43 protein-coding genes (1 of these 43 running past the window's edge) are annotated in these 57,671 nt (G+C 41.9%); 28 read left to right on the top strand and 15 right to left on the bottom strand.

The window, feature by feature from the left end:
- A protein-coding gene (locus BLQ81_RS16690) for a RagB/SusD family nutrient uptake outer membrane protein (protein ID WP_092732369.1) crosses the window boundary here: on the top strand, positions 1-652 show its 3' portion. The gene continues 704 nt to the left of window position 1, outside the view; 652 of the gene's 1,356 nt are visible here — the last part of the coding sequence; its start codon lies off the left edge, out of view; it ends in the stop codon at positions 650-652.
- 41 nt (positions 653-693) lie between these two features.
- On the opposite strand, the gene BLQ81_RS16685 is transcribed toward BLQ81_RS16690, so the two are convergent.
- Positions 694-912, bottom strand: coding sequence for a hypothetical protein (locus tag BLQ81_RS16685; RefSeq protein WP_139183659.1), 219 nt, complete (start codon positions 910-912; stop codon positions 694-696).
- Positions 913-2,168: 1,256 nt separating this feature from the next.
- Positions 2,169-2,669, bottom strand: coding sequence for a MauE/DoxX family redox-associated membrane protein (locus BLQ81_RS16680; RefSeq protein ID WP_092732363.1), 501 nt, complete (start codon positions 2,667-2,669; stop codon positions 2,169-2,171).
- Positions 2,670-3,528: 859 nt separating this feature from the next.
- Here BLQ81_RS16680 and BLQ81_RS16675 point away from each other — a divergent pair.
- Complete coding sequence (locus BLQ81_RS16675; protein WP_092732360.1) at positions 3,529-4,641, top strand: histidine kinase; 1,113 nt, start codon at positions 3,529-3,531, stop codon at positions 4,639-4,641.
- A complete protein-coding gene (locus BLQ81_RS16670; protein WP_092732358.1) occupies positions 4,547-5,335 on the top strand; it encodes a LytR/AlgR family response regulator transcription factor in 789 nt (262 codons plus the stop codon). Before BLQ81_RS16675 ends, BLQ81_RS16670 begins: the two co-directional genes overlap by 95 nt.
- Here BLQ81_RS16670 and BLQ81_RS16665 read toward each other — a convergent pair.
- Positions 5,332-7,209, bottom strand: a complete 1,878-nt coding sequence (locus tag BLQ81_RS16665; protein ID WP_175454255.1) for a lantibiotic dehydratase — start codon at positions 7,207-7,209, stop codon at positions 5,332-5,334. The genes BLQ81_RS16670 and BLQ81_RS16665 overlap by 4 nt on opposite strands.
- A gap of 425 nt (positions 7,210-7,634) precedes the next feature.
- Positions 7,635-7,883, bottom strand: a complete 249-nt coding sequence (locus BLQ81_RS23165) for a lantibiotic dehydratase (protein WP_092732352.1) — start codon at positions 7,881-7,883, stop codon at positions 7,635-7,637.
- 541 nt (positions 7,884-8,424) lie between these two features.
- Between BLQ81_RS23165 and BLQ81_RS16650 the strand changes: the two genes are divergently transcribed.
- The 4 genes from BLQ81_RS16650 (at position 8,425) to BLQ81_RS16635 (ending at position 10,200) form a co-directional block, all read left to right on the top strand.
- Positions 8,425-9,171 carry a hypothetical protein gene (locus BLQ81_RS16650; protein ID WP_092732346.1) on the top strand — a complete coding sequence of 249 codons (747 nt, stop codon included), beginning with the start codon at positions 8,425-8,427 and terminating at the stop codon, positions 9,169-9,171.
- Positions 9,172-9,178: 7 nt separating this feature from the next.
- A complete protein-coding gene (locus tag BLQ81_RS16645; RefSeq protein ID WP_092732343.1) occupies positions 9,179-9,622 on the top strand; it encodes a DUF5675 family protein in 444 nt (147 codons plus the stop codon).
- Entirely contained in the window at positions 9,610-9,840 is a 231-nt protein-coding gene (locus BLQ81_RS16640) for a hypothetical protein (RefSeq protein WP_092732340.1), read from the top strand. The genes BLQ81_RS16645 and BLQ81_RS16640 overlap by 13 nt, the downstream gene beginning before the upstream one ends.
- Positions 9,841-9,948: 108 nt before the next feature.
- Positions 9,949-10,200 (top strand): hypothetical protein, encoded by a 252-nt coding sequence (locus BLQ81_RS16635; protein WP_092732337.1) that lies wholly within the window; start codon positions 9,949-9,951, stop codon positions 10,198-10,200.
- A gap of 1,377 nt (positions 10,201-11,577) precedes the next feature.
- On the opposite strand, the gene BLQ81_RS16620 is transcribed toward BLQ81_RS16635, so the two are convergent.
- The 4 genes from BLQ81_RS16620 to BLQ81_RS16605 form a co-directional block, all read right to left on the bottom strand.
- Positions 11,578-12,021 (bottom strand): DoxX family protein, encoded by a 444-nt coding sequence (locus BLQ81_RS16620; protein ID WP_092732328.1) that lies wholly within the window; start codon positions 12,019-12,021, stop codon positions 11,578-11,580.
- Between the two features lie 164 nt (positions 12,022-12,185).
- Positions 12,186-13,517 carry a glycosyltransferase gene (locus tag BLQ81_RS22515; RefSeq protein WP_245693292.1) on the bottom strand — a complete coding sequence of 444 codons (1,332 nt, stop codon included), beginning with the start codon at positions 13,515-13,517 and terminating at the stop codon, positions 12,186-12,188.
- Positions 13,504-13,701, bottom strand: coding sequence for a hypothetical protein (locus BLQ81_RS16610; protein WP_092732325.1), 198 nt, complete (start codon positions 13,699-13,701; stop codon positions 13,504-13,506). The genes BLQ81_RS22515 and BLQ81_RS16610 overlap by 14 nt, the downstream gene beginning before the upstream one ends.
- Before the next feature lie 262 nt (positions 13,702-13,963).
- Positions 13,964-14,902 carry a GNAT family N-acetyltransferase gene (locus BLQ81_RS16605; RefSeq protein ID WP_092732322.1) on the bottom strand — a complete coding sequence of 313 codons (939 nt, stop codon included), beginning with the start codon at positions 14,900-14,902 and terminating at the stop codon, positions 13,964-13,966.
- A gap of 261 nt (positions 14,903-15,163) precedes the next feature.
- Between BLQ81_RS16605 and BLQ81_RS16600 the strand changes: the two genes are divergently transcribed.
- The 7 genes from BLQ81_RS16600 (at position 15,164) to BLQ81_RS16560 (ending at position 23,272) form a co-directional block, all read left to right on the top strand.
- On the top strand, positions 15,164-15,988 hold the full coding sequence (locus BLQ81_RS16600) for a polysaccharide biosynthesis/export family protein (protein ID WP_092732319.1): 825 nt from the start codon (positions 15,164-15,166) through the stop codon (positions 15,986-15,988).
- A 4-nt stretch (positions 15,989-15,992) separates the two neighbouring features.
- Positions 15,993-18,455: a GumC family protein gene (locus BLQ81_RS16595; protein WP_092732315.1), complete on the top strand. Its 2,463-nt coding sequence runs from the start codon at positions 15,993-15,995 to the stop codon at positions 18,453-18,455.
- Positions 18,456-18,597: 142 nt separating this feature from the next.
- The gene (gene kdsB, locus BLQ81_RS16590; protein WP_092732312.1) at positions 18,598-19,323 is read left to right on the top strand and encodes a 3-deoxy-manno-octulosonate cytidylyltransferase; all 726 of its coding nucleotides are present in this window, start codon (positions 18,598-18,600) and stop codon (positions 19,321-19,323) included.
- A 539-nt stretch (positions 19,324-19,862) separates the two neighbouring features.
- The gene (locus BLQ81_RS16580; RefSeq protein ID WP_092732306.1) at positions 19,863-20,633 is read left to right on the top strand and encodes a sensor histidine kinase; all 771 of its coding nucleotides are present in this window, start codon (positions 19,863-19,865) and stop codon (positions 20,631-20,633) included.
- 2 nt (positions 20,634-20,635) lie between these two features.
- Positions 20,636-21,373: a LytR/AlgR family response regulator transcription factor gene (locus BLQ81_RS16575; RefSeq protein ID WP_092732303.1), complete on the top strand. Its 738-nt coding sequence runs from the start codon at positions 20,636-20,638 to the stop codon at positions 21,371-21,373.
- Between the two features lie 493 nt (positions 21,374-21,866).
- The gene (locus BLQ81_RS16565; protein ID WP_092732297.1) at positions 21,867-22,616 is read left to right on the top strand and encodes a hypothetical protein; all 750 of its coding nucleotides are present in this window, start codon (positions 21,867-21,869) and stop codon (positions 22,614-22,616) included.
- 11 nt (positions 22,617-22,627) lie between these two features.
- A complete protein-coding gene (locus tag BLQ81_RS16560; RefSeq protein ID WP_092732294.1) occupies positions 22,628-23,272 on the top strand; it encodes a hypothetical protein in 645 nt (214 codons plus the stop codon).
- A gap of 275 nt (positions 23,273-23,547) precedes the next feature.
- Here the strand turns inward: BLQ81_RS16560 and BLQ81_RS22345 are convergent, their stop codons facing one another.
- Both BLQ81_RS22345 and BLQ81_RS16555 read right to left on the bottom strand, forming a co-directional pair.
- Positions 23,548-23,724 (bottom strand): hypothetical protein, encoded by a 177-nt coding sequence (locus BLQ81_RS22345; RefSeq protein ID WP_175454254.1) that lies wholly within the window; start codon positions 23,722-23,724, stop codon positions 23,548-23,550.
- Positions 23,721-24,014 carry a transposase gene (locus BLQ81_RS16555; protein ID WP_092732291.1) on the bottom strand — a complete coding sequence of 98 codons (294 nt, stop codon included), beginning with the start codon at positions 24,012-24,014 and terminating at the stop codon, positions 23,721-23,723. The genes BLQ81_RS22345 and BLQ81_RS16555 overlap by 4 nt, the downstream gene beginning before the upstream one ends.
- Before the next feature lie 203 nt (positions 24,015-24,217).
- On the opposite strand from BLQ81_RS16555, the gene BLQ81_RS16550 reads away from it, so the two are divergent.
- Entirely contained in the window at positions 24,218-25,348 is a 1,131-nt protein-coding gene (locus BLQ81_RS16550; protein ID WP_092732288.1) for a BamA/TamA family outer membrane protein, read from the top strand.
- A 148-nt stretch (positions 25,349-25,496) separates the two neighbouring features.
- Here BLQ81_RS16550 and BLQ81_RS16545 read toward each other — a convergent pair whose 3' ends face one another.
- Positions 25,497-25,928, bottom strand: a complete 432-nt coding sequence (locus tag BLQ81_RS16545; protein ID WP_092732285.1) for an SRPBCC family protein — start codon at positions 25,926-25,928, stop codon at positions 25,497-25,499.
- A 458-nt stretch (positions 25,929-26,386) separates the two neighbouring features.
- Here BLQ81_RS16545 and BLQ81_RS16540 point away from each other — a divergent pair, with 458 nt between their 5' ends.
- The 4 genes from BLQ81_RS16540 to BLQ81_RS16530 all read left to right on the top strand — a co-directional run bounded on the left by BLQ81_RS16540 (position 26,387) and on the right by BLQ81_RS16530 (position 31,617).
- Positions 26,387-29,533, top strand: a complete 3,147-nt coding sequence (locus BLQ81_RS16540) for a TonB-dependent receptor (RefSeq protein ID WP_092732413.1) — start codon at positions 26,387-26,389, stop codon at positions 29,531-29,533.
- 290 nt (positions 29,534-29,823) lie between these two features.
- Entirely contained in the window at positions 29,824-29,907 is an 84-nt protein-coding gene (locus BLQ81_RS23160) for an alkaline phosphatase family protein (RefSeq protein ID WP_407640252.1), read from the top strand.
- On the top strand, positions 29,897-30,433 hold the full coding sequence (locus tag BLQ81_RS16535) for an alkaline phosphatase family protein (protein ID WP_092732282.1): 537 nt from the start codon (positions 29,897-29,899) through the stop codon (positions 30,431-30,433). Before BLQ81_RS23160 ends, BLQ81_RS16535 begins: the two co-directional genes overlap by 11 nt.
- A 671-nt stretch (positions 30,434-31,104) precedes the next feature.
- Complete coding sequence (locus BLQ81_RS16530; protein WP_245693291.1) at positions 31,105-31,617, top strand: helix-turn-helix domain-containing protein; 513 nt, start codon at positions 31,105-31,107, stop codon at positions 31,615-31,617.
- Positions 31,618-31,764: 147 nt separating this feature from the next.
- Here the strand turns inward: BLQ81_RS16530 and BLQ81_RS16525 are convergent, their stop codons facing one another.
- The 4 genes from BLQ81_RS16525 to BLQ81_RS16510 form a co-directional block, all read right to left on the bottom strand.
- Positions 31,765-33,774, bottom strand: a complete 2,010-nt coding sequence (locus tag BLQ81_RS16525; protein ID WP_092732276.1) for an OmpA family protein — start codon at positions 33,772-33,774, stop codon at positions 31,765-31,767.
- Between the two features lie 10 nt (positions 33,775-33,784).
- Positions 33,785-36,475, bottom strand: coding sequence for an Ig-like domain-containing protein (locus tag BLQ81_RS16520; protein ID WP_092732273.1), 2,691 nt, complete (start codon positions 36,473-36,475; stop codon positions 33,785-33,787).
- A gap of 556 nt (positions 36,476-37,031) precedes the next feature.
- Entirely contained in the window at positions 37,032-37,649 is a 618-nt protein-coding gene (locus BLQ81_RS16515) for a Crp/Fnr family transcriptional regulator (protein ID WP_092732270.1), read from the bottom strand.
- Positions 37,650-37,941: 292 nt separating this feature from the next.
- Entirely contained in the window at positions 37,942-38,988 is a 1,047-nt protein-coding gene (locus BLQ81_RS16510) for an alkaline phosphatase D family protein (RefSeq protein WP_092732410.1), read from the bottom strand.
- 318 nt (positions 38,989-39,306) lie between these two features.
- Here BLQ81_RS16510 and BLQ81_RS16505 point away from each other — a divergent pair, with 318 nt between their 5' ends.
- The 9 genes from BLQ81_RS16505 (at position 39,307) to cas9 (ending at position 57,537) form a co-directional block, all read left to right on the top strand.
- Positions 39,307-41,928: a chemotaxis protein CheB gene (locus tag BLQ81_RS16505; protein WP_092732267.1), complete on the top strand. Its 2,622-nt coding sequence runs from the start codon at positions 39,307-39,309 to the stop codon at positions 41,926-41,928.
- A 111-nt stretch (positions 41,929-42,039) separates the two neighbouring features.
- Positions 42,040-43,311: a PAS domain-containing sensor histidine kinase gene (locus tag BLQ81_RS16500; protein WP_092732264.1), complete on the top strand. Its 1,272-nt coding sequence runs from the start codon at positions 42,040-42,042 to the stop codon at positions 43,309-43,311.
- Positions 43,312-43,448: 137 nt separating this feature from the next.
- A complete protein-coding gene (locus tag BLQ81_RS16495; RefSeq protein WP_092732261.1) occupies positions 43,449-44,261 on the top strand; it encodes a phosphatidylinositol-specific phospholipase C/glycerophosphodiester phosphodiesterase family protein in 813 nt (270 codons plus the stop codon).
- A gap of 303 nt (positions 44,262-44,564) precedes the next feature.
- On the top strand, positions 44,565-49,799 hold the full coding sequence (locus BLQ81_RS16490; protein ID WP_092732258.1) for a PAS domain-containing protein: 5,235 nt from the start codon (positions 44,565-44,567) through the stop codon (positions 49,797-49,799).
- Positions 49,799-50,233 carry a response regulator gene (locus BLQ81_RS16485; RefSeq protein ID WP_092732255.1) on the top strand — a complete coding sequence of 145 codons (435 nt, stop codon included), beginning with the start codon at positions 49,799-49,801 and terminating at the stop codon, positions 50,231-50,233. Before BLQ81_RS16490 ends, BLQ81_RS16485 begins: the two co-directional genes overlap by 1 nt.
- A gap of 240 nt (positions 50,234-50,473) precedes the next feature.
- Positions 50,474-50,992, top strand: a complete 519-nt coding sequence (locus tag BLQ81_RS16480; RefSeq protein ID WP_092732252.1) for a hypothetical protein — start codon at positions 50,474-50,476, stop codon at positions 50,990-50,992.
- A 33-nt stretch (positions 50,993-51,025) separates the two neighbouring features.
- Positions 51,026-51,574 carry an RNA polymerase sigma factor gene (locus BLQ81_RS16475; protein ID WP_245693290.1) on the top strand — a complete coding sequence of 183 codons (549 nt, stop codon included), beginning with the start codon at positions 51,026-51,028 and terminating at the stop codon, positions 51,572-51,574.
- Complete coding sequence (locus tag BLQ81_RS16470) at positions 51,561-52,904, top strand: hypothetical protein (protein ID WP_092732249.1); 1,344 nt, start codon at positions 51,561-51,563, stop codon at positions 52,902-52,904. Before BLQ81_RS16475 ends, BLQ81_RS16470 begins: the two co-directional genes overlap by 14 nt.
- A 508-nt stretch (positions 52,905-53,412) precedes the next feature.
- Complete coding sequence (gene cas9, locus BLQ81_RS16465) at positions 53,413-57,537, top strand: type II CRISPR RNA-guided endonuclease Cas9 (RefSeq protein ID WP_092732246.1); 4,125 nt, start codon at positions 53,413-53,415, stop codon at positions 57,535-57,537.
- Positions 57,538-57,671: the final 134 nt, after the last annotated feature.

The following is a 57,671-nucleotide window of genomic DNA, read 5'->3' as shown; positions in this document are numbered from 1 at the left end:
TGCTGAAAAAACGCTTCAACGCTACACCGGACGATTGGATTTCAATACACTAAATGTCGCTTTGGCCAGGCCATTTCAGCCATTTAATCAGGAAATGATTTTCTATTCAGCTTTATTGACACCCGGTTTTATGCGTTCACCTGAAGGATTTGTGAATTCAAAAATCATGAGTTCCTATGAACAAGGTGACTTACGGAAGCAGGCATACTTTCTTGACAGAGGCCAGAATCGGTTTACCTTTTCCAAATTTTTAACCGGAGCAACCCAGTTTTTTGGCGGGATCAGTGTTGGTGAACTTCAATTAATTGCCGCAGAGGGATTTTACAGAACCGGAAATGAAGTAAAATCATTGAAATATTTGAATGAATTGCTTGAGTTCAGATATAGAAAAGTAAGCTTTAAACCGGTTTTGCTGAGCGGACAGGAATTACTTGACAGGATACTGGAAGAGCGGAAAAAGGAACTCATAGGGAGAGGGATCAGATGGTCTGATTTGCGACGATTGAATCAGTTTGAGGGAAGCAGGATTGCTTTGGAAAAAACTATTAATGGCCAAACCTATAGATTGGAACCCGGATCTCCGAAGTATTCATTTCCGATACCCATTGAGGAAATAGTACAAAGTGGAATCGAGCAAAACCCAAGGAATTGAATAATAAATACCCAAGGCCGATTGGCCTTGGGTAAGTTGGATTACATCTGGGAGAATTCGCCGGTATCAAGGACATTCTTGATACCCGTTGCAGGGTCATCGTTGGAGAATTCCACGATACATTCGACAGACTGCAAGTCACATTCATACTGATTCTGGTTGACGAGATGGGTCACATCCCGGTAGCCATCAGGCGCAGAAAGGTCCGGTGTCCAGATTTTAGTAGCGGTTCGCTCCGCTACTATGTTTGGCAAATTCATACCCATCGCCAGGGTTGCTCCAAGCGCCAATGCGAGGGCGGGGAGCAGTTTAATTATTTTATTCATGATACAATCCCTTTTTTTAACAGATCAAAAAAGGGTAAACCGTTTGGAATTGAATGCCTACTCTGTTCTGGGTTTTCGGCATCGCCCAAAAAGGAATTTATCAGCATTGACCTGCCTCGAATTCAGGTCATTTCGAGGGATAAATTCCAATTGTTAGTTATTAGCCATCATGTGTGCCTGCCTCAGGAAGGCCCAACTTACTGACAGCAAAGTCTAAGTTCCAAGCACGGCCCCTGAGCGAAGTCGAAGGGTTTGCAGCCTTTCCCTTGCAAGTTTTAGGCTGCGGAGCAGTGTTCCACCGCACTGCTCCAATTTTTTCATATCCGACATTCATTATTCAGCGTTCTTCATTCAGTTTTTTTTCTGGTCCTTGGGGACCAACTTGGCGCAAGTTTTCAAACTTGTGCCTACAATAATGCAGTCTTCAGACTTGCCTGCCGCCAGGTAGGTCTATCTACCGCAAGGTAGACTGCCTTGGACTATAGCTCCGACTGATTTTCAATACCTCCTCGGCATCCACATCCCATTATCCACCATACTTCTGCGCCGAGGTATTCGGCCTTTTTTCTTTTTTTACCTTCCGCCGACGTGAGTGTCCGCACTCACGTCCCTAGTTCGGCTCCCGTTATCAGGATGCAATCTCGATCATCCCATTATAGGATTTACAATCCGACTTACCATCCCATTGCGCTGGTATCAGCATCGTTTTCCAAATAAAATTCCTAAACCAGCGCTGGTTCCGGATTACATCCTTTTCCCCGGGTTCACACCCGGGGTTATGAATAATTTGACCCATTCTGGGTCATTACTTTCATAAAGACTTTCAATCCTGAACAATGAACCCTGAACAATTAACAATTGACAAATAATCATTAACTAATTAACTATTTCCGCCGACGTGAGTGTCCGCACTCACGTCCCTAGTTCGGCTCCCGTTATCAGGATGCAATCTCGATCATCCCATTATAGGATTTACAATCCGACTTACCATCCCATTGCGCTGGTATCAGCATCGTTTTCCAAATAAAATTCCTAAACCAGCGCTGGTTCAGGATTACATCCTTTTCCCCGGGTTCACACCCGGGGTTATGAATAATTTGACCCATTCTGGGTCATTACTTTCATAAAGACTTTCAATCCTGAACAATGAACCCTGAACAATTAACAATTGACAAATAATCATTAACTAATTAACTATTAATATCATCGTTCGTCCCCCTTTCCCTCTTCAATTTTCCAATGTTCCAATCTTCCAATGTTCCAATCTTGAAATTCTTGCACTGAGCGGAGTCGAAGTGTTCCAATCTCATCCCAACCACCGCCACCCCAATCAACCCCAGATTCATCCAGAAATGGGCTGCCCAACCCATACTGTCTATAATCCCGGCACAGTTGCAGGGAACCCTCGGAAAAGCTCCCACCCAGATCAGTCCCACATAGGTGATAAATACTGTCAGCAATAAAACACTGCCCAGGTATCCCCACCATCGGGTCACAGAAAAGAGCAGGAGCAGGGCGAGTAGCAACTCCACTCCGGGCACGGCATAGGCCAATACTTCCTCCAATTCATTGGGCATGGGCTGATTGAGAAAAGCTTTCCGGCTGGATTCAAAGCGGATAAACTTTTCAAATCCCGTAAAACCAAATACCAATATCAAAATGGATGATGTTATTCTTTCCGTACCCTTCATGATCTTTCTCCTTTGGATGTATTCCCAAATCTCAATCTTAGCGCTATACTATTCCAAGTCATTTGCACAGACAGTGGATTTACTGTCATAGATAGCCTAAAAAGTATCATAAGCAACTTCCTGCTATAATCCATCTCCTCATTTATGAAGTTTAACTTCCTATATCCAAGGCCCCAAAAACTTTAAGTTTTCTTTTGTTTTTTTATTTTATTAACTATATTCAAACACTTGCAAGCCGTTAGTATAAATTTTCCGGAATAACTGTACCCGGTGGGCACCTCTATTTTTATAGCGTTGTCTTAGTCTAACCTTACCATTTCAAACCTGAACAAAAGAATAATTATCTATGCTCAGGATATTATGATTTTCACCGGTCGTTCCAGATCGTATGCGTATAAGATTTTGAAGCATGTGCGTGAGAGTTTGGGGAAGGCAAAACATCATCTAATTACTATACAGGAATTTGCTGATTTTCATGGTATCCCCGTCAATGAGATAGAGGATTTAATAGTTAAAAAACCCTGAAATCAAAAAGGACCTGCTTCTTGCAGATCCCTTGTTTGGAGTTTTTTCTCCCCCGGAATGACGATCCGGTTTGTGCCTTGGTAAAGGTTTTAAAATTTTAACATACATGTTTTGGGGCTTTAAGCATCACTTCATTTTGCCTTTAAGGAGATGCCTTTTACCCTTGATTAAAAACTTGTGATCGTTGTTGAGCACTCGCTGGTAACACTGGTGGTAAATACCTTTTCACCAGTCTTTCTCAGCTTGCTAAAACGCTTTATTTTATAGTGTTGAAGTGCTCGCTGGCATTCTTGCCATTCTTTAATTGTTAGCATAGGCATTAAATTTTGTGAGTATGAAAACTATTTTCAAACAGCACCTAAATCAAGAAATACTCATGAATAACCATTCTATTCAAATAGAAAGGGCTTTTAATTTCATGAGGGTGAATCCTGTTTTCTTCCTCTGGTTGATTTGGTTTATTTTTCTAGCCTTAGATATTTCCCTACGGTATTTGGGAGCTTTGAAAATTGCACCACACGAAATAATCTTACTTAATTTCGTTGGTGGGGGAGTCGTTAACCATTTTTGGTTTTTCTTTTTTCTTCCCCAAGTTGTTTTCCTGAAAAAATGGAAACTTGTTTTGATTCAACTGGCCATTATTATTAGTATTTATTTCATCATCAAATTATACTTATTGGGATATTGGTCGACAAATGACATCCAGTTGACACCTTTTTTTGTAAATGAGGCAATAAGGCTTCTCCAATTTATTCTATATACCTCAGCTATTTGGGGCTTCTATATCATGGGCATCAGGCAGGAACTACTTAAAAAATTGGAAATTGATCTGATTAAACTTCAGATAGAACATAAGTCCCTCCAACTTAACCCTCATTTCGTGTTGAATATGATTACTCAGTTTTCAGCTTCAATTATGAAAGTATCAAAATCCCTATTCAAAGAATTCAGCCTGTTTACCGAAATCCTTTCCTACAGTTATAAAAATCATCAAAAACAAAATTACTTAGATCAGGAACTTAGAATTCTGGAAAATTACATCGCTTGTCAGAAATATAGGTTTGGAAAAAAACTCCAATTCATAATTTCTAAAAACTTTTCAATTATCGAACCCAACAAATTTCCATTGCCAAAATGGACCTTGATGACCTTTCTTGAAAATGTATTTAAACATGGAAATTGCTATGATTCCAAATGCCCTTGCGCCCTGACTTTAAATATTTTCCCCTGGCAGGATAAAATGCTCTTTACTTTTTCACTGACTAATGCTTTGGAAGATTCCCCACCGGAATTTTCTTCAGAATTTGGTATCGAAGCAGTCTCCCGAATATTGAATTATTATTTCCCTGGTAATGTCCAGCTTTTCCATGGGAAATCTTCCACCGAGTTTAACCTGTTATTGTATATCTGCTATGGAGGATGTATTAAGGATAGGACTCCTCGATGATGAGGAATCCCCTAGAATTTTGCTTTCTGAAATCATTGCTTTAATCCCCGGATATGAAATCTCCTTTTCTACGGACGATCCTTTTTTGACTTTGGAATTAATAAAAAACGGTAAAATAGATATCCTGATTACTGATATTATGATTCCGGGATTTTCTGGTCTTGAACTGTCAAAAAAAATTCTTCACTTGGATATTCCGGTGATTATTTGCTCAGCACACGATCGCTTCGGAGTTGAAAGCTTTAAAGTAAATACAGTTTATTTTATCCTCAAACCCCCAAGCTTCTTTGAAGTATCCTTCGCATTAGAAAAGGCTCGTGCTACATTTATTAAATACAAACCTCTTGCAAATCCAAACTTCGAGGATATTGTCCGGATTAGAGAGTACAATGAATTTAAAATCGCCTTAATTAAACCTACTGAAATCCAATACATTGAACAGAAAGAATCATTCACCTGGATTTTTTTAGAATCAGGTAAAACTATCACGACAAGAGATAAATTTTATAATACTCTGGAAAAAATCGAACGCCCATATATTTTCAGAATCCATCGATCCTTTGCCGTAAACTATCTTAAAATGAGGTATTTAGATCAAGGGTATTGCCACTTTGACAATGGGGTTCGGATTCCAATCGGTAGTACTTATAGAGAAGCGTTTGAAAATTTTCTTCAAAACAAAACGGTCATTTAAAATACCTTAATCTTTTTAGCCCTGGAAAAAATCGCTGCGCCCACCCTTCTATATAATTCAATGTACAACCAGTCCTCAGTTTTTTTTCGCTCTAAAGGAAACATTCGATTGACCTGCATGTGAATATGGTTTTGAAAAACCCACCATTTCCTATCATCTGTTTGATTTGATTTCAACTGTTCAAAGATCAAATCTATATACTGTGTTTTCCAGGATTTTGGCATCCAATACTGAACTGTCTTTTCTGATTTTTCATCCCTTTTTCTGTTTAAACTTCGTTTTTCCTGAAATGAAATCTGCTTTACTCTTTCCTTTAAATAAGAAAAGCTCAGGGAGAATGTTCCTGACCTTTTTAAGACCTCAAACCATAATTCAGCCACTGCCTCAGCCAATTCTTCAAATGGAATTGATAAGCCCCTGAGGCCAAAACTGTAACCAACCATAATTTCCGACTCTAGGTGAAAAAGTTCCTCCGAAATTTTATAACCTTCCCTTCCATATTTTTTTATTTCCGGATAATAAGGTCTTATCTCGAAATCTGTTGAAGCTTGATTGAGTATTTCCAAAATGCTGGAAGTTAAAAGCTTTTTTTCCTCACTCGTAAGTCTTAAGAATCGAATCCTAACCTGAATTATATCCTCATGCGGATACACCAAATAATACCAGACAATACCTTTCTTTACTAATAGTGAAGTGAGCGCTCTGGAAAAAAAGTAGTCGAGAAAATCCAAACATTCATCGGCACCAACTCTTACCAATAAATAAAGGCTGTCTTTATCTTCATACTCGATCGAATTAATAAATCCATCCCAAATTTGATCCTTCCTTTCCCTACTTATTTGGACAACAAATTGTGGATAGATAGTTTGCTTGCTTTTCGATTCAAATTCAGAATTGTTAAACCAGACTGGTTCACTTAATGTAATGCGAGGATGTTTTCTTACCTCGTGCCAAAGAATTTCCATGTCGGTTTCCCTTTTCCAGTCCAAAACCAATTCTCTGTCATATATGCCAAGTAAAATGATTTTCGGTAACCTGTTTTCGGCCATCCAGCTTTTTAGACTAGCTTTTGTGTCGAAAAATCCCCTAAAGACATTCCATTTTTTGGCTTGCAAAATTATTCTACCCCATCTTATTTCAGGGACAAAGCTACTTTCAGAGTTGAAGGCAAATTGATAGGTGAATAGTCTGAATGCTTGCTGATGATCAATTTCCCAAAGCAACCGTATCAATGGATGGCTTATTTCTTTTCCATTCAGTGGATGCGTGACCACAGGGATGACTCGCCTCCCTAATTTCCGGTGGAATAGAAGGAATTTTCCGTTCCTTACCCCTAATTCAAGATCATCAAGTTTAATTGAATTCGGATTCTTCTCGGAAAATGGACTTATAAAAAATTCAAAAAATTGTTTTGTATCACAGATACTTTGGATGGTTTGTGATTCAAATACCTTTAATTCAGCATAGATGATTTCTTCTGACCTATAAATTTTACTTTTAACCTCCTTTTCAAATTCCAATATTTTTGGATCCCGATTAAACCTTCCAAAATATGAAAATGGCCTGTTACACAATAAATTGTCCAATAAAATCCCTCCGGATTTTAACTTTTTGAATACAAATCCTATATCGAATAACTGATCGTCCACTGGACTTTCTTCAATTTTCCCTTTCAAGTCTATTTCCTGGGTACTCCAAAAATCATTGGGCAGACTCAAACTCTTCTGTTTCGTCTCAACTTCATCTCCGGATGATATAAAGTTGCTGTTTAAAAAATCTGAATATTCAAAGAGAAGAGGGAGCGGGACAAACCTATCATCAAACTTTTCCTGAAACCACCTGCTTAATTTTTCCAAATAAGGATTTCTTACCATAGATATTAACTTCCCTGCGCTGGAAATAAATGAATTTAGATCCTGTTCGATACCAGGAGATAAGCTTAGCTTATCCTTAAGGATGATATCTACATATTTTCGGGCTGGTAAGTGATTTTGCAGCCATTTGACCTCTCGGCTTAAAATTCCCAGTTCAATTAATTGCTGCCATAAATCCTTAATTTCCTCAATATTTGTTTCTTTTAACCAAGATTGAAACTTTGAAAAAGTTATTTCCCCCTTTGAGGAGCAATAGTGAATAAGGATTGTGAAAATCCTGTTTTTCGGGATACTTACCATGGCCCACCGCTCTTCCTGAATCAAATAACTTAAAAAATAAAGCCTTCCTATTTTTTCTTTTCCACCTAATGCAATTTTCCACCCTACTGATTCACTTTCAGGCAGTATTTTGACTTTTTGATCCCTTATAATTCGTCTGGAGAAAAGGTCAAGCTGGAACTTTTGGATTGCATTGACTTCTCCGATCCCAACTCCCGAAAAAAACCAAAAGGGGTAGACCTATACCTTCCTCTTACTAAATACTTGTAAACTTTATTCTTAAGAGATGAGGGTAAATCTTGATAGGTATGATCTTTGATTTCGGCAAATAAATGAGGTGAAGCGTTTTCTATCGCAGTTAAAATTGATTTCCAATTATTTTGAACTGCTGACATCGACTCAATGTCAAAATCAAAAAGAGGGACTCGGAATAAGAATTTCATGGCTTTTCTTCCGATTCTAGGATCAGTTCTTCGCTATTTCAATTCTTTTGCATAAACACCCCTTTGAGTCTAATGAATAGCTTGTTTAATGACATGAAGGAATTCTAAAAACAATCCCTGGCAGACACAAGTATCCCGCTGTTCATGCCTCTCTCCGCAGCGGTTCGTCTCTGTCCGCCTCAGGCAGATTCCCACGACCCGCTCTTTGTTCGCTATGCAGTTCCAACAACCTTCCATACCCCCATACCTCCGAACCCCAATCCCTATACAATCCCATAGCAGTCCCTATACAGTCCCATAGATACTTAACCTTTTGGGCACGCTCCAAATACAAGTCAAGTCCACAGATTCCACAGATTCCATAAAATCCACTGTTTACATATTTTTCACAAAATCCTCAGAATCCACAAAATCCATAGAATCTACTTTAGGTTTGAATTTCAGATACTTACCTCCACTTTTCGGCAAGTTTCACGATTAAACAAGCTAAAATATGGCAAGACAATCAAGCTTTCTTAAACTCGAAGGTACCATCGGTGATGTGACCTTCTATAAAGGACGAAATGGCTTCAAAGCCAGACAAAAAGGGGGAGTCTCTAAAAATAAACTCCTTAACGACCCCAGATTCCAGCGAACCAGGGAAAACATGCAGGAATTCTCCCGAGCCGCCAACGCCGCAAAATTCCTCAAAGATGCCTTCCGCGAAATCGTTCTAAAATCCAGTGACGGTTCCCTCCACAACCGGCTTTATTCGGTAGCCATGAAAGTGGTCAAATCCGACATAGTCGGAAATAGGGGAGAACGTACCTTCGAAATGGGTGACTTGCAAATCCTGAAAAACTTTCAGTTCTGCAACCAGTCAACCATTGAAAATACCCTGTTCAAGGAACCAATACTCCTTGATGATCCTAACCAGGTCAGCATCACCATTCCATCACTGATTCCTAGGAAATACCTACGAACAGTCGAAAGAACTACCCATTATCGATTCTCGCTCATCCGGGCAAGCATCAACTTTCTCGATAAAGGGTATACCTCGGAATTGGTGTCCTCAGGGGAGTTGCCAATAAATGACCAAACCACCACGGATTTGGTCCTGTCTCTGCCCAAACCAGTGTTGCCTAATACCCATCACTTCTTTGCGCTGACTCTGGAATACCTCCAGGAATTGGCAAACGGTACCATGTACGACTTGTATGATCTGACTCAGAACCCCGCCAAAATTCTGGTGGTATCCTGACCTGATCATGAAAGTAATACTGGATAGGGAATACTGGCCCACCAGCACGCATGGTACCATCACAATAAATGATAAAGTGATATGCCATACCTTGGAATCCCCTGTTATTCCCGGCTGTCCTAAGGAATCCTGCCTGCCAGAAGGGTCCTACATTCTGGTAAAAGAGGATCAAATGCCCTTTTTGACCTTGCAAAAAACCAACAGAGGACCATTCCTCGGAGTGATTTGCCCACAAGGACAATTTAGGGTTGACCTGCCGCAAACCATCTTACCGATCCATTCAATTAAATCAGAAGGTCAAGGGACTAATCCCCAAAAAGCCTTCTCTAGATTGATACAGGCATTGGGAAAAGCAAAAAGTGCTCAGGAAACCTTTCGTCTGGAGATAAGGAGCTGTCCGGACAAAGCCCTGAACCTGGCCTGTTGCGAAAAAATCGCATGGATGGATTGATGGTCCAGGCAGTGGGTGGAGGAGTCATCGCACTCCTCCTTTCTACCATCGCTTTCTTCCTCAAACTCCTTATTCAGGACGTTAGACAGATGGGTAAAGAATTGGGAAAATTGAAGGAAGTCACCATTCGACTCCAAAGTGAACAAGCCCTGATCAAAACGCTCTTGCAAAACCCTTCATCAGGAACCAAAAGCAAAAAGATCCGGACCTGCGCCTAACCCATTCAATGGTGGATTAATGAACTCTGATCACTGCTAACTGGGTAATGCCCAATGATCACTGGATCCCCCCAATAACCTATAACCAATAACTTAAAACTAAAACGTATGAACATACTCTCAGAAGTAAAAAACCGAGCGATGGCTCCAACCCCTCCTTTCTTTCAGTTTCTGAAGAATGCGGGTTTAATTATCGCAGCTGTCGGAATAGCTGTTATCACAGCACCGGGAGCAGTACCGGCAATCCTCTTGGCCTATGCAGGTCATGCAGTGACGGCAGGAACTATCTTGGTCAGTATATGCCAGCTGACGGTGGATGAATCTCGGTTGGAGGAAAGACTATTGGCCTCCGTAAAGTAAAAATTAACTGATTCAATCTTTCAAAACCCGGATAGGTCTCCTGTCCGGTTTTTTTGTTTCTCCTTTGTCCTGCCCAACTTGGCGCAAGTTTTCAAACTTGTGCCTACGGTAATGCAGTCTTCAGACTTGCCTGCCGCTAGGTAGGTTTAGCTACAGACAGGTAGGCTGCCTTGGTACTAAACTTCGCCGCCATGAGTGCCCGTCCGCCGTGGAGGATCTCCACTCAGGGCTGAATCCACGCTCGATATCCTGCTTCTCTCCCGATATTTCTATCGGGACTGGACTTGAATTCTTTGCGACTTACCGCCTTTGCGAGAAATCCTAACACCGCTCATCTACCATCCTTCAAACTTCCTACTCCTCCTCGGCATCAACCTCCTTTTCCCCATAATACAACTGCGCCGAGGTATTCGGCCTTTTTTCTTTTTTTACCTAGGGTGCCGCTACGCTTTACCCTAGGCTACCGACCTGGCGTACCTACGGCACGCTTTGATTCCAACGATAATTTACCAACCTTATTCTTGACCAAAAGGACCGATTGGCGCAAGTTTTCAAACTTGTGCCTACGATAACGCAGTCTTCAGACTTGCCTGCCGCCAGGTAGGTTTAGCTACAGATAGGTAGACTGCTTTCAATCCAAATAACCCTTCCATTGCGCTGGCAACAACATCCTTTTCCAAAACAAAAACCTGCTTCAGCGCTGGGAACATTAATCCCATATTTTAACCCAGCTTTAAAAAGCTGGGCAATCAAAGGACCTGCTTTTGGCAGTTTTAACTTAGTACAAAACTACTCGCTGTGTTCGGCTTCATTCGTCGAATTTTCTATCAAGTCGCATTTTACATCAACAGATCCCTTGAAAATATTCTACTTAATCGGCAAAGGAAGGGCCCTGCAGGATTTACGGTTTTTGGTCCTGCGGAAAACCGTGAAAAACAGGTTAGCTCTCGAGTGGGCGAGAGAGATCCACCTGTTTTTAGGTTTGGAGCAGATCCAAAAATCCAATCGCCCACAAATAATTGTCAAGCTTCAAACACCACCGATTGGAAGTAAAGACTGGGGCCTGAAGTTTTTGGTTACTTTTTGCGTCAAAAAGTGACGAAGGAAAAAAATATCCAAAGCCATAAATCCTGTCAACGAGGCTACATTCACCGAATTATCAAAATAAACTCCCATTCCATTGCGCTGGCAACAACATCCTTTTCCAAAACAAAAACCTGCTTCAGCGCTGGGAACCTTCATCCCATCTTTTAACCCAGCTTTAAAAAGCTGGGCTATTAAAGCACCAGCCTTCAGCACTAGCTTGGAACTAGATTCATCATTTGAATGAATCGCTTTGGACTCCGGTCTGCCGACCCTTTACCAAAACTCCCAACCTCACCAGGTCGGATGCCGCTTCATCCAATTGTCAACAGAGAATTTACCGGATCCATAAACCAAAAATGTGATCAACAGAACCAGAACGATCACCGAAATCCCAAACTCAAGGTTGTTGGATACCGCTAAAAACCCCTGTTGGATATTCACCAAAAATACCGCCCCTAGCAATATCGGAATCTGAAATGCGATCGCTATCCGCGTGACCAAGCCCATCGCGATCAAAATGCCACCAACCAAATGAGAAAAGGCTACATAATGTGCCAAGCCCAAATTGATAAATTGCAAATCCGCAGTTTTCATGATTGAAAGCAGCGCTTCGGTATTAGAAATAAACAAAATGCCCTTATACAGAATAAAGAGCCCAAGTATTATCCGGACAAAGTCCAACCATTGCGGATGATGGCTGTCTGCCCATCGTTCGATTTTTGTGAAAGTATTCATGGCTTTTTTGGTTTGTTACCCTATTAATTTACAAATAAAAAACTGTAAAAGTCCTGACCTTCAGCAGAATGAAAAAATAACCTGAATATCCGCTCCCTTACCTATATCAAAAATAAATGGTTGAAGTTCTGTTGAACAAGCCAATTGCACTTCCAACCTTCCAACTACTTCTTCAAAACCTCCCGGTAAACCTCCTCCAATTCAGACACCATCCTACGCATAGAGAATTTCTCAATAACTCTTGACCGGGCTGATTTAGCCATTTTCATCCTCGAATCGGCATCCCTTATCATCAGAATACAGTAATCGGCCAGTTTCTTCCACTCATCAATTTCTGTCAAATAACCTTGGACTCCATCCTGTATAACCTCCCCAATCCCCCCGGCACGCGTAGCCACTACAGGCACTTCGCAGGACATCGCCTCCAACATCGCAATCGGCAAACCCTCAAATTCAGAACTGCTCATGTAGATATCCATGATGGACAAGTAGGGTATGACCTGCTTCTGAACCCCTACCCAGTGAAAGTGTTCCTGCATCCCGGATCTTCGGATTTGGTCCAGAATTCTATCTCTCCATTCCCCATCCCCAACCAGCAGAAAATGGGTTTCAGGACATTCCTTCAATATCGCCAAGGCTACTTCCACCCACAGCCAAAGTCTTTTCTGCGACCGAAATACTGCTACTTTCCCGATTACAGGAGCCGTCTCCGGTATCCCTAGCTGAGTTTTTAGTGAAAGATTACTTAAAGGAGTTAAGGTTCCAGACAAACCCTCTTGGCTACCGCGATTTGCCTCGCCTGTGCCGAACCAAGTCGAAGAAAGCTTTTCGTTTCTTGTTTCTTGTGTCTCGCTTTTTTCAAATTGTGTACTAAGGCCTTGATACATGATACTTGCGCCTGGCATCTCGCTTCTTGTTTCTAATCTTCCGCTCGTCATCCTCCTAAACACGTTCGTATTCACTCCATTTTGAATCACTTTGATCTTTAACCTTCCGCCACGCTGATAAGGGTCGAAAAAGGAATTGAGTTGCATCGATAGCGCGACTTCATTGGATACCGCAATGGCAATGTCCTGCTGCTTAAACGTGAAGCGGTTGCCAAAATAGGACACTTTGTTGTACCGGTCCCAGGTATTGTGCTCCGTGTAGACGATGGGGATTTCAATTTGCTTTCCCACAAATCTCGCCAATATCCCGGCCCAGGGTAGATGCGCATGGAGAATGTCAAACCCGTTTTTCTGGATGAAATCCCGAACCTTTTTCACCTGAAAAAACAACCCCAGATTGCTTGAAGGAATCAGGTGAACAATGATCCCCGATGCTTCGAGCTCGTCGACAATGTTGTTCTTTTGATAATAAAAATAGAGGCAGTGAAACTCAAACTTGCTCTGATCATGTACCAGGGCGGTTTCAGGAATCAGTTTTTCCGCACCCCCCCGGCCCAGACTTTTGATCAGGTGGAGAACTTTGATGCGCTTGGGCTTATTTTCTGTCATAGCTTCGTGCTGCAAGTTGCTTCTGCCGTTTGACAATTGCAAAGTCGAACCATCTTATCAAACTCCGGAATCCCACACCCGTGCTGCTCAAAGTCGAAGCATTGGTCTTCCGGATGCCGGGTTTTTCACTTCCCATTTGGCTTCTCAGTTTCCGGTTAGCAGCCCTTCCCTGATAATTGACCATTGATCATTTACAATTCTCTGGATCTCGTACTTCGTATCTCGTACCCCGTACCCCGTACCCCGCACCTCGTATCTTGTACTTCGTGTCTCGTATCTCGTACTTCGTATCTCATATCTCATACCTCATACCTCATACCTCATACCCCGTACCCCGCACCTCATACCTCGTACTTCGTATCTCGTACTTCGTATCTCATACCCCGTACCCCGCACCTCGTATCTCGTACTTCGTATCTCGTACCTTGTACTTCGTACCTCCTGCCTCAAAACACCTCCAAATCCCCCAAACTCCATCCCCAAGGCAAGGCCATTGGAGAGCCATCATCCTGAACTTTTCGCAATGTGACCACAGGGCCAATTTTCATAATTGGGATTAGGCCCATTTCAAGGATTTTTTGATTAGGGTAGTTTAGCCCTGAAAAAGATGAAAACCTTGAGCCCGAAGCTTCAATTCGCTCATTCAGCGTTTTTTGGAAATCTTTTTCCAAAGTCTTGGTAAGCTTTTGGCTGACCAGCAAATCACAGATTCGAAATTCCCGACCCATTTTCCCCTCTTTGATTCGGTAGACCAAGAGGTAGTTTTCTCCGTCACTGAGGAATTGATAGGGGAAAAGTGGATTGTCTCTAAACCTCCAATTTAGGTACCCGGGAACAATTCGTGTTTGGATTGCAGTTCCTTCCCGGGATGAAGTTTCTATTCTTCGGATTAGCTTTGAAATACTATTCCAATCTGATGAGGGCACCTCTTTTTGTTTTCCGGATTTACTGAAATGAAAATTAAGTTTGAGCGGAAGTTTCCCCCATTTTTCCCAATCCATTTTGAGGTATCCCGGCGTGCTTTTAGCATTGGGCGTATTGAAGATCAAATCAAGGCCTTCTTTTTTGATGTCTTCGATCAGTGCCAGTGTGAGATTTTTGAATATGCCTTTTCCCTGATGATCAGGGTGAGTGGCGGTATCGACTGCACGGCAGGCTTTGAGGATTTTCCCTTGATCCAAAAACTCCCACCTCAGGAATGCCCTGACTCCAATCAGTTGACCCTCTTCCTCGGCAACTAAGACTGGAGACTTCCCAAAAGGATTGTAAAGGTGTTTCCACTTCCAAAGCGCTTCAGATTTTGGAATCATACTTTCCCCCAATGAAAGTTTCAGCAGTTCAATAATTTGGGTAATATCCGATTCCGTAGCTTTACGAATGTTCATAGGCTCAATTTAGGGGAAAATGTCATTGCAACCGAACAAGACCTTGCCGGGTTTTCTCCATTGTGGTATTTCCTGAGCCAATCCCGCGCAATAGTAGGATGGAGTAAAGGTTATTTAGTAATAGCCTAATTCAAAAAGTATATTTTGCACAGCATATCCTAGTTCATCATAAGTCCTTACCTGAATCCTTTCTGGCAACATATTGGCTTGAGGATAATCAATTTTACATATCTTTGATTTACTGAGTTCAAATCATTCTAAATGAAGCATCTCTTCTTTTTCGCCTGCATCACTCTTTTGGCATCTTCCTGTATCAGTAATAAGCGGATAACTTATTTACAAAACCTTTCTGACAGTACCGCAATCGCGCTAAATGAGTTTATTCCATTTGCTGAGGTCGACTATACTTACATCTTGCAACCCTTTGACATCGTACAAATTGACTTTGCCAGCGCAGACCCCGAATTGGTAGCAGGATTCACCTTTTTGAATTCCCAGCAAGGTCCGGGTGCCAGAATCGGCATAGGTGGAGGTGGTGGGGGAGGTAGTGACCCGCTCTACATGTCGGGCTACTCCTTGGACAAAGATGGGATGGTCGAAATACCCAAATTGGGCAAAATCAAAATCAGTGGACTTTCCGAAGAGCAGGCAAAAGTGGCCGTGCAGCAGGAAATCAACAAATTTTTCAAGGAGGAAGTATTTGTTAGACTAAGGATGGCAGGCATCCGATACACCACTTTGGGGGAATTTAACAGTGTGGGTGTTCAGATTATTTATAAAAACAGAGCGACTCTTTTTGATGCATTAGCCACAGCAGGCGAAACCAGCCTCTTGGGAAAAAAGAACAAAATGTTTCTCATTCGACAATATGATGGTGGAACAAAAATCCATCAGATTAACCTCAATGACAGGGCTTTGCTCGGAAGCCCCTGGTTTTTTATCCAACCCAATGACATTTTGTATCTCGAACCGATGAAAATCCGTCAAATAGGCACTGCGGATAATTTGACGGCTTCCCTGGCTTTATTTGCTGGGCTCTTTGCTTCCACTCTTTTAATATTTAATTTAGTTTCGAGAGGAATATAAGAAGATGGAGAAACTGGATCTGAGTCAACTCGACAACGAAGAAAAAGCACTGGAGATCAAGTATGTGATCGCCAAGTACATTCGTTATTGGCCTTGGTATGTGCTCTTTACGGTTATTTTTCTCTCTGCAACCTTCCTCTTTCATCGTTACACCGTCGATGAATTTGAAGTTACGGGTTCAATCGTCATCAAAAACAGCAGCACCCCTGAATCCAGGATTCTGGATCGCTCAAATATTTTCAATGCAGGGATAAATCTTGAAAATGATATCCTCCGCCTTCGGTCAAAAAATATGGCCCGAATTGCCATGGATAAACTCCACTTTGATGTCGAATATTTTGCAAAAACCAATATCAAGGACATCGAACTCTATGATCGATCTCCGATACGAATCGAGGTAGATTGGAATCACCTGCAGGTAACTGATGCATCGGTTGAACTGGAAATCCTTTCCGAAACCAATTTCAAACTGCTTCCTGCAGAGTCAGGCTTGATGGACTTCAACTCCGTGCAGGCTGCCGGGGATGAATCAGTGTATAATAAGACTTATACTTTCGGACAAACTATAGAAACCGCAAGGTCCAAGTTTACGGTCTTTTTGGTCAATCCATCCCGAATCGGCGAACTGGTTGTTTTCAGATTTATCAATCCGGCTGTTTTGGAAGAACAGCTGGCCCGGTCAGTACAAATAGTCACGCAAAATGAATATTCTTCTGTATTGAGACTCAGTACTACCACCAAGGTCGTCGAAAAGGGTAGAGACTACATCAACGCCCTGATGCAATCCTACATTGAGTACGATCTCAATGAGAAAAATAAAATCCAGGAAAATACCATTGACTTTATTGAAAGCCAACTTGGGTACTTGGAGGATTCACTCAAGGCCAAAGAAAGAGAACTGCAACGGTTCAAAGTTGACAACAAACTTCTGGATGTTTCGGCTGAGTTTTCCAGCATTCTTTCTAAAATGAATGCCTTGGACGAACGAAATGCTGCCCTGGAATTCCAACTTCAATACTTCGAGGAAATCCGACAGTATATGGAGCGTAAAAGCAGGGACTTTTCGGATGTCGTTGCACCTTCTGTGATTGGTGTCCCTGATCCCTTGCTGAATGGGCTGATCCAAACCTTGGTCACCTTGTCCCAAGAGCGCAGAAAACTTCTGGCCACGGTCAATGAAAATCACCCGGAGGTAATCAAAATCGATGTGCAAATGGAAAAAGTCCAGGATGCACTCTTTGAAAACGTGGTCAATCTCATTGAAAACACAAACAAACAAAAGAAAAGTATTCAGGCTGAAATCAGAGTGTACGATGCTCAGTTTGCAACACTTCCTGAATCCGAATCCAAGTACACCAGTATTTTCAGGGAATTTAAATTGCGGGAGTCGCTCTACACCTATTTGCTCGAGAAAAGGGCAGAGGCTGGTATAGCACGCGCCGCAAACGTCTCTGACAATGCGATTCTGGATTTGGCAAAAAAGGGAACGCTCGTATTTCCAAAGAAAACGCAAAACTATGGTTTGGCCTTGGCCCTCGGGCTATTGTTGCCTTTCGGATTCATCGTGTTGCGGGATATGTTTGACGATAGCATCAAGGATCAGCGCGACTTGAAAAAGCATTTCATGATTCCTCAACTCGGTGTGGTGGGCTACAGCACTAAGGGAACCAACAAGGTGGTCTTGGAACATCCTAAATCTGCGGTTGCGGAATCCTTCAGGTCACTCCGCTCAGCTATATCCTATTTGGCGGCCGGTAAAAACACCAAAAAAATTCTTGTCACCTCCTCTGTTTCGGGTGAAGGAAAAACATTTACCTCCCTCAATTTGGCTTCAGCAATGGCTTTGGGTTCAAAGAAAACAGTGGTGGTTGGTGCTGACTTGAGAAGACCAAAATTGGCCAGTTATTTTGATCATTCAGAAAAGGTGGGATTGTCCACCTATTTGATCGGCAAGGTATCCGCAGAATCGATAATTTTCCCAACACAGCAGGAAAACCTGTTCTTTGTTCCTTCCGGGGTAATTCCTCCCAATCCTGCCGAACTACTTCAGACACCACGGTTAATTGAGTTCTTAAGCTATTTGGACGAACGCTTTGATATCATCGTTTTTGATACCCCTCCCATGGGATTGGTATCAGAGACCATCGATCTGATGCGCTTATTTGATATCAATCTCTATGTGGTCAGGCAAAATTACACCATCAAAGACCACCTGGTAATGATCAACGACTTGTTTAACAACAAGCAGGTCAAAAATGTCTATGGAGTCTTTAACGGAATACTCAATTCAGGCTATCACTACGAAGGCTACAATTACGGCTACGGAAATACCTATCTGTACTCCCAAAATAACAAGTACATGTATAATTACTACGGAGACGACCTGGAGACCAAGAAAAAGAAAATCAAAAAGGCCAGTCCCTTTGATCCCGTCAAAGCGATAAAGAAGGTTTTTAGAATTCGATAAAAAATTCAATCCAAAAACCAACCTGTCCGGTTTTTTGACCTTATTTTGATGAAATGCCCATGATGCAGTATTTACGGGATCACACAGGGGAATGATTATAAAGGGCATTCCATGTGACAGCTAAAAAACAAATTATAAACACATGAAAATAGCCGCTCTCATACCTGCACGTTATTCTTCCACCCGCCTCCCGGCCAAGTTGGTCCAGGACCTCGGGGGGATTTCGGTGATTCAGCGTACTTACTTAAGTACATTTGCTGCAGGCGTTTTTGACGAGGTTTGGGTAGTCACTGATCATAAAGAAATTGAACGGCAGATTCTGGATCTTGGAGGAAATGTCTACTTCAGCAAGAAAAATCATGAAAGCGGTTCGGATCGGATTGCCGAAGCTCTGGAGAAAGTTGATGCACACCTCATTGTCAATGTACAGGGGGATGAACCTTTCCAAGACCCTAAATCCCTGCAGGGTCTGGTTGCCGCTTTCGAAAGACCAAAGGTGAAAATGGCTTCCTTGATGTGCAGGATTTCGGAAGATGAGGCCTACAATCCAAATGCAGTAAAGGTAGTGGTCGATGAAAAGATGAATGCCATCTATTTTTCCCGCTCTCCAATTCCTTTTAATAGGGAAAGATCAGAGGATATTTTTTATTGGAAACATGTCGGAGTATATGCCTATACCCGGGAATTATTGCAGGAATACACGGCTTGGCCTAAAGGCTACCTCGAACAAATCGAGATGCTCGAACAACTTCGATTGGTAGAAAAGGGAGTGAAAATCCGTATGGTCGAAACTACCCATCAGGCCATCGCTATCGACACCAAAGAAGACCTAGACCGGGCAAGGAATTTTCTGAAAAGCATACTTTGATAAGCTAGATACAAGATGCAAGACACAAGACTTTTCCCAATACTTCATCATTCGAAACCTGTCAGCCGCAGGAGGATTCAACAGTAATTATTCATTATAAAAAATTCCTGAAATCACTTTTCTCATTAATCATCAATGCCATTTCTCCCCCTATAGGGGGTCGGGGGGTATCAAAATCACTTTATTAATTCACCGAGGCACTAGGTGCAAGTGGTGAGACTCCTGCTTGCCGACAGGGAAAACCGATGATGCAGAAATTTCCAGCCTTTCCACTTCCCAACCTAGACAACGCGCAGCGGACAACCCTCCCGACTCCTGTGCTGAGCAGCTTGCCCGCTGCGGAGGGAAGTCGAAGAATCCCTGCTTCCAACTTCTCAATATTTTTTTCACATTTTTCCTTGAATCGTTTCATTTGACATAAGAAAAACAATATCTTAAAGTAATCATTGACCACCTTCTTTAAGGTCTTTTTTCATACCCATGCACTTCATTGTCCGGATAGTAGTATCGTGTAATCCTGTGATTTCTTAACGAGATCCATGGAAGCAAACACCCCTGATATTAACCTAGCTATCTTTGTTGGATTACTTCCGGTTATTCTTGCATTTTCCTTTATCATTTTTGTGATTTATCGCTCCCGTAGGGAATCGGATTTCCGGAAAAGGGAAACCGAGCTTAGGCTCTCCAAAGCGGAAGGGGAACTCAAAGCCCTCCGTGCACAGATCAATCCTCACTTCATTTTCAACTGCCTCAATTCCATCCATCATTTCATAAAGTCACATGAACCCAATCAGGCGGGTGATTACCTGATTAAGTTTTCACAGTTGATCCGGTATGTGCTGGAAAGTTCGGCCAAACAATGGGTAAGCCTTCAGGAAGAATTGGAGGCCAATCGAATCTACCTGGACCTCGAAAAACTCCGAACAGGCAATGCATTCACTTATGGGTTCACTTTGTCGGAAGAGCTACAGGCAGAGGAGATTTCTATTCCGCCAATGATGATTCAGCCCTTTTTGGAAAATGCTGTTTGGCATGGGCTAAAGGAGTCAGGTGTGATTGAAGTGTTGTTTTCTATGGAAAATGAAAATCATCTGCGAATCCGAATAAAAGACAATGGAAATGGTCATTCTGAAAAGTCCGATATCGACCTGTCCCGAATAGTCAAAAAGAGCTCCATGGGACTCAACCTGATGGAAGATCGATTTCGCACACTTAACGAACTTCGGGGTTCAAAAGCCGGATTCTATTTCAGAGAGCATACCTCGGAAGGAAAAGAAGTGATCGTAATTATACCTTTTGATAAAGATTGATAATGGCCTATAGAGTATTGATTGTAGAAGACGATGCCCACGCCCGGGAAAACCTGATCCTTCTGATTCAGGGTGTTTCGGATTTGGATCTTGTAGGTATGGCAACCACGATCGGGGAGGCAGATCAGCTGTGTAAAAGTTTAAAGCCGGATCTGGTCTTTTGCGACGTGATGCTTCCACCGGATACAAGTTTTGACTGGCTGATGAAGCTGGAAAAGATCTCCTTCGAACTCATCTTCATTACCTCATTTGAGGAGTTTGCAGTAAAGGCCTTTCGCTTGGCGGCGGTGGATTACCTGATCAAGCCCATCGCACAGGAGGAATTCAACTTGGCTTTGGAGCGTTTTCGCTCCCGCAGGGAAAAAAGCACCGATCAGATTCAGTCACTGCTCAAGAACCTGAGCCTGCCGCGTGAACATGCGAAAATAGCCCTTCCAACCTTGAATGGGTACCTTTTTGTACAGATCAAAGACATCCTGCGCTGCGAATCGGATAATACCTACACCATCTTTTACACAGCGGACAAACGCAAAATCCTGGTTTCCCGCACGCTCAAGGATGTGGAGCAAATGCTGGAAGAGCACCGGTTCTTCCGGGTTCACAATTCCCACCTGATCAATCTGGACTATGTCGCCGAATACTTCAAAGGCGAAGGAGGGCAGGTGAAGCTGACCGACGGTGCGGTAATTGATGTTTCGAGGAGGAGGAAGGAGGAGTTTTTGAATTTGCTGAGGAAATGACCGATGTTGGATGACGGATGACCGATGTGTCATCGCGAGGGTAAGAACGAACGATCTGAAGCGATCTAATTACTGAATTGGAAGATTAGAAGATTGGAAGATTGAAAAATTGTAAAAAAAGTAAGTACCAAAATCGGTTCAAACGGAACCGAAATCAAAGTCTTTCCGACCAAAATCTGATTTTTACTTAGAAAAATTAGTTGAGGTATTGATCTTTGGTCATGTTTTTGGCAAAGGCAGATGAACAGGGTGATCATCGGCTTGGCCTGACCGACGAACCAACCGGTAAAGACTTTTGATCAGGGGTGATTAAGCAAAAGATCCGGCGGTATTTTTTTCGTCATAATTTAAGAAACATAAGTGTTCTCAAACTTTCAAATATTTAATCTAGTGAAGGTATGATGCCGCTTTTGACCAACTCCCCCTTTACCAAAGGGGGTGGGGGGGATTTGAATTGAGCAATCTTATTTTAAATAGTTAATTCAAAAAGTATATGGATTTTAATGAAAAGTTTATTGAACCTATCGGGTATTCACAAGCTGCGGAATATCTTTTGGATATGGTTAAAAGCGAGGTTTTTGTTCAAATGGATGGGTTTATTTCCGGAGTATTTAACGCCAAGCAACTGGAAGAGTGGGTCAGTGAAGATGATGTGAATGGAATCCTTTTCTGGTTTTGTAATACCGGTTCCACCCGAAAACCAATTTTGGCCATCCAAAAAATAAGGGAGGCATATCAGAATAATCCTGCTTGGCTTTCCGGCTTAACGCCTAATCGACCTCCGGTTCATGGGAGAGGGTTGCGCATTGTCAAAGATTTAATCAAAAAAGATTATAGTAGCCAAGCTTCGAAAGCGGATATCCTTAATGATATCCAAAATGAACCTCCGATAAATCCTCAAAATTTTGAATATGTGGGATCTCGAAATGTTAATAACATGAGGAACCAGTTTCGCTCAAATTTTTCAAGTCACGTCAATTATCCCTTTGCATATTTTTCAACCAAGTATGGCAAAGGAAGTCCCTATTTTAAGCAGTTCTTTGCGCAGGGAGAAATTACCCATATTCGATATTATTTAGGATATTCCAACGTGGAGTACTTTAGTGGGCAGAGAATCAGGATAATACTAGCGCCTTGTAAACCAGATGGATCAAATTTGAAAAAAGAAGATTGCTCAGTGGAGCATATAGAAAAATTTAATGAAGTAATGCTCCTCCAATACTCCTGGCCGCCAAGTACATAAATTGAATAATTTTGACACCAGTTCAACTCCAGACATTTTCTTCTCTAGCGATTTGGATACCCTTACTTTTCGCGCTGGTTAAGCTAAAAACAGGCGAAATCAAATTTCGCCTGTTTTTTGTATTTCTGTTATTTGGGGCTTTGGTGGATGGGTTTGGGTTGATTATCTATTATTTTCTGCCACATGATTTATTCAATTATCACGGAATTTTTCAGCTCTTTTACCTCTGGTTTGAAGCCCTGTTCTTTGTCTGGATTTGCTTTTATTTTTTGGAATTCAATAAAAGGAACAAGTGGAGAAATATCCTTTTAATTGGCTTTTCGGGGATGTTTATTACAGAGTTTATTTTGAGAATTGTGATTTCCATTCCAAATAATACATTCTTTGCTTTCATCCATTCCTTTTTTCTAGTGACATCCTCTTTTCTTTCCGCATTCGCTTTGCTTCGAATTGCAGAGAAGAGGGGAGAGATTTTGAGGTATTCCTGGTTTTGGATTCTTTCGGGGATCTTCATTTACTGTTTCAGCTCTTTCTTTGTAGATATGCTTAGCTACACCGCAATCGGAAGAGGAATTTGGTCCATCCGTGTTCTCGCCAACATCATTCAATATGGCTTTTTTGTGGTGGGGCTTTTAAAAATTAACAATGCTCAATGAGCAATTACCAATGGACAATGGTCAATGACCAATGAACAATTATCAATGGGCATTAACAATTATAAATGTACAATTACCAATGTTCAAAGGTCAAGTTACTTGAAAATTATCCCGATGGTTATCGGGATGAGTTTGAAAATTTATCACTGACAAAAGGGTGAGATTCCCCGAATTCTCACTATTAGTCACCAAAATCTAAATCCATCTGGTAAATACCCGTAGCAGAATTGATCTTCATTAAATTTTAAACTTAAATACACCATCGAGTTCACCCCTTAGGTGGGATGATTTATCAGATGCTTGTCCATGAGCAACATCATTTCCGGATTTCCAGCTTTCTCCTCTTTTGGTTTGTAGTACAAATTGCTTCTGGAGACACCCAGCACACTGCATTGCGCTCGAATAGATAAGGTAGCTGAATGAGGTTCGATCAGGTTGATGCGCCCTTTCATATCCCCAGTTTCTTGCAACTTTTTTTTAAAAACTCGTTCTCGACTTTTAGTTTGCCGATCTGAGCGTATAGCCCGTCCACATCTGGGCCTTGTTCTTCTCCATTTTTCATGCCTTTTTCAAAAACACTGGACATGTTTTCAAGAAATTCGCCTTTCCATTTGGAGATGATTACAGGACTCAGCTCAAACTTGAGCCCAAGCTCTGCTAGGGTTTGTTGATTCTTGACTGCTTCTAAGGCTACTTTTGCCTTGAATTCGGGAGTGAATTTTCGTCGTGTTTGCTTCTTCATTTCAGAGTTAAGTTAGGATGTTTTTTTAACCTAACCTCTGGTCTGAATTTTGGGGAGTATTATAAATTTCATCAGGCAAATCCGAACAATCCATACTATTTGTCACAACCACGTCTTAAAAGCAGTAATAGGTTGGGTTAGATATTTTGCAGAAAAGTCGAGATTTGTCAAACTATATAAAATTTATTCGTTTAAAAAATAACATGTCGTCAAAGAAATTAATATTCATCCTGATTTTTGGGTTTCAATCAGGTCTGGCGATTTCTCAAAGTTTGGTCAGAAGGTATTTTGACAAACTTATCAATGATACCTCCGATATAAGCAAGCCGCAGTTTTTGGTGTACCCTACAGTGGCTTATGCACCGGAGACGAGCTGGGAATTAGGGTTTTCTTCGCTTTTGGTGTATTATGCCAAGCGTGACACAACCAATAGGCTCAGTGAAATCAATGGATTTACCTTTTTCACGCTGCAAAGCCAATATGGTTTTTGGTTTGACCATGCTATCTATTCTGACCAAGACAAATGGTTTTTTTTGGGGAGGCTGCGATTTCAAAGTTTTCCACTGAAGTATCACGGGATCGGGATTGATTCACCTAGGGATTACCTTGCCTTGGTAGAAGCCAATCAGATCCTGATCAAAGAGCGGGTGCTTCGGGAACTTCGCCCCAATTTGTATTTCGGTATAGAGGCGGATTTTCAGCGGATGGCCAGCGTTGATTTTATCCCATCCAGTGAAGCTTTCGATTTTCCATTGCCTGTAGGATCTGAGGGGTCGACTAATTTTGGCCTGGGGGTAGGGGTGGTCTATGATGACCGGCACAACGTCCTGAATGTGCGAAACGGGCACTTTGCAGAACTGGCCTTTCTCAACTATTCCTCTGTGCTAAGTACCTATGGATTCAATGCTGTATTGATGGATACACGGATTTTTAGACCTGTCGGTAAAAATGGAGTCTTGGCTTGGCAGGCCATCGGTCAGTTTTACTCAGGCAATGTCCCCTTTAATCATTTGTCTCTGTTGGGTGGGGACAGCATGATGCGGGGGTATTATCTTGGGCGATTCAGAGACCGAAACCAACTGGCCACGCAGCTGGAATTCAGAATGTTGCCACTGCCATTGGGATTTTCCAAAAGAATCGGAGCTGCTGTATTTGCAGGATCTGGAACCGTGTTTCCTGAATTATCGCTGGAATCGATCAATAAAATGGTCTGGTCGGCAGGAGGAGGTTTACGATTTTTACTTTTCCCCAAAAAGGACATCTACACCCGATTTGATGTGGCATTTACCCGGGAAGGATCAGGGTTTTACCTGTTTATCGGGGAAGCTTTTTAAAGAATGCCCCCAGCATTGCTATAGTTTTTGATTGGATCCTTGAAATAGGTGCAAGGACAAGTCCAGTCTTTATATTGATTCTGATCCAATATCTTTACCTAGACCCTGTCGACAGGAGCTTGAATTTCTTTTTGAAAGTCAATTTTTCTTATCCTTCTTTTGATTCCACATACTTTCTGAAGTTGTCCAGTATGGCTTGCCAACCGGCTTGTTGCATTTCAATTGAATGGGTGTTTTCTGGATCAAAAGTTTCATCCACTACAGTTTCATTGCCCTTTTTAGAAAATGATATTTTCACTTCACGTCCATCTGCCATGACGTATTCTATCGATTCATGAAGTTCAATTTTGGTGTAAGTTCCTTCAAAATCAAAACCCATACTCCCGTCTTTGGCAGCCATGTGTGAAAGGAATTTTCCACCCACTTTGAGGTCGTTACTTGCATGTGTCGTATGCCAGTCGTCGGAAGCATGATTCCAATGTGTGATATGCTCAGGGTCGGTCCAGAATTTCCATACTCTTTCCAAAGAGGCATCGATTGCTGCACGCACAGTGATTTTGGTTTTCTTGTCTTTTTCCATTTTTGATGAGTTTGTATTTCAAATATACAGGGTTAATGAAAAGAATATTTACTTTGGATTATTGACAAAAGTGAGTGCTTAATTTTTTTTTAAAAGTTGAATAAGTCTTTAATTGGTATCCATTCCTTTAATGTTCGATTAAAAATTATGTATGTACGGAACTTTGCCAGTAGCTTTTGAATAGACTTAAAATTACCTAAAAAACCAAGAGTTAGGCTTCATCGGACATCGGACACCCTACATCCGGCCCAAATGAGTTATTAAATTTGCTCTGGCAGAATAGCGTGTAATCATATTAAAAATTTCTGTCCATACGTTTACCAAATTATTTCCTCTTTTAAGCTTTCGTGAAGATTGGCTACCATGTTAATTTTTAACATGCCGTAGGCTGAATGAGCCTCTAGTTTTGAGCAATAATTAACCTGCTAAAATCTATGGGATTCAAAACTTTTACACACATGTTATCTGTAATGCTGATGCTTTTCTTCAGCATTTTGCTGCCGCAAAAAGTACTTGCTCAGGCAGTCAATGCGACGATATCGGGAAAATTAACTGATCCAAAAGGTGAAATCCTGATTGGAGCCCAAATCCTCGTCAAAAATGAACTGACAGGATTTACAACTTCCACTGTGACAGGAGTAACGGGCAACTACATTATCTCCCAAATCCCACTCGGAACCAACTACTCGGTTTCCGCAACCTACCTGGGATATGGATCAAAAACCTTGACTGGAATTTCCCTGAATCAGGGGGAAATCATCAAGCTGGACTTTGTAATAAGCGAAGAAGCCCAAGAACTTAATGAGGTCAGTGTCGTCGCAAATTCCATCGCCAATAGCATTGACCGTTTGGGCAGTTCCACAGCTGTGTCAGCAAGGGATATGTCAACCCTTCCCGTAAACGGAAGAAACTTCAATTCTTTGGTTGATCTTTCTCCGGTTTCCAATGGAAACAGTTTACTTGGACAGCTTTTTTCATCCACCAACTATACCATTGATGGTATGACCAATAGAAGTCCATTATCCAGTGGTGCCACCAACAGGGGTCCTTTCTCTATTTCCATGGAAGCAATTAGGGAATTTGAAGTACTCACCAATGACTATGATGTAGCCAATGGGAGAAGTGGGGGAGGTATCATCAGTGCTGTGACCAAAACCGGTACCAACCGGGTTGAAGGTTCTGCATTTTTTTTCAACCGTGCAGATTGGCTGGCGAGCAATTACGATATCCGAGGGAATCCAAGAAATAACGAATTTTCCATTCAACAGTACGGAATCACTTTGGGAGGTCCAATCGTTAAAGACAAACTCCATTATTTCATAGCATATGACGGGCAAAGAGATGCTCAGCCTCTGTTTATTGCGGATTTGCAAACTCCGGAGGATGAGGCCAGGTTCAATGTTTCCCGACAGTCTTTGGATCGGTACCTGCAGATAGCACGAACCAAATATGGCGTGGCAGAGTCACCTCAGACAGGAAGTTTTGACAAACTCAGATATTCCCACACAGCTTTTGCCCGATTAGACTATCAGATCAATTCCAAGAATCTATTGACGGTCAGAAATAACTTTTCCTGGGATCTTAACAGTCAGGGAGTAAATGACAACACGTCAATTAACTTGTACGAAGTGTATGGAGACCATCTTTCAAAGGCCAACAGTTTGATGGCATCGCTTCGTACAGTGCTTTCTCCTAAGCTCACCAACGAACTGAAACTCCAATACCTGTACACTTTGGATGATGGTAGACCGAGTGCTCAACTGCCGAGTGAAAATATCCCAAGAGCAATTGTTCAGAATATCCAATCCAATGTCAATGACAGGATAGTGAACACCAATATTCAAATTGGAGGTCAGCGGTTTTTGCCCGAGCGCTTTGAATCTCATGTTTACCAGATGGTGAATAACCTCTATTACAACAAAGGGAAGACAAATTATACCTTTGGTATGGACTTATTGTTGAACAACCTTTCCTCCTTGGCTACCAGTGAATTCAACGGTCGATTTTTCTTCATAGGTCTGGATAACTTCGACAATCTCCGTCCCTTCCGATACGCAAGAGAAGTGGCATTGACTGATCCTACTGTTGAACAAAATATTTTTGGAGGGGGTATTTATGCCCAGTCCAACACGGATTTGGGTAGAGGTATGAGCTTGGTTTTGGGTTTGAGAGGAGATTATACAGGCTATCAGAATGCTCCTAATTTCAACCAAACAGTATTCAATGAATTGGGTTTGAAAACAGATGTGAAAACAAACTCTTTTCAGATTCAACCCCGGTTCCAATTTACCTGGGATATCAATCAAAAACAGACTGATGTAATTAGAATTGGAGGTGGCGTTTTTGGATCAGCTTTAAACAATTACACCGATGTCAACAACTTGCAGTTTGACGGCACCAAGATCGTGGCAGTGGACATTACCGGTGCAGCCGTGCCTACTCCGAATTTTGTTTCCTACAGAAACGATCCTTCTACTGCTCCAGGAGTAGAGCTTTTAAGTCTGCCGGGTGTCACTCCGCTAACTACGATCAACATGAACAGCGAAGATCTTAAAGTGCCGACTATCTATAAAGGAAACATGATGTACAACAAGATCATCAACAACAGACTTCGTATTGGAGCCAATTTTATAGCCTCTCTTGCGCGCAATAACTACATGTACCTGGATCGAAACATGGTCGATGAGCCGTATTTCCGATTGGCGAATGAAGGAAATCGCGGAGTATATGTTCCGGCGGAAACCATCAGCATAACAAACGGAAACGCCGATTGGACTAGGGGAAGAAAGATTAATCAAATCGGACGTGTATTGGAATTGGTCAGCGAGGGCAGAAACAACACCTACACGGTAGTGTTGGACGGAACTTATCGATATTTCAGAGATGGTCAAATCACTGCCAGCTTCACTTGGAATGACTCCAAGGACAACACCTCCTTCAACGGTAACGTGGCAAACAGCGCCACCCTTTTCCAGGCAGTTATCGATGATCCAAGAGATCTTTCCAGAATGAGCTATTCCAATGGTCAGTTTAGAAACAAGGTGGTACTTTATGGTACAGCACCTACCTTCATGGGAATTACCTTTGGGGTTCGCTATTCTGGAATTGGTGGAACCCGCTATTCTCTCGTGGTCAATGGAAACGTGAACGGAGACTTTGTCAATACCAATGATCTTGCTTTTGTTTTTGATCCAAACACGCCGGGATTGTCTGAATCTGTGGCAACCTCCATGCGGGAAGTTTTGGCAAACCCTAACAATTTAGCGCTGAAGTATTTGGAAAACAGCCTTGGTAAGGTGGCAGAAAGAAATGGTGGAGAAAATGGGTATTTTGGATTTTGGGATGTGAGAGCGGCTAAGAAATTCTACTTCAACAACGCCAAAAGAACTGGTTTGGAGCTCGGTGCCGATATTTTCAACGTAGCTAATATGTTTAACAAGGAATGGGGAACTTCCAAAAATCTCGGTAATCAGTTTTTGATGACACTTCGAAATTTTGATCGTCAAAAACAGGAGTATGTTTATCAAATCAACCCTAATGTGGGTGTTGCCAATCCCGGAGGAACTCCCTTCCAGGTCCAGATCTCAGGAAGATTTTTCTTCTAATTACTCTTAAATATTGGGTCCAGCAATCGAAGAATTGCTGGACTTCTTCGTTTACTCCAATCCAAATAAATAAAAGAGAAATCAATCAAATATTGAATTCTTCACCCTGTCTCTGACTGTCGCTTTAGCACTTGCAATTCCTTGCCTTTTGCAAGCGCAGGAATCCAAGCCTGCCCAGCATGTGGTCTTAATCTCCATTGACGGCTTTCGTCCCGACTTTTACCTGGAAGAAAAATGGCCTGCCCCTAATCTTCAGGAAATGGCAAAAGCAGGAGCAAGATCAATTGGGTGTGACTGGCGTATTTCCATTGGTTACGTATCCCTCTCACACCACGATCATCACGGGACGAACTCCCTTACATCTTGGTATTTAATTACAATGCCCCATTTGAAGCCACCGGCCAAATCGGAAGATGGTTTTGGGAAAGCGAATTGATCAAGGTGCCTACGCTTTGGGATGCAGTAAGAAGAGCCGGATTGAAGAGTGCCAGTTTTATCTGGCCGGTGTCTGTCCACGCGCCGATTGACTACAATCTGCCCGAGTTTTGGAGCTTGGAGGAAGGTTTTGGCAGAATCGAACCCATGCGGGAAAAAGAGACTCCAAAGGGACTTTTGGCCGAAATGGAGCTGAATGTGTTAGGCAAACTCAATGAGCGAACCTTTAATGGAGACTATCTAAACCGGATTAATCGCTTGGGGTGCCGGAATCAGGGAAAATGCAGATATTCAGGAAATGAGTTTGGTAGATGTGGCCGTAGTGGTGGACTACCTTCTGAATCTGAAAATGGATTTGCCGGAAAGCACACTTTACCCGGGAATGAAGAAGTAAGAATTGGTTTGCTGAATTTCAAAAGTCCAATGGATCAAGTACTGCTTCCATTGGGCTTTTTTGTGCTATAATTTCTCAAATTAAGGATGAGCTTTGTTGGAGAAGGTCTGGGGAAGCCAGCAGGAAGATCGCCTTTAAATTTATTTTACCCCTTCGGGGTTTAGATAAAACACATGTCCGACGTTTTCTATAATTATTTCAGCCCCGCCACGGCGGGCAGTCACTTCCGGCTTTTAAATCCCTAAGGGAGGATGACAAGATTATAGCATAAAACGTGATTATTTTTTTTGATGTATGTCCGCTTTCTTACCTGTAGCCTAATAAAATAAGGTTTGAAGTTCCAAAATACGAGCTGTGTACTGTTGACAGTCGTCTGTGGACGATTGTCAACCATTTTCCCAGCTCATTTTTTCTAACTGGCAGAATTCCGGACAATCATAATTTTTTTATAACCCCGAAGGGGTAGAATTATTTCTATTGAGAAAGTTAAACGCGATTTCCATGGGGTAGTAAGGGATTTTTGTTCTTAGGATAAATAGTTTAGAAACGCATAGTGGGGAATTAAGCGTGCCTTCCTCGGATTATCATCCCCAAAAAAATTTGATTTAACAGAAAAGAATCCATTCTAAGCACAAAGGGTCGGTTCCGAAAGGCTGGCAGGCACCTTGCAGACTTTCGGTAATCCATTGATTGGAATTCCCGATTAAATCAAAATAAAAGGTTGAAAATCCACATAAAATTCATGGTTAGCCTTCGCTGCAAAATAATTGTGCAGCAGGAGTTGGATAGAATTGGGATCCCTTATTTGTCGGTTAATCTCGGCTCCGTAGAAACGGAAAGCAGTATTCCCTGCGATCAGATGGAGGAGCTAAAGGAAAGTCTAAAACGTGTAGGATTGGAAATTCTTGAGGATAAAAAAAATATCCTGATTGATAAAATCAAGCTCGCCATCAATGAATTGGTCCAATCCCGGGAGGATGCCACAAGGGTTAATTATTCTGATTTCATCAGTGAAAAGCTTGATTACGATTATACCTACCTATCCAATATTTTTTCTGAGGTGGAAGGTATCACGATTCAACAGTACCTCATCGCTCTCAAAATCGAACGGGTGAAGGAATTTCTGCTGTATGATGAATTGTCAATTACGGAGATTTCTGACAGAATGAATTACAGCAGTGTCTCCCACCTTTCCAATCAGTTTAAAAAAGTAACCGGACTGAGTCCCTCCTCTTTTTACCAGTCAAAAAAATAACTAGCTCCACCAAGCCCCTTGCATAGAGAGGGATAAAGCTTGGCTGCCACAGGCAAATACTCCCTAAATAAAAGAGACAATCCCGGCTACCCGGAACTGTCTCATGTTATTGCTTAGGTTGAGTTGATCCCAACTGATCGGCAATCCTTATTTGGCCGGGGTCACATCAATGATGACGGTTCGGTTATAAGCACGTTCCTCAGGAAACTTGTTTTTGAACGGAGAGACTTTTTCATCTTCTCCAAATCCGTTCACCACAAATTTCACATCATTTCTTCCAGCCTTCAACAGGCTTCTTTCCAGAATGCCTTTTACATCATTTGCCCGGGCAAGGGAAAGCCCGAGGTTGTGTGCTTCTTCTCCGATGCTGTCAGTATGACCGTTGATGGTCACTGTACCACCGATTGGAATTTTTGGAGCGACCACTTCTGTTAAGTATTTCTCATAAGAAGCGATAGCCTTGGCATCGTTGAATTCATAGATGACACTATATCTGTTTCCTTCCACACTGGTAGGAGGAGTCCAAAGCACCACTTTTACCGGGGTTTCTTTTCTGATTGTTTGACCCTCTTTAGTCTTACCCACCATGGTTACGGTATAATCGCCTTCGGCTTTCTTTCCCAGGATTGATTCGCCTGCAATACTTACTTTATCCTCAGTGTAAGGGCCGAAATTTTGGATTTTTCCCTGTGCATCTTTGACTTCCAAGGTCCAAGAGCTAAAGGCCTCTTCCGCACCATCGACCTCGAAAGTGACATAACTTTCCTCCGGTGCCAGCAGCGAAACGGGCTTCAGTGGAGCGTCCAATCCACCTTTGAATTCCATCAGCAATTCAGGAGAGCTGCTTTCAATACTCACTAGTCGGTCACCATCGAGCAACAGATCAAGTTCGCGGGTTCCGCCTATACTTCTGGATGGGATCCGAGGCTTGGTCAACCCTTCCGTGACAATTCTTGAAGGATCGATTCCCCAAGTATTTACCAGGTAGGTTTTGACTGATTCGGACATTTTTTTCCCTTCCTGAGCACCTTTCTCCGAAGAGCCAACCAATTTGATATTCGCCGAAGGATTCTTCACCATTCGATCTCCAAGGATATTCAGCACATTGTAATACACCATCAGCTGTCGGTTAGCCCGGCCGGATAGCTCGCTTGGTGCAAATACATCCAATTGATCTGCTTTGAAATCTCTCACCTGACTTTTCCCAAGTGTCACATAACGACTTGGGATGGCAGTTGATCCTGCATCGAAGTACACATAGTTTCGGATCGGAAAAGTCTCGATTATACTGGTTGTTTCCGGATTGTTTTTAGGGGAGTTTACTGCAAACCCAAAGACAGGTTCCACAATCGGGGTAGCCGGAGGTAGCACAGCAACAGGTATTTTGCGTCCTTTTCCGAATTTCAATGCCGCTCCTACCCGAAGTGTAGTCAGTGTCCATGTTTCAGTAGATCTAGGATTCTGACCGAAATAAGGCTGAATTGCTACAAAGGGAGAAAGTACGGTTTGCACTTTGCTGTTTTGGGAAGAAAGCTGAATGTCATGCCCTGCGCCGATCTGCATCGAAATCAGGTTTTCACGGATATTGCTGAATTCGCCGTCAACCGCAGGGGTAGGTGCTTGATCCGGGAAATCCGGGTTGATTCCCAGCTGATAGGTAAATGCCTTGGTTCTGTTAAAAGCAAAGCGCGGACCCGCATAGAGATAAAAGTTATTCTTAAAAGGAGCAAAGCGAAGGCTTGGCTCAATTGTCAGATAGCTTAAATCCGTTGACAAATCGGCTGGACAGTTACAGGGAGTGGTGATCTGGTCAAATGTGCTTTTTCGACTGTCGTATCCCGCCTGGAGCATCATTCCAAAACTAGACTCAGGGCGGTGATATTCGATGACAGGACCCAGAAACAAACCCACGCCGTTACCGTGATTGAATCCCGCTGGGACTGTAAGGTTTGAATTGAGCTGCTGGGTTAGTCCTTGATTAAAATTAAAGTTTGCACCTGCCGCTGCACCAAACTTCCATGCCGGCCTGGTGTACTGTTGGGCCTGTAGCGTGCTTCCTCCCATTAACAATGCCCCTAAAATCAGGGCTTTGACCGGGAGGAAATCAGGGAACAACAAAGTGCGTGATCCCTTGGTTAGATATGTTGTTGATTGCATTTTTTTTGAATTAAGGTTTCTCGATGATGTTTGTATTGGTCATGACCACTGCTCCGTTTATTACCAGCATTCTGCCAACGACTGTGGCATTGGAATTCATGGTGATCGAGGTTAAGGCCAATACATTCCCTTTGAATTTGGTGTTGTCACCAATGGTGGCAGAACTTCCGACTTGCCAGAAAATGTTTGAAGCTTGAGCTCCGCCACTTAGGATGATACTTCCGCCGGCTCCGCCAACAGTAGTAAAGCCTGAGGCAATCTGGAAGATCCACACTGCGTTGGGATCACCCTGAGCATCCAAGGTCAGATCACCTGCCTGAACCAAGAGTGTAGAATTGGATTTATAGATTCCCGGAGCGAGCGTTTTACCACCCTGATCACCCGCTACTGTAACAGGTGCCGGGGAAGTTGCTCCTTCGGCAAACAAATAAGCCTCTGTCAAGTCTTTTTTTGCTTGGATCAGCATTGCTGCTACCCCGGCAGGGGAGGCATCATCGGAAGCATAGATTGCTCCGTTTATGATAGTTGCCGGTGGAAATCCGGTTACAGATGAACGTGCACCGGGTGTGATTCCTACGTCCAGGTTTCGGATCTGGCTGAATCCTGCATTATTACTGATTCCTGTTGCTGCAAAAATCCCAAATCTTCCGGCAGTTTTAAGATCTACGAAATTGGCAGATTGCTGGGAAAGCGTTTGGAAAGTCCAAACATAATCGTTTGCCAAACCTGTACCTGCCAAATTCTGCGCACCTGTAGTGATGGTTGCGGTGTAAGTGACATTTGGCGAAAGCGGATTAATCGGCGAAAAGGATGCAGTGGTACCCGAATAGGTTACGGTTCCTGTTACGGTCGAATTTCCCTGTTTCAGTGTGAACGTTGCACCAGTGATCGAAGCAGGATCCATTACTTGGCTGAAATTGGCTTTGATCACTTTGTTCAATGAAACACCGGTATCATTGTTTGCAGGATCGGTAGAGGTTACAGTTGGTGCTGTAGCAGTTTGTGATACGACAGTTGTGAAGTTCCATACATAATTAGTTGCTAAGGCTATTCCCGTGGTATTCTTGGCTCCTGTGGTAATGGTAGCCGTGTAAACTCCACCCGAGGAAAGCGGACTGTTCGGTGTAAAAGATGCCGTGGACCCTGAATAGGTTACGGTTCCTGTCACGGTCGTATTTCCCTGTTTCAGTGTGAACGTTGCACCAGTGATCGAAGCAGGATCCATTACTTGGCTGAAATTGGCTTTGATCACCTTGTTGAAAGCTATATTTACAGCATTGTTCGTTGGATCGGTAGAAGTTACCGTTGGTACTGCCGCAGATTCAGATACTGCTGTGGTGAAATTCCACACATAATTATTTTCCAAAGCTACCCCAGCCGAACTCTTGCTGCCTGTGGTGATAGTTGCCGTGTACACTAGGCCCGAAGAAAGCGGACTGTTCGGCGTAAAGGATGCGGTGGTGCCTGAATAGGTCACAGTTCCATGTATTACAGTATTTCCTTGTTTCAACAGGAAGGTTGCCCCATTGATGGTGGCGAGATCCATGGTTTGACTGAAATTGGCTTTGATTACTTTGTCAAAACTTACATTCATGGCATTGTTAGTTGGATCTGTAGAAGTTACCAATGGTGCGACAACTGCATCAGGTGCGGCTGTGGTGAAACTCCAAACAAAGTCACTGGTGATCGCTATACCCTGTGGGTTTTTGACTGTCTTGGAAATTGTGGCCGTGTAGGTGGTATTGGGCATTAATGGAATAAACGGTTTGAAGACCGCTGTCAATTCAGCGTAAGTGACTGTGCCCGGCACTGGTGTCATTCCGGTTTTCAAGGTGAAAGAAGCCGTATTGATCGTTCCTCCATCCATCATTTCACTGAAAACCGCGCTGATGGACTTATTTACAGCTACACCTTTTTCTTGGTCTTTCGGATCTACAGAGATTACTGATGGTGCCGCACCCGTATTAAAAGTCCAGGTATATTCGCTGGCGAGTGGAATTCCGTCGGTATTAGCTGCTTCCACAGTAATTGTACCGGTATATGTGGTACTAGGCAACAGGTCAACGGAAGGAGTAAATGTTGCAGTGCTATCCACGTAAGTTACCACACCGGCGATAGCTGTAGTCCCTGCTTTGATGATAAAAGAAGATGCCTTGATTGTCTCAGGTTTCATTTTAGCACTGAATTTGGCTGTGATGGCCTTGTTTAGCGCATTTCCGGTTGACATATTTGCCGGATTGGTAGCAGTCACTGTAGGAGCTGAACCGGTGGTGAAGGTCCATACATAAGGTGCCTGCAATACATTACCCAAAACATCACTCACAATGGGTTCGACCCTTCCTGTAAAAGTTGTGTTAGGGGCAAGAGGAGCATTTGGAGCAAAACTCATGGTGTTGTTTGTGGCATCGTAAGTCAACTTGCCTGGAATATCCATGTCGATTCCTCCTGTTGTATTCATTACTCGCAGGCTGAATGCCTCTGCTTTGATGGTGGCTGGATTCAAAGCCTCATTGAATGTCACAGCGATAATTTTATTCAGCTGCACTCCTGTGGCTTTGTCAGCAGGATTGGTGGATTCCACCTCAGGACAAATTCCGAGCATTTCGTCAAATGTATCCTGACAGCTTCCGAAGATTGTCGTAATCGATAAGGCAACCAAAATGGTCTGCCAAAACCGTTTTTTTGTACTGGATATTTTCATAATTAGTTGAATTTTAAATTTTCAATTATATAGCTGGGTAATCATATTAATAGAATAAATACATCTCCTTTCGGGAAACTAAAAAAGTGGATTGAACTGCTTGACTAGCTAAAAATGAATTTTATAATATAAAATATGTAGCTGGTAATAAAAGTGAGTAAAATACTAATCAGTGCAGTTTTTTAAACTTACGTGGAGTAAAGTTCAGGACACTTATAGCCGAAAAAGTTATATAAAAAAATAAAAGACTTACATAATTCACTGATTTCCCAGCTATCAATAAGTAGCGTAATTCAGGCTCGAAAATTCAATTATTGAAAGCGTTTTGTAATTCAAACATTTTATAAAAATCGTGTAATTCCACTGCCAAATAGAATTTATAAAGACTGCAAAAAAAATGTAATAAGGCTTGAATGCAGCATCTTAAATTCCTTTGGCATTTTTAATGCGTGATAATTTTTCTGGAGTAAGTTTAGGGAGATCTAATAGCGGTTTTTTCAAACCGTTCAGTTCATTGAGGACAATAAGTTGAACATTGCTTCGATCGGAAAAATAATTATCGCAAGGATTTTCTGGAGGATGTACTCAGTCGCAAAACGTCGACTCGCATTACTTTGGATACGGTCTGCCGTGTAAGTCCTGTCAAATCTGCCAAATCCTGAAAGGTGATCAGTTTCAGAAGCGGGTTTGTTTTTCCGCTGGAATCGGTGATCTGATCCTGAAAATAGGGGAGGATTCTTTTAACTTTTTCGGCTGCATCCAAGCTTCTAACTGCATATAGACGGTCTTCTGCACGACACCATCTTCTCACAAGTTCTTTGAAAAACCAGGCCGCAAGCTTTGGGTTATTGTGAATTGTTTCTTTGAAAAAATCTGCATCGTAAGCTCGTAATTCTACCGGTGAAAGTGTTTTTGCGAATTCTGAAAATTGCCCGCCTAGACAATTTAGATTACCAAAAAAGTCCCCGGGTTTTAGAATGTCATAGCAAACTTCTTCCCCTGCGGGCGAATAAGATCCAATCCTCACCGCACCTGATACGATTTCAAAAATCGGGGTGATGCGTTGTGGAGGTTGATAAATCAAATAACCTTTTTCAAAGTGATAAGATTCTACCATTTTCCCGCTTCCTGATAATCCCTCTTCAAGCAAGTAATTAAAAGGCCCATGTTTCATCTGTTTATAATTTGTCTTTTAATTGCCACACCTGCCTGCCGACAGGTGGAATGCCCTAAATAATCTTCCCCTGTGTGAAGCATTTCTTAATGGTATTCCGACATGTGAGATTACTCAATTCTCTTTCTGCTAGAGACAGACCTAACCTTTGGTTGACAGGTCCGATTTCGTAGCTTTTTTCTACAAGTTCAGCGAAAAGCACAAAAAATTTCGCCTTGGTTTCAAAGCTTAACAGGAATATAATTTTGAGGGAATTTTGACTTGATTAACCAACAGCTTTAATCATGTTTCATTAATATTTCCTGAGAAAAGACTCTTTCAAAAAGAGGGAATCGGCTTTTCCTCGAATTTCCAAATCTACTTTTACCCCATCTTGCTGCCATTCTAACTCAATCAACCCGAAGTTTAGCTTTGCGATCAACTCTCCAACCCGATAGGAATTGGGCTCATCCGTATAAGTTTTCCAAGTGTGTGTCAAACCGCTGGAAGTCACGTCAAAGACAGGATGAGTGATGCCCGGGATTTCTGTTTTACTGATTTCGGCAATGTGTCGATCGCCACTTAGCATTATTGCGCCATTGACTTGATAGGTTTCCAAAAGTTGCAGCAGCCGTGCGCGTTCTTTCGGAAAATTTGCCCATTTCTCAAAAGGATGCTCCTTGGATAAAATCTGAATTCCGGAGCCTATAATGGTAATTTTCGCAGTGTTGTTTTTTAGTTCTTGTTCTAACCATTTCCACTGCTCTTCACCGAGGATTGTACCGGTTTCATTTAAAATATATTCCTTGTCCTTCTTTTCCAAGTTGTCACGAAAATACCGTGCATCGAGTAAAATAACTTTCACTTTTCTGTCACCACTTCCATAATTATAGGCCCCGTAAGCACCTTCTTTTTGTCTCAATGGACTATTTTGAGGTATTTCCAAAAAATCATACATCAAGTTGCGGCTTTCTTCTCTATAGGGATATTCTTTGCCGGCGTCATTTTTTCCGTAATCATGGTCATCCCATATTCCGATGATGGGAGTTTTAGCCTTGAGTTTTTTATAACCCAAATTGGTGTTTTGTAATTCGTATTTGGCTTTCAGCAAAGGCATGGAATCAGTATCGCCGTATATATTGTCGCCAAGCCAAATCCAAAGGTCCGGACGGTGTGAGACGATAGGATCCCAGAGGGGCTGTTCGCCATATTCATGATTGCAGGAGCCGAACGCAATGGTCTCAAGGTGTATTCCATTTCCCTCAAATGAGTTTTGTTTGGTAATAGTGGGGCTACAGCCAAGCGTTACAGCGAGCAAAAAAAGCAAAGGTGATCTGCTTAAAATTGATAGGTTTTTCATCTTTGTAGGGATGGGGTTTGCGGATTTTTGTGTGAACTCAAATTTACTCGTTCCCATCACCTGCTAATGTTAAAAATTAACATGATGCCTGAGCTTAACACAATCTTAAAACTAGTTTGGGATTTAGGTTCCAACTCAAAACTATCCTCAGACCAACTTACACTAGTTTAGACTATTGGAAAGTTTGTTGCCTGTTTGGAAGTTATTGGGAATCTTCATTCCAAGGTTTTTATTCATAGCTTTTTTGGAAATAGCCATTTGGAGATAATAAAGCTACCTTCATGAAGTAGTTGAGATTTATTATAAAAGTACGGGATCATGGAAAAGAAAAATACCCCTAAAACAAACGAAGACCCTGTTCTCTCTGAAAAGAAAAATTCAGCCAAATCTCTTTTTCCCATTGTGGCAATCGGCACTTCGGCAGGCGGTCTGGAGGCTTTGGAGCAGTTTTTCAGCAACATGCCTTCAGATACAGGTTTGGCCTTTGTGGTTATTCAGCACCTTGACCCCACTCACGTGGGGATTTTACCGGAGCTGCTGCAGCGGGTTACGCAAATGAAGGTGCAGCAGGCTACTGATGGGCTCTTGGTGAAGCCTGACTGCGTTTATGTCATTCCTCCCAATAAAAGTTTATCCGTCCTGAATGGACATCTTCATCTGCTGGTCCCTGTCGAATCCCGAGGTCTCCGCCTACCCATTGATTTCTTTATGAAATCACTGGCAATTGACCGCCTTCAAAATGGTGTAGGCGTAATCCTGTCCGGCATGGGAAGTGACGGTACGCAGGGGATAAAAGCAATCAAAGAAAAGAATGGATTGGTATTGATTCAGGACCCCCTATCCGCCAAATTCGATGGGATGCCAATCAGTGCTAAGGAAGCGGTAATCGCAGATGTCATAGCTCCGGCTACTGAATTGCCGGGCAGACTTCTGGCCATCCTCAGGCAAACTCCGGAAGCCGGATCCGACAAATCGATTGATGAAAAAAGTAAAAGTCATCTGGACAAAATCATCATTTTACTACGGGAACAATCAGGCCATGATTTTTCGCATTATAAAAAAACCACCTTGCTGCGTCGAATTGAGCGTAGAAAAGGTGTACATCAGATTGACAAAATAAACGCCTACGTCAGATTTCTTCAAGAGAATCCGGCAGAAGTAGAAATTCTCTTTAAAGAATTGCTCATTGGTGTGACCAGTTTCTTCAGAGATCCCGAGGTTTGGGAAAAGCTGAAGGACAGCACGCTGCCGGAGATGATCAAAGAAGCCCCTAATCGGCATGTATTTAGGGCTTGGGTGACGGCTTGTTCTACAGGGGAAGAAGCCTATTCACTCGCGATGATTTTTAAGGAAGTGCTGGAGAAATCCCAAAATGGAAGAGGGCTTTCACTTCAGATATTTGCTACAGACTTGGATAAAGATGCCATAGAAAAGGCACGGTCGGGGATTTATCCGGAAAACATCGCTGCAGAAGTGTCCCCTGAACGACTCGCCCGTTTTTTTACTGTAGAGTCAAGTGGTTATAGAATAAGTAATTCAATTCGGGAGATGGTTGTTTTTGCTCCGCAAAATATCATCAAGGATCCTCCTTTTACCAAGTTGGATATCCTGACTTGCAGGAATATGCTGATCTATATGGAGCCCGACTTACAGAAAAAACTGATTTCGCTGTTTAATTACAGTCTGAATCAGGATGGGATTTTGGTTCTCGGTACGGCAGAAACTCTTGGGAGTTCTACGGAAGGCTTTGGAGAAATTGACAATAAATTAAAAATATATAAGCGCACTTCTGCACTTTCTTCCGCTGAGTTGGCAGATTTTCCAAGTGCTTTCTTTCGCAATAGACATTTCACATCAGAGAAAAAGCTTCCCCAAAAAGCACTCGATAGCATTCAGACGGTAACTGAACAACTCTTACTGCAGCGATTTGCTCCATCGAGTGTATTGGTCAATGATAGGGGAGATATCCTATTTATCACCGGTCGCACCGGAAAGTACCTCGAACCGGCAGCCGGTAAAGCAAACATGAACATCCATGCCATGATACGGGAAGGATTGAATCAGGAAATTTCGGATGCACTGCGAAAAGCCAATAGAGATTTATCTCCGGTATTTATCAAAAATGCTAAAGTCCAAAGTAACGGTGTCGACAATTATGTGGACGTAACGGTACAGCGACTCGATGCCCCGGAAGCGGTCAAAGGATTGACGATCATTGTGTTTTCTGAGTTGAAAACTCCAGTCGAAAAGGCTGTTGGCAAAGGTCGTGTAGGTAAAAGTCGATCCTCTCTTAAAATTAAAGAGTTGGATGAGCAACTGAGAAGAAGCCATGAGGATCTCCAAAGTACCCGGGAAGAAATGCAGACTTCTCAGGAAGAATTGAAATCAACCAATGAGGAACTTCAGTCAACCAATGAAGAATTGCAATCGACAAACGAAGAACTGACCACTTCCAAAGAAGAAATGCAAAGCATGAATGAGGAACTGCAAACGGTAAATATAGAATTGCAGAGTAAAGTAAATGACTTTGTCCGTGCCAATGATGATATGAAAAATCTACTCAACAGTACGGAGATCGCCACACTCTTTCTGGACAAAGAAATCAACATCCGTCGCTTCACTGACAATGCACAAAGCATCGTGAAAATCCGGAAAAGTGACATCGGTCGGCCCTTTACAGACTTGGTGACTGAGTTGGACTACCCCGAATTTGGTCGACACGTCAAAGAAGTGTTGGAATCATTGAAAACTATAGAAAGTTGCACTTCAGCCAAAGATGAGCGATGGTTTAGTATACGGATTATGCCTTATCGTACACTCGAGGATAAAATCGATGGTGTAGTGATCACATTCTCCGATGTCACTGATGCCAAGATTCTGGAAATCAAGCTTAAAGAATTGAATGACAAACTCCGAAAAGACAAGAAGGAGAGAAAGTAAGCGGGTTTAATAGTGACAAGTTCTTGTTTTAGCCAAAACAATATCTACCTTAACGATAATCCTCTTCTCCTAAGTGATTCTTTATTGCTCGCGTTTCAAACAGATGATATTATGGACTACGCTACTAAATCCGAGTTTGATTTACTTCGTAAAAAAGCCGAAGCAATCTTAAAGAATAAAACCCAAAAGCCTAATTCAGCCCTGACTGAAGCCGAACTTTTGAGAGCAGTCCATGAGCTTGAAGTCTTTCAGATCGAATTGGAGCTTCAGAATGAAGAGCTGAAATTGGCGCGTGGGAGAGCTGAATATATCGCTCAAAAATACACCTCCCTTTACGATTTTGCACCGATCGGCTATTTCACACTTTCTGGGGAGGGCATAATACTCGATCTCAATCTCATCGGTTCCAAAATGCTGGGAAAAGAGCGAGCTTTACTTAAGGGAAAATCATTTGCACTGTTTATTCCCGAAAATGGACTTTCCACTTTCAATCTTTTCCTTAAAAAGACTTTTAAAAGCAAAACAAAACAAATGAGCGAAATGCTGGTCTTGGGCTGTGATGAAAAATCCATATTTGCCCAATTGACAGCTATAGTTGAGGAGGAGCATGATGACCACTGCCTTCTGACGATACTGGACATCACCGAACGCAAAAAGGCCGAGTCCGAATTGGAGGAAGTGGTCAAGCAGTTGAATCTTTTGAATTCACAGAAGGACATGTTTTTTTCGATCATTGCACATGATTTAAAGAATCCATTTACGTCTATTATCGGACACAGCGAGTTGTTGATGATGGAAGTGCAAAGCAAAGATTATGAGGCTGTGGAGGAAATTGCAGGGGTTATCCTTAATTCTTCCAAGCGGGCAATGGATCTGCTTTTCAATTTGATGGAATGGGCAAAATCTCAAACAGGAAGGCACGTCTATGATCCGACGCCGTTTTTTTTGAAAGATGTCGTTTCAGAAGTCTTTGCTTTGTTTGACCAAATCGCCGTTCAAAAGCACATTAAGATTAACATGGACATTTCTGAGGAAATTATAATTTCGGCTGACAGAAATATGATTGCCACTGTCATAAGAAATTTGGTTTCCAATGCGCTTAAGTTTGCCATGCCGGGAGGTGAAATTGCCGTGTATACCAAAGCGTCGGCCGATTCATTGACCATTTGTGTAAAGGACAATGGCGTAGGGATGTCCCCAGACGAGATCAAAAAATTGTTTAGCGCGGATACTCCTATTACATCTTTAGGTACAAATAATGAAAAGGGGACAGGCCTTGGATTGATTCTTTGCAAAGAGTTTGTAGAAAAACACCGAGGGAAAATCTGGGCAGAGTCCGAAAAAGATCAAGGATCCACTTTTTATGTTTCACTGCCTAGGTGAGTAGAATTTCAAATATTCTATTCCAGGTATTTCGATACTTTGCCTATAGATCAATCCGAGGATTTATCTTATTTGAATAAGAGAGAAAATGCACTTGATAAATCCCGGGTTTTAATAGGATAAAGGTATTTTTGAGTATGAAGAATTCTAAAAAACTCATTTTTCTGATCGCCTTTCTTTTTCCTGTTTTGGGTTTTTCCCAGCAGGATTTCAAGCTTCATTCCCACAATGATTACCTTCGAAAACTCCCTTTTTGGGAAGCATTTGGTGCTGGTGCCGCATCCATCGAAGTGGATGTGATTTTGCAAAACGACCAATTGATGGTCGCACATGAGGCTGCCAGCATCAAATCCGAACTGACACTTCGCTCGCTTTACTTCGAGCCAATCCAGAAATCGGTAGAACAAGGGATGATCCAAAAGTTTGATTTCCACCTCCTCGTAGATTGCAAAACGGAAGGATACAGTACGCTGGATCAGGTAGTGAAAGATGCGCGAGCTTTTGAAGAAATCCTTTACTCCAATCAAAATCCCGGAGGTTTAAAACTGATTATCTCAGGAAACAGGCCGAAGCCGGAGGATTACACCAAGTATCCTGAATGGGTATTTTTTGATTACCAGAGCAAAACCTTAACATCTGACCTCCCTTGGGAAAGGATCGGGATGGTCAGTTTGAGTTTTAGACAATTTTCGAATTGGAATGGGGAAGGTAGTATGGGCGAAGCGGATAGGGAGAAACTATTGGAGTTCATCCATTTGGTCCATTCGTTCAATAAACCGGTTCGGCTTTGGGCTTCACCGGACAATAATTCCGCATGGAAGGAATTCTACGAAATGGGTGTCGACTACATCAACACTGATCAGCCTATCCACGCCCAAAGCTACCTGAATGTGCTCCTTGGAAAAGATGCCTCCCCAAATCCGGAAATCAAAAAAATCCAAATTAACTAGGTCAGTTAGTTGAAGACAAGAATACTTGCCTTTCCAAATCAAATGTATTTATACCTCTACCGTAAGAATGTTTGGGGATATCTCTTATTTTCACTAAATACAGATGTAAAATCGAAATTATATTTTATGATTATCCGCAATTCTACCAGTTTGCTAAAATTGAAATTGCAAAAAGCGGATAATCGTCGACAGACGACCGTCCACAGTCCACAGCTCGTCTCATCGGACTTCTATCCTTATTTCCTATGGCTACTGGTAAGAAAGCGGATAAACAGATTATATTTTTTGCCTTAACCTACTAAAATGGAGAATAACACAATTTCCCCTCATTTGTTTGATCTTTTAGCTGAAGCGCCCGAGAAAGAATTTGATGAGGTCACGGCACTGGCTTCCACGATCTGCCAAGTTCCTGCATCTCTGATCACTATTCTGAATTCAGAAAAACAGCTTTTCAAATCCCAACATGGCTTAGATCTCAAAGAAATTGCACTTGAGGATTCTTTTTGTAGCCATGCGCTATTAAATCCAAATCAGGTGATGATTATCAGGGATGCTCGAGAAGACCCCCGGTTTAAGGAAAATACTTTAGTCACTCAGATAGGAGTGGTCTTTTATGCCGGAATCCCGCTGACTTCCACTTCGGGAATTCCTTTTGGGGTACTCTGTGTACTGGATTATGAGCTGAGAGAACTCTCTGGTGAAAATCTGAAGTCGCTTCAAATTCTGGCCAATCAAGTCGTGAGAATTTGTGAACTCAAGAAAAACAAACTTGATCTCATCCAAACAGAAAACCGGCTTAAAGAAGAGCGTAAACGACTTTGGAATATCATTGACGCCACCCAAGTAGGAACCTGGGAATGGCATATTACTTCAGACCTGTTGATCTACAGCAGAGGTTGGGCAGAAATGATCGGATATACACTGGAGGAATTGGGTACAATCAACCGGGATACCAGAAATCAATTTGTTCATCCTGAAGATTTAACATCTTCCAATGACATTCTCAACCAATACCTCAATTCCCAAAAGGGACTCTATGAATGTGAGGTGAGAATGAGGCACAAAAAAGGGCATTGGGTGTGGATTCTAGATCGGGGGCAGATCATGAGTTGGGACCAGGAAGGTAAGCCGCTTACGATGTTTGGGACTCACACCGATATCACCGCCCAAGTCACCGCAAGTGAACAATTGTACCTTCGGGAAAAACGGTTCAAAAAGCTCATCGAAAATAGCGATGATGCGATAGCAATACTTGGCCTGGACGGAAAGCCAAGTTATGTGTCAGGCTCCATTCAACGGATATTGGGATATACCGAGGCTGAGGGACTGGAACTGAGTCTGAGCACCTTGGTTCACCCGGATGATCTTGAAGAATTGGTAAATCGAAAGCAACAGGCTTTGGGAAATCCGGGAATTCCGATGAGTGGCACCAATACGCGGGTTCGCCACAAGGATGGAAGTTGGCGGTATCTCGCAACAACGGTCACCAACATGCTGCATGATCCTGTGATTAATGGATTCATTAATAATTTAAAAGATGTAACAGAGGAGGTTTTGGCCAATAATAGGCTGATTCAGCGTGAAAAGGTTTTTAGGATCTTGGCGCAAGAAGGTGCGGATCTGGTTTGTATTTTGGATTTGGAGGGGAATTATCACTACCTAAGCCCCAACTATCCTTCCTATCTTGGACTGTCTGTCGAAGAGCTATTGGGCAAAAATTCTTTTGATTTTATTCACCCCGATGATCAATCCCGAGTTTTGGCTGAATTCTCCAATATCCTGAATCAAAAGCAAGTTAAATCCCGTCCATTTAGATTTAAGCATAAGAAAGACGGTTGGCGCTGGATTCAAAGTGTAGGCACCAATCTCCTTGCTGATCCGGATATTCAGGGAATTGTAATCAATTCGGTCGATGTAACCGAAGTTCTTACCGTCCAACATCAATTGAAGGCAAGCAATGAACGCTTTGAACTGGTTTTAAGAGCAGGTTCTGAAAGTATTTGGGATTTTGATCCTCAAACCAAAAATCTCTTTTTGTCAGCCGGGTTTCGGGAAAATTTTGGAATTGAAATACGTTCTGAAGAGCACAACAATGATTTAATTAATTCATTGATTCACCCCGAAGATCGAGATCAGGTAATTCATGATTTCCGGGTGATTCTTGGTCAAAAGGGAAAGGAAGTGTGGACGCGTGAATTTAGGCTTCGCCAAGGCGATGGACGGTATGCCCAAGTCAAAGACAAGGCGATCCTGTTGAGAGATGAGTCGGGGAATCCGGTGAGAGTAGTTGGAGTACTGAAAGATGTGACACGGGAGCATTTTGACAATAAGTTGGATCAAATCGAAAGAGAGGTAATGCAGGCAAGTATTTCCGAAAATGCCTTGGAAAGAGATTTATTTTTTAAATACCTCAGTGATCTGGAAGTGCTGCTGCCGGGGATGAAGGCTTCAATTATGAGAATTGAAAATTCAAAACTGGCCAACTTTGTATCTCCTTCCCTTGACAAGAAATTGTTGAAAATACTGGAAGGGCTCCCGATTGGTGAAAATCAAGGATCTTGTGGTACTGCAGCTTTTTTAAAACAAAAAGTGATCGTAGAGAATGTATTTCTGGATAAACGATGGGAGAAGTATAGTGACTTAGCTAAGGAATTCTCAATTGGAGCCTGCTGGTCTTTCCCAATAGTTAATTCAGAAGGAAATGTGGTAGCCACATTGGCCAATTATTTTCCACATGCCAAACCAATAGAGGAGAAAGAGCTGCAAGTATTGGAGCGAACATCCACCCTGGTGACGATCCTCATGGCTAAGTTTGGCTACTTGGAGAAAATCAGGCTTAACAATGAGCGCTACGAATTGATCAACAAATCTACCAATGAGGCTATTTTCGACTGGGATGTCGCTCAAAATCGCTTTGCTTGGGGGGAAAGCTTTTTCAGAGTTTTTGGTCATGATTTTTCTCATAAAACATTCACCTTGGACGATTGGGTTGCGATGATGCACCCTGATGATGTGGGGTTAAAAGAGGAGCAATGGCAAGGGTTTTTGAAAGATTCAAGCCAGAATAAATGGACCAATGAGTTTAGGATCAAGAAATCGGACGGTTCCTATGCCTACATAGGAGAAATCGGATACATGATCCGGGACGAAAATGGTACTCCAATTCGAATGATTGGAGCCCTGCGGGACCAAAGTGTTCTTAAAACCGAACAAATCAGCAAGGAGCTTCAACGGGAAGTCACGGAGATTTTCAAGGGTCAGGCTAGCCTTGGGGAGTTACTGACCGAAATAATTCGCCTGCTATCCGATAAGGGAGCCTATGTCGCAGCAGAATTTTGGCTTTCAGGACTTGAGAATTCTCGGTTGATTCTGGCAGCCAATCACTTGAAAATTCCAAGCCATCAAGGTTTCTATGGAGATCCTTTGATTCTCGAGCGGCTTTCCCTTGGAGAAGGACTTCCAGGCAAGGTGTGGAAATCTTCAGAAAATCAATTATGGGAAGAACTGGAGGACCATAGCGAGTTTATTAGAAAAAAAGGGGCAAAAAAGTATGGATATAGATCAGCAATTGGACTTCCCGTAATCTTCGGAGATCAGGTATTGGGTGTATTGATTTTGTTTTCGGATAAAAATCTTGGTCATGATCAAAACAGCATCCTGATTTTGAATGCGCTCAAGGACTTTCTGGGTAAAGAAATCAAACGAAAACAACAGGAAGAGGAGCTTCGGCTTTTCTTTGAGAGTGCACCGGAAATATTGGCTATCGCTTCACCTAACGGGTATTTCACCAAAGTCAATCCGGCATTTTGTAAGTTGTTGGGGTATACGATGGACGAGTTGACACATGTTCCCTTTGAATACTTTTTGCATCCCGATGACATCAAATCTACGGTTCATGAGTTTTCGGAAACCATTACTGCCGATCTAAAGGCGAATAATTTCACGAATAGATACCGGGCCAAGTCAGGCGATTACCGCTATATCTCCTGGAATTCTTCTGATGTTTATGGACAAGACGGCTATGTCTTTGCCTATGGGAGGGATGTGACGGAGTTTAGAAAACTTGAGAATCTATTGGACACGGCTACTAAATTGGCAAAAGTGGGAGGATGGGAAGTGGATCTTACCAAGGATTTACACAGTTGGTCAAAAATCACAAAGGATATTTTTGAAACTTCGGATGATTTTTTACTGAATTTTGAGAAAGCATTTGACTTTTACAGGGAAGATTATAGGCAGTTTGTACAGGAGAAAGTACAAAATGCAATCACATTGGGCGAAAATTTCGATTTTGAAGTTCCCATCATCACAGCCAAAGGAAATGAACGCTGGGTAAGGTCAATCGGTGAAGCAGAATTTGTGGAGGGCACTTGCACCCGGATTTTTGGATCTATCCAGGACATTCACGACCGCAAGCAAGTCGAGGACCGACTCAAAAGTGTCTCGGATAATATTCCCGGGGTAATCTTCCAATATGTTTTAAGAACGGACGGTAGCGATGAACTGCGGTTTGTAAGCCAAGGATCAAAACTGATTTGGAGTTTGGATCCGAGAGATTGTGTTGAGGATATCAGTAAAGTCTGGTCGCAGATTATACCTGCGGGTGATTTGGAACTCCTGCAAAAGTCGATCATGGATTCGGCTACCTCTTTGGATAACTGGAGTTGTGAGTGGAGAAATCTGTCTCCTGATGGCAAAATCAGATGGCATCAGGGAATAGGGACTCCAAGACGCCAATCTGATGGAAGTATCGTGTGGGATTCCTTGATTATGGATATCACCGAACGAAAAGCGTATGAGCAATCCCTTCAGGAACTCAATCAAAGCCTCGAATTTCAAACAAAAGAACTCGCAATTTCCAATTCTGAATTGGAGCAGTTTGCCTATGTAGCATCCCATGACCTTCAGGAACCACTTCGAATGGTGTCCAGTTTCCTTTCGCTGTTGGAAAGAAAATACAAAAATCAACTGGATGAAAAGGCCTTGCAATACATTGATTTTGCCGTAAACGGGGCAGTACGCATGCGACAGATCATTTTGGACTTGTTGGAGTATTCACGTGTGGGAAAACAGAACGCACAGTTGGAATGGGTGCAATTGCCTCATGTAATAGAGGAAATCAAGCAACTTCAACAAAAGCTGATTCAAGAGAAGAAGGCCGAAATTACGTTCCGGGGAATTGAAACCTTGTGGACATTTAGGCCTCGCATTGCACAGATCATTCAGAATCTGATCGGGAATGCGCTCAAGTATTCTAAACCAAATGTGGCTCCAAAAATAAGTATCCTTGCCATCGACTTGCCCCGATGCTGGCAAATATCCGTAAGTGACAATGGCTTAGGTATAAAAGAAGAATATTTTGATAAAATATTTATCCTGTTCCAGCGGCTTCATCGAAAAGAAGAATATGAAGGAACAGGAATTGGGCTGGCCATCGTGAAAAAGATCGTGGAGGGACTTGGAGGGGAAATCTGGGTTGAATCAGAATACCAAAAAGGAAGTATATTTCATTTTACTATAGCTAAATCAATTACCTGATGGGACATATTCATATTCTGTTAGTCGAAGACAATGAGGGTGATATTTTGTTGATGAATGAAGCCTTACTCAAGCGTCCGTCTGTTAAAAAAGTGTCAATTGCTAAAAATGGACAGGATGGAATTGATTTTGTTAATAAAGAAAAAAGCTTTCAGGCGGCTGAAACGCCTGATCTGATCATTTTGGATATCAACCTTCCATTGAAAAATGGATACGAAGTGTTAAAAGCCCTGAAGGGAAGCGAGAAAACGAGAATGATCCCCATTATCGTATTTACCACATCCTCAACTATAAAGGATGTCGACAAAAGCTATGAGGCACTTGCAAATCTGTTTGTCTCCAAGCCGAGTAATATCGAGGAAATTGAGCAGGCAGTTGATAGTCTGGAACGCTTCTGGACAGGGCTGATTAAGCTACACTCCAACCCGGATTAAATTTAATCGGGTACAGCCCCAACCTCCAGGCAGTTTTTTGATTTTATATTTCCGTTCTTCGTTTTAGCTACTTAGAATAAGGATATAAGTTCGAGAAAACAAACTTTTTTCAGTCGACGATTTTCCGCAGACATTTTCTTTGATTTGCTTTTCTCCCAAGTTTAAGGATTGTCATTTGTTTTTTTATATCCTAATTGTAGCGAGCAGCTCGCGAATTCCGTCTTCCTGAAAAGCGTGTTTATGGTATCCTTTTTCAGGTTGGCTTTCGTTTTATTTCTTTGCAGTTGCACTTTGGATGATGGGCAATCAGATTCCCTTGTACCGTTCTTTTATCAAGTAGAAGGTCCAGGGTATAAGTTTACTGTCGATGCACGCGCCTACCGAGAAATAGACTTCAACAGAGGAAGAGCAGCGTTTTGCGGGATTGATACAGAAATCAAAGCGATTAGCAGGCGCAGCAATATGCTTACATTGGAAATTCTGAAACCGAAAAACTGCAATGGGACATACCAATTGCTATGGGATGGTAAATGGCAGGAATCAAATCCAAGAAGTATCCAGATTTATCTAATCAGCGTATTTCCTTCCTGTTCAGCTACAGGAGAGATGGTGTCGGAGACGATAGCGGTTGATTTGGCAAAAGTACTCTCACCAAGTGGGCAGTATGGTCAAACACCCTTTTCGATTTACATTCGTGAACAATGTAATGCCAGAGATTATCACTGCGAAGGCGACTGCGATATGATAAATCGAAGTTGACAAGGAAATAATTAAAAGAAAATATAAAGTCTATTGAATTGGTCTGACCAGGAATTGATTGACGGTTGCAAACGTCGGTCAAAGAAGCATGAGGAATTTTTGTTCAAAAAGTACTATGGCTTTGTCATGGGGATCAGTTTGTCCTATTCCAAAAGCAGGGATTTGGCACAGGAAATCACCAATGACTCTTTTATGAAATGCTTCGATTCATTCGGCAAGATGAATCAAGTACCATCACTCAAGCCTTGGCTCAGGAGAATCACAGTCAACACTGCGATAGATTATTACCGGAAGGACAAACGTCTGCAAAATCACCTCGAAGCAGACGGTGAAACCCCGGTTTATGATGAAGTATATGCCCCGGATCAGCTGGCATTTGAAGATATTCTCAAGCTTCTCCACCAGCTTCCCGAGGATCAGCAATTGATATTCAACCTCTATGAGGTGGAAGGTTATAGTCATAGGGAAGTGGCGGAGCGTCTCGAGATCAGCGAAAGCTCTTCCCGAGTTTACCTGACGCGGGCAAAATCCAAATTGCGTCAGTTGATACAAAAACACATGAAAGAATATGCAGGAAGATAAATCATTTAAATGGTTGGCTGCCAAGCTGCGCAAGCAGCAGGAAGAAAACCCGCTTCCTTATGAATTGGGGGCCTGGGAGGACTTTGAGAAAAGGCGGGCTGCCCTCAGTCCAAAAAGAACCAGATACTGGGTATCCGGTGTTGCCGCTTCACTTATCCTCTTGCTGGTGGCCGGAGGGCTTTGGCTTGGGCAGTTTTCAGATTCCGATGATGCTCAGCTTTCTGATCAGCTTGTGCTTCAGGAGAAATTGCAGTCCGCAGATGCTATTGGACTTGAAAGGCTTCCAAACCCGGATGCAATTCTTGTCGAACCCAATGAGGTGACAGTTTCAGGAGCAAAAGAAAAAATTCTGGCAGAAAATCAGTTTTCTATATCCAGCACTAAAAATAATACTCCGAAAGGATCAAATTCAGCAAACACCAAATCTCCCGTTTTTGGGACCGAATCGACTGTTACCTCAAGTTCCGGTTCAAAATCGAATCCTCCGGCACAGCAGCCAAATCAAATCCAAGCCCTGATTGATCAGTCTAAAACAGCTGAAAAGGAAGCTTTGATCGCTGTAAATGAAAAAGCAGAAATGGAAACGCTGAAGAATGCACTGACTTCCCCTGTGACAGAATTGCCGAAAGAACCACTTATGGCAAAAGAAGAAATAGCCGAGATATTGGAGACGAAAAGCACAAGGAGATTAGCATTGGGCCTTTTTCCGGGGTATGGGGCTTCGCAAAGTAAAACGCAGGCCACCAGTGGCTCAAGTTTAGGCTTGGGTGTAATGGTCGATATGGATATCGCCGGGAAACTGATGATGGGCTCGGGACTGGCGGTCAACTACCTGAATCAGGCAAGTGAAAGTCAAAGCTATGCGCAGGTGGCAGGATTCTCCTCACCGGTCACCGAGCGAAATGAGATAGCCCAAGTGCAGGTGGATATTCCGCTTTATTTCAAATATCCGGTCACTTCCAATCAATCCATTTCTGTGCAGGCAGGATTTTCCAACTTGATCACCTTCAGTCAAGGTGCAGAGCAGCAGTCCTCCTTCACCCGGCAGGTGGCAGTGTTTGATGCCAGTTCGGCCAGCGCGAATTCCTTCACCTTGAGATCCGAATCGGTAAATCAGTCCTCCGTGTTGGATGTTCCGCAAAACCGCTTCTATCCGCTAGCTACGGCCAATTTGGGAGTGAATATCCGCTTGTTTGAATCCAAAAAGACGAGCTATGCAGTCATGCCGTTTTACAATTACCCCCTGCAGGAGATTTCCGGATATGGCGAAAAACTCGGGATTTTCGGAGCCTCATTCAAGGTGACCTTTACGAGCACCGATAAGAAATAAAATATGAGTATCCGCAAAGATGCACCTTGGGTAAAAATCGGCCCAGTAAGTTGCGGATCCTCGTCCACGGTATATGGTCTATGGTCCATAGCTTAGCAAATCTGTCCTCCAATCCAAATTTCAAAGGCTATGTACAGGTTCGCGGAGACAAATAAAATAAAATAAGGAACTAAGCCAGCGATATGCCACCCGAGAGCGATCTTGGGTGGTTTTTTTTGAGGCGGACAGACCTGTCAGGTTTTAAAAACCTGACAGGTCTTGATTGAATATTGCGACAATATATGTCCGAGAAAGTTCTATTTATCGCATAAAATACCCAGTACTGGGTATAGTAATCTTAGTTTGAAGGGCTATCTTGTAAATGAAAGGGGGGGGGTAAAAAAAGCGACCCGATCAGAAATCTGATCGGGCCCCTTTAGATGTTTTCACAACGGAATAATCCTTATTGTGAATTGCTTCAAAATGTTGACACTAATATAGATTTTAAACTTTCAACTTTTCAAGAAATATGAAAAAGATTTTAGGATTGGATTTGGGGAGTACATCAATAGGTTGGGCTTTGGTTTTTGAGGCAGAAAATGAACAAGAAAGATCTGAAATATTAAAACTTGGTGTCAGGGTCATTCCACTTACAACGGATGAGCAAGGCAATTTCGAAAAAGGGAAGGCTATCACTACGAATCAAGATCGAACTTCAAAACGGAGTGCAAGAAGAAATCTTCAGCGCTATAAGCTCCGAAGACAGGAACTCATGAAGACTCTTACAGAATATGGGCTTATCAATAAAGATTCGATACTAGCTGAAGATGGGCCAAACACTACTTTCCAGACTTTGGAATTAAGATCTAGGTCAGCCGTAGAAAGAATTGAAAAAAATGAATTGGCAAGGGTCTTTATTTCTATCAATAAAAAGAGGGGCTACAAGAGCAGTCGGAAAGCAAAAAATGAAGACGAAGGACAGCTGATTGATGGGATGAAAGTGGCAATGGAGCTGAATAGAAAAAAAATTACTCCCGGCCAATTTTCCTTAGAGAGACTTCAACAAGGGAAGAGATTTCTTCCTGATTTTTATCGATCTGATTTGCAAAATGAATTTGATAGGATTTGGGAATTTCAAAGTCAGTATTACCCTGAAATCTTATCAAATAATCTAAAGCAGCAACTAATTGGAAAGAATCAAAAAGCCGTTTGGGCTATTTGTGAAAAACCTTTCAGAATTGTTGGTACCAAAAGAAATACCTCCGGATTCGATAGAAAATTGGAGAACTTTCAATGGAGGGTAGATGCACTTCAAAAGCAATTGAGCCTAGAACAATTGATTGTTGTATTACAGGAAATAAACTCTCAAATAAATAGCTCAAGTGGCTATCTTGGAAGTATAAGTGACCGGAGCAAAGAGCTATTTTTTAATCATCAAACTGTTGGACAGTATTTATTTGAACAAATAAAAGCTGATAGACATACTCGGCTGAAAGGGCAAGTTTTTTACAGAAAAGATTATGAGGATGAATTTGATACAATTTGGAATGTCCAAAGCCAGTTTTATCCCGAGCTTAACCTTGAGCTCAAAGAAATAATAAAAGAAATTATCATTTTTTATCAGCGTAGGTTAAAGTCTCAAAAAGGTCTTATTGGTATTTGTGAATTGGAGGGTAAAAAGATTGAAATGGTCGTGGATGGGAAAACAAAGATTAAACTCATTGGTCCAAAGGTCTGTCCAAAATCTTCTCCATTATTTCAAGAATTCAGGATTTGGCAGAGATTGAATGATCTTGAAGTAATCAGTAAAAAAGACCGGGCTAAAAGAAGATTAGAGCAGGAGGAGAAACAAGTCTTGTTTGAAGAGCTGACTGTAAGAGATAAACTTGCCAAAGCAGAAGTTTTAAAACTCCTTTTTAAAAATCATAAAGAATTGGACTTGAATTTTGAAAAGCTTGATGGGAATCGAACTTCTTTCAAACTTTTTGAAGCATACCGGAAAATCTTAATAGCATCAGGTCATGAGGAGTATGATTTTTCAAAACTCTCTTTCTTTGAAATAAAGTCGTTAGTCTCTTCAATTTTTGAAGGGCTTGGAATATCCATAGAGATCTTGGATTTCAATTCAAATGCAGATGGTGGCGAATTGGAAAAGCAACCAATGATCCAATTGTGGCACTTGCTTTATTCTTATGATGGGGATAATTCTCCTACAGGAAATGAAAGCTTGATCAAGAAGTTGAAAGCAAAATTCGGGTTCGATGAAGATTATGCCAGAATTCTTTCTGCTGTGACTTTTGAGGATGATTATGGAAGCTTAAGCTCAAGGGCGATCAGTAAAATTATACCTCATTTAAAAGATGGAAAGCAGTACGATGAGGCTGTACAGTTGGGTGGGTATAAAAGTCACTCCAATTCAGAAACTAGGGAGGAGAGAGCAAAGAAAGTTCTCAAAACCAAGCTTGAGATACTTCCAAAGAATAGTTTGAGAAATCCGGTTGTAGAAAAAATTCTAAACCAGGCCATCAATGTAGTCAATGCAGTTATTGATGAGTATGGTAAACCCGATGAAATTAGGCTAGAACTAGCGAGAGAGTTAAAAAAGAGCGCAAAGGAGCGGGAGGAGCTAACAAAATCTATTGGCGCCGCAAGTGTTGAGCATGAAAGGATTCGTCAAATACTTGTAAGCGAGTTTGGATTAAGCTATGTCAGTCGAAATGATATAATTCGATATAAGTTATGGAAAGAGACCGATGGAATTTCTGTTTACACTGGAAAAGCGATACAAGCCACGGATCTATTTTCGAAAGAATATGACATAGAACATGTAATTCCAAAGGCGAGGTTGTTTGACGATTCATTCTCAAATAAAACTCTATGCGAGGCTTTTTTGAATAAAGAGAAAAAAGATGAAACTCCCTACGATTTTCTCTCTCGAAAATTAAGTGAGCAAGAGTTTCTGCAATACACAGTTCGTGTTGAAGAATTCTACAAGCAAGGTAAGTTTTCAAAAGGCAAATACAAGAAACTCATGATGAAGGGGAGTGAGATTCCCGATGGATTTATAGATAGAGATCTCCGAAACTCTCAATATATAGCCAAAAAGGCCAAAGAACTTTTGGAGGAAGTTTGTAGAACTGTAAATACCACAACCGGTAGCGTTACAGATAGGCTGAGGGAAGATTGGCAACTAGTTAATGTGATGCAGGAGTTGAATTGGGAAAAATACAGGAAACTGGGGCTAACATATTACGATACCAATAGAGAGGGTAAAAACCTGCCTCGAATTAAAGATTGGACGAAGCGAAATGACCATCGTCACCATGCTATGGATGCCTTGGCAGTTGCATTTACTAAATACAACCATGTACAGTACCTAAATAACCTGAATGCTAGACGGGACGACAATAAAAAAATGGCACCTATAATAAAGGCTATTGAAAATAAGGAGCTATATAGAGATGAGAATAATAAACTAAAATTTAAGCCGCCGATTCCTTTGGATGATTTTAGAGCGGAAACCAAATGGCATTTAGAAAACACTTTGATTTCTTTTAAGGCTAAAAATAAAGTAGTCACACCTCAAAAGAATAAAATCAAGGGAAGCAATAAAATTCAGCAAACCCTTACTCCTAGAGGACAGCTTCATAATGAAAGTATCTATGGTACTATTAAACAGTATAAAACAACCATAAGTAAAATCGGAGGTAATTTTGATCAGGAAACTATTTCTAAGGTATCTAAAAAAGTCTTTCGCGAAGCACTTTTGAAGAGGCTATCCGCATTTGATAATGATCCAAAGAAAGCCTTTACTGGAAAGAATAGCTTAGAGAAAAATCCGATTTACTTGGACAATCTTCAAACCCAAAAAGTACCGGAGAAAGTGAAATTGGTGGAGGTAGAAACAGTTTATACTATTAGAAAATCGATAGATCCAAATTTGAGAGTAGAAAAAATCATTGATACCGGAGTAAAGCGAATTCTTCAGGAGCGGCTAGATCAATTTGGAGGAGATCCTAAAAAAGCCTTTGTCAATTTGGATGAAAATCCGATTTGGTTGAATAAAGAAAAAGGGATTTCAGTAAAAAATATTACAATTTCAGGAGTGAGTAATGCTGTCGCATTACATGATAAAAAAGACAAATTTGGGAATTTAATTTTGGATAAAAATGGAAAAAACCAACCCGTGGATTTTGTCAATACCGGCAATAACCATCATGTGGCCATTTACAGAGATTCCGAGGGTAAGCTGCATGAAAATGTGGTTTCATTCTTCGAGTCTTTGGCAAGAGTAAATGCAGGTCTTCCAATTATTGACAAAACCCTAAATAATTCTGATGGATGGGAGTTCTTATTTTCACTTAAGCAGAACGAATATTTTGTTTTTCCTAATGAACAAACTGGCTTCGATCCCAAAGAATTAGATTTAACAGACCAAAATAATTTTTATTTGATTAGTCCAAACCTATTTAGAGTTCAAAAAATAGGCTCCAAAGATTATGTTTTCAGGCATCATCTTGAAACTACTCTAAATGATTCAAAGGAGTTGGAGGGAATTTTATTCTATAGATTAAGATCAACTGATCGGCTGGGAAAAATACAAAAAGTAAGAATTAATCATCTAGGTAAAATTGTCCAAGTAGGGGATTATTAATTTATGGTATTTGGTCAATCCTATCATATTTACAACCACGCCAATGGCTCAGAAAACATCTTCCGGGAGGATGAGAATTATCGGTTTTTTCTACAGCAGTATGCCAAATATCTCGGAGACGTAGTGGATACCTA

Origin of the sequence: Algoriphagus alkaliphilus (genome assembly GCF_900103735.1) — a bacterium.
GTDB lineage: Bacteria > Bacteroidota > Bacteroidia > Cytophagales > Cyclobacteriaceae > Algoriphagus > Algoriphagus alkaliphilus.
Note: the sequence above shows the minus strand (reverse complement) of the source record. Positions and strands in the feature narration are given on the sequence as shown.

Excerpts from the sequence above, each read along its gene's own strand:
- BLQ81_RS16685 (WP_139183659.1), bottom strand. The coding sequence starts at position 912 with ATGAATTTGCCAAACATAGTAGCGGAGCGAACCGCTACTAAAATCTGG.
- BLQ81_RS16680 (WP_092732363.1), bottom strand. The coding sequence starts at position 2,669 with ATGAAGGGTACGGAAAGAATAACATCATCCATTTTGATATTGGTATTT.
- BLQ81_RS16675 (WP_092732360.1), top strand. The coding sequence starts at position 3,529 with ATGAAAACTATTTTCAAACAGCACCTAAATCAAGAAATACTCATGAAT.
- BLQ81_RS16670 (WP_092732358.1), top strand. The coding sequence starts at position 4,547 with ATGTCCAGCTTTTCCATGGGAAATCTTCCACCGAGTTTAACCTGTTAT.
- BLQ81_RS16665 (WP_175454255.1), bottom strand. The coding sequence starts at position 7,209 with ATGGTAAGAAATCCTTATTTGGAAAAATTAAGCAGGTGGTTTCAGGAA.
- BLQ81_RS23165 (WP_092732352.1), bottom strand. The coding sequence starts at position 7,883 with ATGTCAGCAGTTCAAAATAATTGGAAATCAATTTTAACTGCGATAGAA.
- BLQ81_RS16650 (WP_092732346.1), top strand. The coding sequence starts at position 8,425 with ATGGCAAGACAATCAAGCTTTCTTAAACTCGAAGGTACCATCGGTGAT.
- BLQ81_RS16645 (WP_092732343.1), top strand. The coding sequence starts at position 9,179 with ATGAAAGTAATACTGGATAGGGAATACTGGCCCACCAGCACGCATGGT.
- BLQ81_RS16640 (WP_092732340.1), top strand. The coding sequence starts at position 9,610 with ATGGATGGATTGATGGTCCAGGCAGTGGGTGGAGGAGTCATCGCACTC.
- BLQ81_RS16635 (WP_092732337.1), top strand. The coding sequence starts at position 9,949 with ATGAACATACTCTCAGAAGTAAAAAACCGAGCGATGGCTCCAACCCCT.
- BLQ81_RS16620 (WP_092732328.1), bottom strand. The coding sequence starts at position 12,021 with ATGAATACTTTCACAAAAATCGAACGATGGGCAGACAGCCATCATCCG.
- BLQ81_RS22515 (WP_245693292.1), bottom strand. The coding sequence starts at position 13,517 with ATGACAGAAAATAAGCCCAAGCGCATCAAAGTTCTCCACCTGATCAAA.
- BLQ81_RS16610 (WP_092732325.1), bottom strand. The coding sequence starts at position 13,701 with ATGGTCAATTATCAGGGAAGGGCTGCTAACCGGAAACTGAGAAGCCAA.
- BLQ81_RS16605 (WP_092732322.1), bottom strand. The coding sequence starts at position 14,902 with ATGAACATTCGTAAAGCTACGGAATCGGATATTACCCAAATTATTGAA.
- BLQ81_RS16600 (WP_092732319.1), top strand. The coding sequence starts at position 15,164 with ATGAAGCATCTCTTCTTTTTCGCCTGCATCACTCTTTTGGCATCTTCC.
- BLQ81_RS16595 (WP_092732315.1), top strand. The coding sequence starts at position 15,993 with ATGGAGAAACTGGATCTGAGTCAACTCGACAACGAAGAAAAAGCACTG.
- kdsB (WP_092732312.1), top strand. The coding sequence starts at position 18,598 with ATGAAAATAGCCGCTCTCATACCTGCACGTTATTCTTCCACCCGCCTC.
- BLQ81_RS16580 (WP_092732306.1), top strand. The coding sequence starts at position 19,863 with ATGGAAGCAAACACCCCTGATATTAACCTAGCTATCTTTGTTGGATTA.
- BLQ81_RS16575 (WP_092732303.1), top strand. The coding sequence starts at position 20,636 with ATGGCCTATAGAGTATTGATTGTAGAAGACGATGCCCACGCCCGGGAA.
- BLQ81_RS16565 (WP_092732297.1), top strand. The coding sequence starts at position 21,867 with ATGGATTTTAATGAAAAGTTTATTGAACCTATCGGGTATTCACAAGCT.
- BLQ81_RS22345 (WP_175454254.1), bottom strand. The coding sequence starts at position 23,724 with ATGAAAGGGCGCATCAACCTGATCGAACCTCATTCAGCTACCTTATCT.
- BLQ81_RS16555 (WP_092732291.1), bottom strand. The coding sequence starts at position 24,014 with ATGAAGAAGCAAACACGACGAAAATTCACTCCCGAATTCAAGGCAAAA.
- BLQ81_RS16550 (WP_092732288.1), top strand. The coding sequence starts at position 24,218 with ATGTCGTCAAAGAAATTAATATTCATCCTGATTTTTGGGTTTCAATCA.
- BLQ81_RS16545 (WP_092732285.1), bottom strand. The coding sequence starts at position 25,928 with ATGGAAAAAGACAAGAAAACCAAAATCACTGTGCGTGCAGCAATCGAT.
- BLQ81_RS16540 (WP_092732413.1), top strand. The coding sequence starts at position 26,387 with ATGTTATCTGTAATGCTGATGCTTTTCTTCAGCATTTTGCTGCCGCAA.
- BLQ81_RS16530 (WP_245693291.1), top strand. The coding sequence starts at position 31,105 with ATGGTTAGCCTTCGCTGCAAAATAATTGTGCAGCAGGAGTTGGATAGA.
- BLQ81_RS16525 (WP_092732276.1), bottom strand. The coding sequence starts at position 33,774 with ATGCAATCAACAACATATCTAACCAAGGGATCACGCACTTTGTTGTTC.
- BLQ81_RS16520 (WP_092732273.1), bottom strand. The coding sequence starts at position 36,475 with ATGAAAATATCCAGTACAAAAAAACGGTTTTGGCAGACCATTTTGGTT.
- BLQ81_RS16515 (WP_092732270.1), bottom strand. The coding sequence starts at position 37,649 with ATGAAACATGGGCCTTTTAATTACTTGCTTGAAGAGGGATTATCAGGA.
- BLQ81_RS16510 (WP_092732410.1), bottom strand. The coding sequence starts at position 38,988 with ATGAAAAACCTATCAATTTTAAGCAGATCACCTTTGCTTTTTTTGCTC.
- BLQ81_RS16505 (WP_092732267.1), top strand. The coding sequence starts at position 39,307 with ATGGAAAAGAAAAATACCCCTAAAACAAACGAAGACCCTGTTCTCTCT.
- BLQ81_RS16500 (WP_092732264.1), top strand. The coding sequence starts at position 42,040 with ATGGACTACGCTACTAAATCCGAGTTTGATTTACTTCGTAAAAAAGCC.
- BLQ81_RS16495 (WP_092732261.1), top strand. The coding sequence starts at position 43,449 with ATGAAGAATTCTAAAAAACTCATTTTTCTGATCGCCTTTCTTTTTCCT.
- BLQ81_RS16490 (WP_092732258.1), top strand. The coding sequence starts at position 44,565 with ATGGAGAATAACACAATTTCCCCTCATTTGTTTGATCTTTTAGCTGAA.
- BLQ81_RS16485 (WP_092732255.1), top strand. The coding sequence starts at position 49,799 with ATGGGACATATTCATATTCTGTTAGTCGAAGACAATGAGGGTGATATT.
- BLQ81_RS16480 (WP_092732252.1), top strand. The coding sequence starts at position 50,474 with ATGGTATCCTTTTTCAGGTTGGCTTTCGTTTTATTTCTTTGCAGTTGC.
- BLQ81_RS16470 (WP_092732249.1), top strand. The coding sequence starts at position 51,561 with ATGCAGGAAGATAAATCATTTAAATGGTTGGCTGCCAAGCTGCGCAAG.
- cas9 (WP_092732246.1), top strand. The coding sequence starts at position 53,413 with ATGAAAAAGATTTTAGGATTGGATTTGGGGAGTACATCAATAGGTTGG.